This is a genomic window from Streptomyces sp. NPDC002838, from assembly GCF_040295365.1.
GTDB lineage: Bacteria > Actinomycetota > Actinomycetes > Streptomycetales > Streptomycetaceae > Streptomyces.
In genome coordinates this window covers 111,961-169,631 of sequence record NZ_JBEOVF010000002.1, presented here as the reverse complement: position 1 = coordinate 169,631, position 57,671 = coordinate 111,961, and the positions used below count along the sequence as shown (strand labels likewise).

The 57,671-nt window shown below is 70.3% G+C and carries 46 protein-coding genes and 1 pseudogene; 29 read left to right on the top strand and 18 right to left on the bottom strand.

Annotated elements, in window-relative coordinates:
* Positions 1–273: 273 nt before the first annotated feature.
* On the top strand, positions 274–1,608 hold the full coding sequence (locus ABT063_RS03410; RefSeq protein ID WP_351055391.1) for a glycoside hydrolase family 10 protein: 1,335 nt from the start codon (positions 274–276) through the stop codon (positions 1,606–1,608).
* A 281-nt stretch (positions 1,609–1,889) separates the two neighbouring features.
* Here ABT063_RS03410 and ABT063_RS03405 read toward each other — a convergent pair whose 3' ends face one another.
* Both ABT063_RS03405 and ABT063_RS03400 read right to left on the bottom strand, forming a co-directional pair.
* Complete coding sequence (locus ABT063_RS03405; protein ID WP_351055390.1) at positions 1,890–2,603, bottom strand: class F sortase; 714 nt, start codon at positions 2,601–2,603, stop codon at positions 1,890–1,892.
* A gap of 115 nt (positions 2,604–2,718) precedes the next feature.
* On the bottom strand, positions 2,719–3,282 hold the full coding sequence (locus ABT063_RS03400; RefSeq protein ID WP_351055389.1) for a hypothetical protein: 564 nt from the start codon (positions 3,280–3,282) through the stop codon (positions 2,719–2,721).
* A gap of 228 nt (positions 3,283–3,510) precedes the next feature.
* Here ABT063_RS03400 and ABT063_RS03395 point away from each other — a divergent pair, with 228 nt between their 5' ends.
* Positions 3,511–5,004 carry an MFS transporter gene (locus ABT063_RS03395; RefSeq protein ID WP_351055388.1) on the top strand — a complete coding sequence of 498 codons (1,494 nt, stop codon included), beginning with the start codon at positions 3,511–3,513 and terminating at the stop codon, positions 5,002–5,004.
* Between the two features lie 4 nt (positions 5,005–5,008).
* Here ABT063_RS03395 and ABT063_RS03390 read toward each other — a convergent pair whose 3' ends face one another.
* Positions 5,009–5,935, bottom strand: a complete 927-nt coding sequence (locus tag ABT063_RS03390; protein WP_351055387.1) for a GNAT family N-acetyltransferase — start codon at positions 5,933–5,935, stop codon at positions 5,009–5,011.
* Between the two features lie 196 nt (positions 5,936–6,131).
* Between ABT063_RS03390 and ABT063_RS03385 the strand changes: the two are divergent.
* A pseudogene (locus ABT063_RS03385) lies at positions 6,132–6,667 on the top strand (MarR family winged helix-turn-helix transcriptional regulator).
* Between the two features lie 8 nt (positions 6,668–6,675).
* On the opposite strand, the gene ABT063_RS03380 reads toward ABT063_RS03385, so the two are convergent.
* Complete coding sequence (locus ABT063_RS03380) at positions 6,676–7,422, bottom strand: DUF4142 domain-containing protein (protein WP_351055386.1); 747 nt, start codon at positions 7,420–7,422, stop codon at positions 6,676–6,678.
* 138 nt (positions 7,423–7,560) lie between these two features.
* Here ABT063_RS03380 and ABT063_RS03375 point away from each other — a divergent pair, with 138 nt between their 5' ends.
* Positions 7,561–7,935: a hypothetical protein gene (locus ABT063_RS03375; protein ID WP_351055385.1), complete on the top strand. Its 375-nt coding sequence runs from the start codon at positions 7,561–7,563 to the stop codon at positions 7,933–7,935.
* Positions 7,932–8,402, top strand: a complete 471-nt coding sequence (locus ABT063_RS03370) for a pyridoxamine 5'-phosphate oxidase family protein (RefSeq protein WP_351055384.1) — start codon at positions 7,932–7,934, stop codon at positions 8,400–8,402. The genes ABT063_RS03375 and ABT063_RS03370 overlap by 4 nt, the downstream gene beginning before the upstream one ends.
* A gap of 42 nt (positions 8,403–8,444) precedes the next feature.
* Here the strand turns inward: ABT063_RS03370 and ABT063_RS03365 are convergent, their stop codons facing one another.
* Positions 8,445–9,473 carry a LacI family DNA-binding transcriptional regulator gene (locus ABT063_RS03365; protein ID WP_351055383.1) on the bottom strand — a complete coding sequence of 343 codons (1,029 nt, stop codon included), beginning with the start codon at positions 9,471–9,473 and terminating at the stop codon, positions 8,445–8,447.
* Between the two features lie 296 nt (positions 9,474–9,769).
* Between ABT063_RS03365 and ABT063_RS03360 the strand changes: the two genes are divergently transcribed.
* From ABT063_RS03360 to ABT063_RS03325, 8 genes are all read left to right on the top strand, one after another.
* The gene (locus ABT063_RS03360; protein ID WP_351055382.1) at positions 9,770–11,086 is read left to right on the top strand and encodes an ABC transporter substrate-binding protein; all 1,317 of its coding nucleotides are present in this window, start codon (positions 9,770–9,772) and stop codon (positions 11,084–11,086) included.
* Positions 11,087–11,144: 58 nt separating this feature from the next.
* Positions 11,145–12,107, top strand: a complete 963-nt coding sequence (locus ABT063_RS03355) for a carbohydrate ABC transporter permease (RefSeq protein WP_351055380.1) — start codon at positions 11,145–11,147, stop codon at positions 12,105–12,107.
* 28 nt (positions 12,108–12,135) lie between these two features.
* Positions 12,136–12,957, top strand: a complete 822-nt coding sequence (locus ABT063_RS03350; protein ID WP_351055703.1) for a carbohydrate ABC transporter permease — start codon at positions 12,136–12,138, stop codon at positions 12,955–12,957.
* A gap of 51 nt (positions 12,958–13,008) precedes the next feature.
* Positions 13,009–14,991, top strand: coding sequence for a glycoside hydrolase family 127 protein (locus ABT063_RS03345; protein ID WP_351055379.1), 1,983 nt, complete (start codon positions 13,009–13,011; stop codon positions 14,989–14,991).
* A 2-nt stretch (positions 14,992–14,993) separates the two neighbouring features.
* Positions 14,994–19,142, top strand: a complete 4,149-nt coding sequence (locus ABT063_RS03340) for an Ig-like domain-containing protein (RefSeq protein WP_351055378.1) — start codon at positions 14,994–14,996, stop codon at positions 19,140–19,142.
* A 56-nt stretch (positions 19,143–19,198) separates the two neighbouring features.
* The gene (locus ABT063_RS03335; RefSeq protein WP_351055377.1) at positions 19,199–21,367 is read left to right on the top strand and encodes a glycoside hydrolase family 127 protein; all 2,169 of its coding nucleotides are present in this window, start codon (positions 19,199–19,201) and stop codon (positions 21,365–21,367) included.
* A gap of 227 nt (positions 21,368–21,594) precedes the next feature.
* The gene (locus ABT063_RS03330; RefSeq protein ID WP_351055376.1) at positions 21,595–23,208 is read left to right on the top strand and encodes a cellulase family glycosylhydrolase; all 1,614 of its coding nucleotides are present in this window, start codon (positions 21,595–21,597) and stop codon (positions 23,206–23,208) included.
* A 123-nt stretch (positions 23,209–23,331) separates the two neighbouring features.
* On the top strand, positions 23,332–24,786 hold the full coding sequence (locus ABT063_RS03325) for a glyceraldehyde-3-phosphate dehydrogenase (RefSeq protein WP_351055375.1): 1,455 nt from the start codon (positions 23,332–23,334) through the stop codon (positions 24,784–24,786).
* Between the two features lie 75 nt (positions 24,787–24,861).
* On the opposite strand, the gene ABT063_RS03320 is transcribed toward ABT063_RS03325, so the two are convergent.
* Positions 24,862–25,626 carry a carbonic anhydrase gene (locus ABT063_RS03320; protein ID WP_351055373.1) on the bottom strand — a complete coding sequence of 255 codons (765 nt, stop codon included), beginning with the start codon at positions 25,624–25,626 and terminating at the stop codon, positions 24,862–24,864.
* 316 nt (positions 25,627–25,942) lie between these two features.
* Between ABT063_RS03320 and ABT063_RS03315 the strand changes: the two genes are divergently transcribed.
* Positions 25,943–26,602 carry a YceI family protein gene (locus tag ABT063_RS03315; RefSeq protein ID WP_351055372.1) on the top strand — a complete coding sequence of 220 codons (660 nt, stop codon included), beginning with the start codon at positions 25,943–25,945 and terminating at the stop codon, positions 26,600–26,602.
* 9 nt (positions 26,603–26,611) lie between these two features.
* Here the strand turns inward: ABT063_RS03315 and ABT063_RS03310 are convergent, their stop codons facing one another.
* A complete protein-coding gene (locus ABT063_RS03310; protein WP_351055371.1) occupies positions 26,612–26,953 on the bottom strand; it encodes a VOC family protein in 342 nt (113 codons plus the stop codon).
* Between the two features lie 171 nt (positions 26,954–27,124).
* Here ABT063_RS03310 and ABT063_RS03305 point away from each other — a divergent pair, with 171 nt between their 5' ends.
* The 4 genes from ABT063_RS03305 (at position 27,125) to ABT063_RS03290 (ending at position 31,052) form a co-directional block, all read left to right on the top strand.
* A complete protein-coding gene (locus ABT063_RS03305; RefSeq protein ID WP_351055370.1) occupies positions 27,125–27,955 on the top strand; it encodes a chitosanase in 831 nt (276 codons plus the stop codon).
* Between the two features lie 166 nt (positions 27,956–28,121).
* Positions 28,122–29,105: a right-handed parallel beta-helix repeat-containing protein gene (locus ABT063_RS03300; RefSeq protein ID WP_351055369.1), complete on the top strand. Its 984-nt coding sequence runs from the start codon at positions 28,122–28,124 to the stop codon at positions 29,103–29,105.
* A 53-nt stretch (positions 29,106–29,158) separates the two neighbouring features.
* Complete coding sequence (locus ABT063_RS03295) at positions 29,159–29,989, top strand: PP2C family protein-serine/threonine phosphatase (RefSeq protein ID WP_351055368.1); 831 nt, start codon at positions 29,159–29,161, stop codon at positions 29,987–29,989.
* 58 nt (positions 29,990–30,047) lie between these two features.
* Positions 30,048–31,052: an MASE1 domain-containing protein gene (locus tag ABT063_RS03290; RefSeq protein WP_351055367.1), complete on the top strand. Its 1,005-nt coding sequence runs from the start codon at positions 30,048–30,050 to the stop codon at positions 31,050–31,052.
* 92 nt (positions 31,053–31,144) lie between these two features.
* On the opposite strand, the gene ABT063_RS03285 is transcribed toward ABT063_RS03290, so the two are convergent.
* From ABT063_RS03285 to ABT063_RS03270, 4 genes are all read right to left on the bottom strand, one after another.
* Positions 31,145–32,506 (bottom strand): extracellular solute-binding protein, encoded by a 1,362-nt coding sequence (locus ABT063_RS03285; RefSeq protein ID WP_351055366.1) that lies wholly within the window; start codon positions 32,504–32,506, stop codon positions 31,145–31,147.
* Entirely contained in the window at positions 32,506–35,211 is a 2,706-nt protein-coding gene (locus ABT063_RS03280) for a vWA domain-containing protein (RefSeq protein WP_351055365.1), read from the bottom strand. The genes ABT063_RS03285 and ABT063_RS03280 overlap by 1 nt, the downstream gene beginning before the upstream one ends.
* Positions 35,212–35,215: 4 nt before the next feature.
* Complete coding sequence (locus ABT063_RS03275) at positions 35,216–35,578, bottom strand: hypothetical protein (RefSeq protein ID WP_351055364.1); 363 nt, start codon at positions 35,576–35,578, stop codon at positions 35,216–35,218.
* Positions 35,579–35,678: 100 nt separating this feature from the next.
* Positions 35,679–37,070, bottom strand: coding sequence for a Tat pathway signal sequence domain protein (locus ABT063_RS03270; RefSeq protein WP_351055363.1), 1,392 nt, complete (start codon positions 37,068–37,070; stop codon positions 35,679–35,681).
* A gap of 373 nt (positions 37,071–37,443) precedes the next feature.
* Between ABT063_RS03270 and ABT063_RS03265 the strand changes: the two genes are divergently transcribed.
* Complete coding sequence (locus ABT063_RS03265) at positions 37,444–38,892, top strand: tetratricopeptide repeat protein (RefSeq protein ID WP_351055362.1); 1,449 nt, start codon at positions 37,444–37,446, stop codon at positions 38,890–38,892.
* A 27-nt stretch (positions 38,893–38,919) separates the two neighbouring features.
* A complete protein-coding gene (locus ABT063_RS03260) occupies positions 38,920–39,264 on the top strand; it encodes an STAS domain-containing protein (protein WP_351055361.1) in 345 nt (114 codons plus the stop codon).
* 731 nt (positions 39,265–39,995) lie between these two features.
* On the opposite strand, the gene ABT063_RS03255 is transcribed toward ABT063_RS03260, so the two are convergent.
* Positions 39,996–40,517 carry a hypothetical protein gene (locus ABT063_RS03255; RefSeq protein WP_351055360.1) on the bottom strand — a complete coding sequence of 174 codons (522 nt, stop codon included), beginning with the start codon at positions 40,515–40,517 and terminating at the stop codon, positions 39,996–39,998.
* Between the two features lie 164 nt (positions 40,518–40,681).
* Between ABT063_RS03255 and ABT063_RS03250 the strand changes: the two genes are divergently transcribed.
* Positions 40,682–41,470, top strand: a complete 789-nt coding sequence (locus ABT063_RS03250; RefSeq protein WP_351055359.1) for an FHA domain-containing protein — start codon at positions 40,682–40,684, stop codon at positions 41,468–41,470.
* A 219-nt stretch (positions 41,471–41,689) separates the two neighbouring features.
* On the opposite strand, the gene ABT063_RS03245 is transcribed toward ABT063_RS03250, so the two are convergent.
* Entirely contained in the window at positions 41,690–43,609 is a 1,920-nt protein-coding gene (locus ABT063_RS03245; RefSeq protein WP_351055358.1) for a serine/threonine-protein kinase, read from the bottom strand.
* A gap of 349 nt (positions 43,610–43,958) precedes the next feature.
* Here ABT063_RS03245 and ABT063_RS03240 point away from each other — a divergent pair, with 349 nt between their 5' ends.
* From ABT063_RS03240 to ABT063_RS03225, 4 genes are all read left to right on the top strand, one after another.
* On the top strand, positions 43,959–44,336 hold the full coding sequence (locus ABT063_RS03240) for a sortase-dependent protein (protein ID WP_351055357.1): 378 nt from the start codon (positions 43,959–43,961) through the stop codon (positions 44,334–44,336).
* Positions 44,333–44,974 (top strand): class F sortase, encoded by a 642-nt coding sequence (locus tag ABT063_RS03235; RefSeq protein ID WP_351055356.1) that lies wholly within the window; start codon positions 44,333–44,335, stop codon positions 44,972–44,974. Before ABT063_RS03240 ends, ABT063_RS03235 begins: the two co-directional genes overlap by 4 nt.
* A 94-nt stretch (positions 44,975–45,068) precedes the next feature.
* Positions 45,069–45,569, top strand: a complete 501-nt coding sequence (locus ABT063_RS03230) for an RNA polymerase sigma factor (protein WP_351055355.1) — start codon at positions 45,069–45,071, stop codon at positions 45,567–45,569.
* Positions 45,553–46,023 carry a hypothetical protein gene (locus ABT063_RS03225; RefSeq protein ID WP_351055354.1) on the top strand — a complete coding sequence of 157 codons (471 nt, stop codon included), beginning with the start codon at positions 45,553–45,555 and terminating at the stop codon, positions 46,021–46,023. Before ABT063_RS03230 ends, ABT063_RS03225 begins: the two co-directional genes overlap by 17 nt.
* A 71-nt stretch (positions 46,024–46,094) precedes the next feature.
* On the opposite strand, the gene ABT063_RS03220 is transcribed toward ABT063_RS03225, so the two are convergent.
* Entirely contained in the window at positions 46,095–47,210 is a 1,116-nt protein-coding gene (locus ABT063_RS03220; RefSeq protein ID WP_351055353.1) for an SGNH/GDSL hydrolase family protein, read from the bottom strand.
* A 650-nt stretch (positions 47,211–47,860) separates the two neighbouring features.
* On the opposite strand from ABT063_RS03220, the gene ABT063_RS03215 reads away from it, so the two are divergent.
* The 4 genes from ABT063_RS03215 to ABT063_RS03200 all read left to right on the top strand — a co-directional run bounded on the left by ABT063_RS03215 (position 47,861) and on the right by ABT063_RS03200 (position 53,851).
* Positions 47,861–48,715, top strand: coding sequence for a choice-of-anchor P family protein (locus tag ABT063_RS03215; RefSeq protein WP_351055352.1), 855 nt, complete (start codon positions 47,861–47,863; stop codon positions 48,713–48,715).
* A complete protein-coding gene (locus tag ABT063_RS03210; protein ID WP_351055351.1) occupies positions 48,708–49,046 on the top strand; it encodes a hypothetical protein in 339 nt (112 codons plus the stop codon). Before ABT063_RS03215 ends, ABT063_RS03210 begins: the two co-directional genes overlap by 8 nt.
* A gap of 1,588 nt (positions 49,047–50,634) precedes the next feature.
* Complete coding sequence (locus tag ABT063_RS03205) at positions 50,635–52,299, top strand: alkaline phosphatase D family protein (protein WP_351055350.1); 1,665 nt, start codon at positions 50,635–50,637, stop codon at positions 52,297–52,299.
* A gap of 175 nt (positions 52,300–52,474) precedes the next feature.
* On the top strand, positions 52,475–53,851 hold the full coding sequence (locus tag ABT063_RS03200) for an alpha-lytic protease prodomain-containing protein (protein WP_351055349.1): 1,377 nt from the start codon (positions 52,475–52,477) through the stop codon (positions 53,849–53,851).
* Positions 53,852–53,923: 72 nt separating this feature from the next.
* On the opposite strand, the gene ABT063_RS03195 is transcribed toward ABT063_RS03200, so the two are convergent.
* From ABT063_RS03195 to ABT063_RS03180, 4 genes are read right to left on the bottom strand one after another with little or no spacing between them, the layout of a single operon-like run.
* A complete protein-coding gene (locus ABT063_RS03195; RefSeq protein WP_351055348.1) occupies positions 53,924–55,054 on the bottom strand; it encodes a serine hydrolase domain-containing protein in 1,131 nt (376 codons plus the stop codon).
* Positions 55,051–55,971, bottom strand: coding sequence for a DUF6895 family protein (locus tag ABT063_RS03190; protein ID WP_351055346.1), 921 nt, complete (start codon positions 55,969–55,971; stop codon positions 55,051–55,053). Before ABT063_RS03190 ends, ABT063_RS03195 begins: the two co-directional genes overlap by 4 nt.
* On the bottom strand, positions 55,968–56,960 hold the full coding sequence (locus ABT063_RS03185) for a DUF6895 family protein (protein WP_351055345.1): 993 nt from the start codon (positions 56,958–56,960) through the stop codon (positions 55,968–55,970). Before ABT063_RS03185 ends, ABT063_RS03190 begins: the two co-directional genes overlap by 4 nt.
* Positions 56,957–57,667, bottom strand: coding sequence for a hypothetical protein (locus ABT063_RS03180; protein ID WP_351055344.1), 711 nt, complete (start codon positions 57,665–57,667; stop codon positions 56,957–56,959). Before ABT063_RS03180 ends, ABT063_RS03185 begins: the two co-directional genes overlap by 4 nt.
* Between the last annotated feature and the right edge of the window lie 4 nt (positions 57,668–57,671).

The window sequence follows — 57,671 nt, the reverse complement described above, 5'->3', positions numbered from 1 at the left end:
GAGGGGGCCGGGTGGATCGGTGTGGCGTTTGCCTGAGGTGAGTGCCGCGGGACGACGGTTAGTCCAAGTGTGACAAGCGGCAGGTTCGTCGAAAGTTTCGAGATCAAGAGCGAATGTCGTCGCCGGATGCCTTTGCTCGAGGCGACTCCGAGCGACCCGTGCGCTGAGCGTTGACGGTGTGAAAGGCCGGTCGTAACGTCTTCCGCACTCTCCGAGGAGAGTTCGAAAGTTTCGAAGTGTCATGACCCCAACAATTGGAAGAAAGGGGACGACATGGTCACCCGCACGTCCATCGGCGCCCTCGGCATGGCCGGGTTACTCGCCGCATCCGGTGTCATCGCCCTGTCGGGAACGGCCGACGCCGCGAGCACCCTGGGATCCGCCGCGGCCGGCAAGGGCCGCTACTTCGGCGCCGCCGTGGCCGCGAACCACCTGGGCGAGGCCCCGTACGTCTCCACGCTCTACACCGAGTTCAACTCGGCGACGCCCGAGAACGAGATGAAGTGGGACGCAGTGGAGCGCACCCGCAACTCCTTCACCTTCGGCGCCGCCGACCAGATCGTCAGCCATGCGCAGAGCAAGGGCATGAAGGTGCGCGGCCACACCCTGGTCTGGCACTCCCAGCTGCCCAGCTGGGTCGGCACGCTGGGCACCGCCGACCTCAGAACGGCGATGAACAACCACATCACCAAGGTCATGCAGCACTACAAGGGGAAGATCCACTCCTGGGACGTCGTCAACGAGGCCTTCCAGGACGGCAACAGCGGCGCCCGGCGCAGCTCCCCGTTCCAGGACAAGCTCGGCAACGGATTCATCGAGGAGGCGTTCCGCACCGCACGCGCCGCCGACCCGGCCGCCAAGCTCTGCTACAACGACTACAACACCGACGGCGTCAACGCGAAGAGCAATGCCGTCTACAACATGGTCAGGGACTTCAAGGCACGCGGCGTACCGATCGACTGCGTCGGCTTCCAGTCCCACTTCAACAGCGCCTCCCCGGTGCCCGGCGACTACCAGGCCAACCTTCAGCGCTTCGCCAACCTCGGCGTCGACGTCCAGATCACCGAGCTGGACATCGAGGGCTCCGGCACGGCCCAGGCCACCAGTTACGGCAACGTCGTGAAGGCCTGCCTGGCCGTCTCGCGCTGCACCGGCATCACCGTCTGGGGTGTCACCGACAAGTACTCCTGGCGCGCCAGCGGAACACCGCTGCTGTTCGACGGCAACTACAACAAGAAGCCCGCCTACACGGCCGTACTCTCAGCGCTCGGCGGCACCGGCTCCGGCGGTGGCGGCGGTACGGCGGCCTGCACCGTCTCCTACAGCAAGCAGGAGGAGTGGAGCGACCGCTTCAACGGCAAGGTGACCGTCACCGCGGGCGGCTCGGCGATCGGCAACTGGACCACGACGGTCACGGTGACGTCCCCGCAGAAGATCTCCGCCACCTGGAACGGCACGCCCACCTGGGACAGCAGCGGCAACGTCATGACGATGAAGCCGAACGGCAACGGCAGCCTGGCGGCCGGGGCGTCGACGAGCTTCGGCTTCACGGTCATGAAGAACGGCAACAACGCGGCCCCGGTGCTCGGTTCCTGCACGGCGTCCTGACCGCCTCCGCTCCCTACGGCCTGGCGGGGCAGCCGCCTCGCCAGGCCAGTTGGGTCGGCGGCGGCGCCCCCCGCGGCCAGCAACGCTGTCAGCGATCGGCGGCTCACGGGCTCTCTTTCCCATGTCGGTGATGCGGTGATGCGGTGATGCGGTGATCGGGCGACGGCGGCCGGCTGCACCGGCCACTGCCCGCATCGCGACGCCAGGAGACCTGGCCGCCGATCGGTGCCTGACAAAGGTCAGGGTGAGCTCCTCTCCAGGACACCGCGCATCGCCGCCGTTCAGACCAGGTGGGCGAAGACGACCAGGTTCTCCGTGTAGTCCTTGGCCGAGCGGTCGTAGTCACCGGCACAGGTGATGAGCCGGACCTGGGCCTGCGGGGTGTCGGCGTAGACGCGCCGGTCGGGAAAGTGCTTCTTGTCGAACGTCTCCACGCTGTCGACCACGAATCTCGCCGTGCGCCGGTCGGCCCTCGTGACGCGGAAGGTGTCCCCCTCCTTCAGCTCACCGAGCTCGGCGAAGACGGCCGGGGACGTCGCCGTGTCGACGTGCCCGGCGATGATCGCAGTGCCCCTCTCACCGGGGGAGGCGCCCTCGGCGTGCCAGCCGACGAGGTTGACGTCGTCGGCCGGCGGGGCTTCGAGCTGCCCCGTCCGGCCGATGGCGAGGGGCGTGAAGGGTGCGCTGACCGAGATTTTCGGAATGATCAGGCGAACGGGCTTCGCTCGCGGCAGATGCTTTCCCGCGGGGCGCCCGGCAGAGGAGGCCGACGGGCCGGCCTGTGTCGTACGCGGCGGACGGGAGGTGTCGGAAGGCGCGGCGGAGGACGCGGCGGAGAGTGCGCCGGACGGCGTGTCGGAGGACGGGTCACGCTCGCCGAACAGGTTCACGGCCAGGACCAGGGCGGCCACGGCGCACAGCACCGTCACACCCGTACGGGATCCACGGCCGGCGGGCGCCGGGTCGTCGGTGGGAGAGGAAGGGCCAGCTGCCATCGGACACCACCTCACTCGGTCACGGCAGCACAGGGGACGGGGCACGCGGAAGGCCGGCCGGGCCGCCACACGGGGCAGGAGTGGCGGCCGCGGCCCCTATCGCGTCCGGCACGGCTCAGGCCGCGTTTCCGACGGACTTGTTGCGGCGCACCGCGTACAGACCGGTGCCGGCGACTGCCAGCACCGCCAGCCCGCCCGCGGTCACGGTCGGCGTGTCGAGCGCGCCGCCACCGGTGTGCATCCCGCCGCGGGGCTTGTCGTGGTCGCCGCCGTAGGAGTTCTCGTGCGCGTCCTCCTTGGAGTCCTTGAAGCGGTGGGAGCCGTCCTCGGAGTCCTTGTAACCGTCCGAGCCGTACTCGTGGCCCTTGGAGCGGTCGGAGCCGTCCTCGGAGTCCTTGTAGCCGTCCGAGTCGTTCCGGCCGTCCTGGTAGGTGTCCGAGTCGTGTTTGGGGTCCTTCGAGCTGCCCCACTCCTCGTCGTTGTTCACTGCGGTCAGTGCGCCGCCACCGGTGTGCATGCCGCCACGTGGCGCGTCGTGCCTGCTGTCCTTGTCGTGCTCTTTGCTGTAAGAAGAGTTCTCGTGGTCCCACTCACCGGCGACGGCATATGCGCCGGGTGTGGTGATCGCGAGGACGGCGGAAGCCGCCCCTGCGGCCAGGAGCATGCGAGTAGGGCGCATGTGACATTCCTTCCGCCTCGGCCGGGCAGCTGGTGCTTCGTCAGCTGAGGTGACCCGACCTCGACGTGATCCACCGTCAACCAGCCGTGGTGATCTCACCACTCAAGGCGCTCACTCGGGGGACCCGCCGCCTCCCGCCGCCCTGCCAGAATCCGAACATCCGCTCGCTACGGTCGGAAGCGGAGCGCGTCCTGTGTGGGGCGCGCGAACTCGGGCAGCCGCTCCAGGATGAACGCTCCGAAATCCGTCGCAAACATGCCACAACAGGTCCGTGAGGAACTGACCCGGAGGCTGCGCAAGAACAAGCGCGCCTTCCGAAAGGAAGACGTCCAGGTCGTCGAGCCGCCGCTGCTCAAGCGCGCGGTGGGTGCCTCCGCGCTCGGCAACTGCATGGAATGGTTCGACTTCGGCGTCTACAGCTATCTCGCCGCCACCATCGGGAAGGTCTTCTTCCCCGGCGCCTCACCGGCCGCCCAGGTCATCTCCTCCTTCGCGACCTTCGCCGCGGCCTTCGTCGTCCGCCCGCTCGGCGGCATGGTCTTCGGACACCTCGGGGACCGCCTCGGCAGGCAGAAGGTCCTGGCCACCACCATGATCATGATGGCGATCGGCACCTTCGCCATCGGACTGATCCCCGGCTACGGCACTCTCGGCGTCGCCGCCCCGATCCTGCTGCTGGTGGCACGCCTGGTCCAGGGCTTCTCCACCGGCGGCGAGTACGGCGGCGCCACGACCTTCGTCGCCGAGTACTCCCCGGACCGCCGCCGGGGCTACCTCTCCAGCTGGCTCGACTTCGGCACCTTCACCGGCTACGCCCTCGGCTCCGCCCTGGTCACCCTCCTGAACCTGATGCTCACCGACGCCGAAATGCTCTCGTGGGGCTGGCGCGTCCCGTTCCTGATCGCCGGCCCGCTCGGCGTCATCGGCCTGTACATGCGGCTCAAGCTGGAGGAGTCTCCCGCCTTCCAGCAGCAGCTGGACGAGCACGAGAAGAGCCTCGCCCAGGAGTCGGCGGGCCGCGAGTTCAGCACCATCATCAAGGACCACTGGCAGCCGCTGCTCATCTGCATGGGCCTGGTGCTGCTGTACAACGTCACCAACTACATGGTCACCGGCTTCCTGCCGACGTACCAGACGGAGACGCTGAACCGCTCCAGCAGCTCCGCCGACGTGCTGGTGCTGATCGGCATGGTGTGGATCGTGCTGCTGATCACCTTCATCGGGCGGCTCAGCGACCGGGTCGGCCGGCGACCGGTGTACGGCGTCGCGGCCGCCGCGATGATCGTCCTCGCCGTTCCGTCCTTCCAATTGATCAAGATGGACGGAACCTGGGCACCGATCGCCGGGGTGCTGATCCTGTCCACCCTGCTGGCCTGCTTCGCCGCCCCGAGCGCCGCCACCCTGCCCGCCCTGTTCCCGACCGCCGTCCGCTACGCGGCCATGGGCATCGGCTTCAACTTCGCCGTCGCCGCGTTCGGCGGCACCACGCCGCTGGTCACCGAGGCACTGGTGCACGTCACCGGCAACGACATGATGCCCGCCTTCTACTTGATGGCGGCCGGTGCCATCGGCCTGGTGACGGTGAAGTTCCTGCCGGAGAGCGCGCAGGTACCGCTCAACGGCTCGCAGCCGATGGTCGGCTCGGAGCAGGAACAGCGGGAGTTGATCACCACGTCCACGGACCTGTACCGCGTCGCGCGGCAGCACTCCGGCGTCCGTTGACCGCTCACGCCAGGACCACTTCCCAGGTGTCCACGGCGTAGTGGACGCTCATCCCGCCCCGCGCGTACAGCTCGGGAGCCCCGGTGGCGTTGGAGGTGTCCACGCCGAGCCCCACGGTGTCCCGCCCCCGGGCGGCGAAGGCCGCGAAGGCGTGCCGCAGCAGGAACCCGCCGAGCCCTCGGCCACGGGCCTCGCGCAGTACGCCTATGCTCCGGATCCATCCCATGGCCTCGCGGTCGTCGCGGGAGAGCAGGAAGCCGACCTCCCCGAGGTCGTCGGTGCTGACGATCCACACCAGGGACCAGTCGAGCCCGTCCGCGTCGATGTCGTGCAGCCACTGGTGGTAGTCGCGCGGCTGGAAGTCGAAGTGCTCGGCGAAGCCGGCCTGGTACAACGCGTGGACACGCCTCCGGTCCGCCTCGCCGGTGCACGACCGCACCCGCACCCCGGCCGGCGCCTCGGGCGGCAGGTCCTCCGCGGTCCGAAGGGCCCGCCGCAGCACGTGATAGCGCCGTACGACGGACCAGCCCCGGGCGCGGATCAGCTCGGTGTCGAGCGTGGGCACCACGTTGAGGTGCAGATGCACCACGGCCCTCCCGGCGCCGTTCTCCCGCGCCTTCTCAAGCGCCCTGGCCTCCATCGCCTCCAGCAGGTTCTCCCCGGCCGCCTGGTGGGCGGGCAGCACATAGTGGTCGACGTCGATGCGTTCACCTTGCGACTCGTCCCACAGGAGCCCGTAGGCCACCAGCAGCTCCCCCTCGAAGGCCAGCCAGGAGTCGCGTTCGAGATCGACGTCGGGACGCTTCAGATCGGCCTCGATGGTGTGCAGGTCGGTCTCGGCCCGGCCGATCTCGATCCGGTCGACCTCGTTGAGCAGGTCGGTGACGGCGGGCGCGTCGGCGAGCACGGCAGGGCGCAGAAGACAGGGCATGGGCGCCAGGATCGGAGGGAAGGCCGGTCACCGCAATGAGTTTTCGTACGGCCGCGCTGAGCGTGGTGGCATCAACAGGAGCCACCGCGCATGCGCGGGCGACATCGCGATGGGCGTCGTCGCCATGGTCATGGTGAAGGAACATCTGCCCTCACCGGCTGAGGGAGCGGCGGCTCCGGCACGGTAGAAAGGACCCATGCCGCAGCGCGAGATCCCCGCGGGGGCCATGGACGACGTCGATGCGGTCACCCGCGCGGTCCTGACGGCCTCGCGGCTGCTGGTGGCCGTATCCGCGCGGTCGCCGGCCGAGGTGGAGGAACGGGTGACGCTGCCGCGGTTCCGGATGCTGGTGGTGCTGTCCACCCGGGGAGCCACCAAGCTGGTCGCCCTCGCCGATCTGCTCCAGGTGGCGCCGTCCACGGCGATGCGCAAGGTCGACCGGCTGATCGTGGCCGGACTCGCCGACCGGCACACCAACCCCGACAACCGCCGGGAGACGCTCCTGCAGCTCACCGATGAGGGCGGCGCGCCGTCGAGAACGTCACCGCCCGGCGGCGTGCCGAACCCGCCGCGAGCGTCGAGCGCCTCGCACCGGGGCAGCGGGCCGTGCTCATCGAGGCGCTCACCGCATTCAACGAAGCCGGGGGAGAGCCCCTCGCCCCGGCGCTGGACGACTCCGAAGCACACTCCCTGGGCTGGACGGTGGGCGCCGCGGTGGCACGCGACGCCTGACCGACGGATCAGCCGGCCGACGGTGCGGGCGTCGGTGACGGGGCGGCTGTGTTGATGTTCAGGTCGGGGCGCGGCTTGAGGACGAGCATCGGCGCTCCCGCCGGCGGCGGAGGCGGTGTGAGCTCCTCCTGGGGCATCTTCGGCGGGCTGGTCTGCTGCAGGTTGACGTTCTCGTGATTGACCAGGCCGGTCTTCTCCAGCACGGTGATGTGGTCCAGCACCGTGTCGTTGGCCAGATCGGCCAGCTGACGGACCATGCTGTTCCTGGTGTTGGCGCGGACCTTGGCGATCGTCGGGAAGATCTGACCGTGGGTCACCCGCATGATGGTGACCGCGGTGGAGTCGAACTCCTTGCCGCTGCTGCCGTCTACGGTCGCCACGAACTGCTGCTGCTGCGGGCTCGCCTGATTGGGAATCGTGACACCGAGCTCGGTCGAGAGCTTGCGGCACATCTCGTCGAGCCCGGCGTGCCCGACGATCAGGTGCTTGCCCGCCTCCTTCATGGCCGCGGTGGTACCCCGCTCCATCACCATCTCCCCCAGTGGGTACTCCCACAGCCCGGCCGCACGCACCTTCACGATGAAGTCACGGTCCGCCTCGGTGAGCGGCCCGTAATTGGTGTTGGCGATGATGCGATCCTGGTTGTTGGCCGTGTTCTCCACCCCGAGCATGGCGGGGTAGGCGAGGGCTGTGAGGGTCAAACCCAGCGCACCGAACACGAAGACGCTCCCCAGCTTGTTGCGGGAGATGGGCATCGGACCTCCTGACATGAGCGGTTCTTACGGCAGGAAGTACGGATGGAACAGCCCGATCCATCATTGCGCTGGGTAAATTTTGCACGCTGCTCTGTGTTGTGCGTCACATGAAGTCAGTGGTGCGGGCCTGGGCAAGGGTTGACCATCGACGAGGACGAGGTGTTCGAGTGGACCCTCGACCGACGATTCCTGGTCCAGCGGACCGAGATCCCGATTCCCGGGGCCCCGGACAGCATGGTCGTCGTCGCGGTCGACCCGGAGACGGGCGCGTACACGCAGCACTACTTCGACTCGCGGGGCGTCGTACGGGTGTACGCGATGAGTTTCGCCGACGGGGTGTGGCGGCTGCTGCGCGAGGCGCCGGACTTTTCACCGCTGGCGTTCCGGCAGCGGTTCACCGGGCATGTCGGTGACGACGGCAACACCATCCGTGGCACCTGGGAGAAGTCGATGGCCGGCTCGACCACGTGGGAGCACGTTCACGCTCACCTACCGCAGGAGCTGTTGAGATGACCTTCAGTGGCTCACCGGTCCGGATCGCACGCGACATCATCGACGCGAACAAGTACATGGTGCTCGCCACCGCCGACCGCGAGGGAGTGCCGTGGAGTTCGCCGGTGTACTTCGCTCACCGGGACTGCCGCGAGTTCTTCTGGGTTTCCTCGCCGCGGGCCACGCATTCCCGCAACCTCGCGGTGCGACCTCAGGTGGGCCTCGTGGTCTTCGACTCGTCGGTACCGATCAGCACCGGACAAGGCGTGTACATGTCCGCCATTGCCGCGGCAGTGGACAGCGCGGACACGCAGACCGCGATCGAAGTCTTCTCCCGCCGCTCGCTCGCCCACGGCGGCAGGGTGTGGACGGCCCACGACGTACAAGGAGCCTCCGGTGTGCGGTTGTACCGTGCGGTGGCTGAAGACCACTCGATCCTCGCCAAGGACGGCCGACCGGATCACCGCGTCCCCGTCGATCTCACCTGACGTCCTCACCGACTCGGCAAGCCCGGCCGCCGGGCACGGCGCTCAGGACAGCGGTGCTGTCGAGCCCCTGATCACCACCCGGCAGGGCAGGGTCTCGACCCCCGGGCGTCGCGCGCCGGAGATCGCGGTGAACAGGGCGTGCGCGGCCGCGCGTCCGACCTGTTCGAGGTTCATGTCGACACTGGTCAGCGGGGGCCGGGAGGCGGAGGTCAGGACCTGCCAGTTGTCGAAGCCCATGACCGCGACGTCCTCCGGCACCCGGTGCCCGCGCTCGCGCAGTACCTCCATGACACCGCGGGCGATCTGATCGCTGCCGCACAGGACGGCGTCCACGTCCGGATGCCGGTCCAGCAGCATCGCCGTCGCCGCCCGCCCCCAGCCCTCCGACCACACCCCGAACCGCGGTTCACCGACCAGAGCGAGGCCGGCGTCGGCGAGTGCGGCCCGGGCACCCTCCGCCCGCTCCCGCGCCGCGGCGTACCCGGGGTCGCCGGTGATGTGCGCGATCCGGGTACGGCCACAGGCGAGCAGATGGTCCACCGCGATCCGGCCCGCGCCGACGCTGTCGGGAACGATGGACAGATCCTCCGGATCCTCCGACGGCGCGTACGCGTAGACGACGGGCACCGGCAGCTCGCGGCCCAGGGACGGACGAGGATCGGTCCGGCTGCCCACCACGATGAGACCGTCTACCCGGCGGCCGAGCAGCGCGCGGACATGATGCTGCTCGCGGATCGCGTCGCCGCGGGCGTCGCAGAGGAACACCGCGACCTCGCCCGCTCCGAAGGCGTCCTCCGCGCCCATGAGGATCGGAATACTGAACCGGCCCTCCAGGTCGCTGGTGAGCAGACCGACGGTGCCCGTCCGCCCGGCCAGCAGACCGCGGGCCACCTGGTTGGGCCGGAACGACAGCCGCTCGGCCGCCTCGATCACCCGCTGCCTGGTCTCCGCACGGACCTGACTGCGTCCGTTGAGAGCCTTGGACGCCGTGGCGATCGACACGCCCGCCAGCCGCGCCACATCGCCGAGCGTGGCGGGCTGCGAACGAGAGGGGCCGGTGGCCTGTGCCATGCGCGTTCTCCTGTCTCGCGTCGCGTGCCGACGCCGTCGAGGGTGGCACGCCGCGCGTAAAACAGTACGTGAAAGGTTTCGGTCAGGTAGCTGCAACGAGTTTCGCCGATTCCCCGACAGCCGGTCCGTGCAAGGGGATTGACGGGTATTGAGCCGGGTTCTAGCGTCTCAGAAAACCTTTTCGGCTCTTTTCCGCCGCTCAGTTCAGTTCAGCGCAACTCAGCTCAGTGCCACCACATCCATCGTCCCGACCGGCAGGCCCGCGCACGGCCGCCGCGACACAAGGGGGATCGAACATGGGGAGCACGGTCGGACCGCGTGGACGCATACACCGCCTCGTCACCGGCGCCATGGCACTGCTCGCCGCCGCGAGCCTGGTCACGGCATGCGGATCGGGGGAGGACGGCTCGGGCGGCGGGGGAGGAGGCGGGGCGGCGGACGCCAAGGGCGTCGACGACGGCACCACGCTGACGATGTGGACGCGTGCGGCGACCCGGCCGCAGAGCGAGGCCCTGGTCAAGGCGTACAACGCCAACCACAAGAACAAGATCGAGCTGACCGTCATCCCCACCGACGACTACCAGGCCAAGGTCGGCGCGGCCGCCGGCTCCCGCGACCTGCCCGACCTGTTCGCCTCCGACGTCGTCTTCGTGCCGAACTACACCTCCAGCGGCCTTTTCGCCGACCTCACCGAACGCGTCGACGCCCTGCCCTTCGCCGACCAGCTGGCCCAGTCGCACATCAAGGCCGGTACGTACGAGGACAAGAAATACGTCGTCCCGCACACCCTCGACCTGTCGGTGCTCTTCTACAACAAGGAGCTCTACCGACAGGCGAAGCTCGACCCGGAGAAGCCGCCCACCACCCTGCGCGAGTGGGACCGGCAGGCGCGGGCCGTGGACAAGCTGGGATCGGGCGTCGACGGCACCTTCTTCGGCGGCAACTGCGGCGGCTGCGGCGTCTTCACCTGGTGGCCGTCCATCTGGGCCGCGGGCGAGGAGGTTCTGAACGAGGAGGGAACCGAGGCGTCCCTGTCCTCCGACACCGCCCAACAGGTCTACGACACCTACCGCGGCTGGGTGAAGGACGAGATCGTGGCCCCCGGCGCCCGCGACGAGACCGGCACGACCTGGACCGGCGTCTTCCCGAAGGGCAAGGTCGGCGTGATGCCCATGCCGTCGACCACCCTGGGTCTGATGCCCAAGGACCTCGACCTCGGCGTCGCGCCCATCCCCGGACCCGACGGCGGCAAGTCGACCTTCGTCGGCGGTGACGCCATCGGCATCTCCACCACCAGCAAGGCGGCCGACCAGGCCTGGAACTTCCTCGCCTGGTCCCTCGGCGACGAGGCCCAGGTCGACGTGGTCGCCGCGCACAAGGACGTGGTGGCCCGCACCGACCTCGCCTCCAACAAGCACTCCAAGGCGGACCCGCGGCTCGTGACCATCAACGAACTCGTGGCGCACGGCCGTACCCCGTACGCGATGAAGTTCGGCCAGACGTTCAACGACCCCAACGGCCCCTGGCTGACCCTCATGCGCAACGCCGTCTTCGGCGACGGCACGTCCGTCGAGAAGGACAACGAGGCCGTCACCGCGTCACTGGCCGACTGAGCGCCCCGGCCACCCGTCCCCGGCACGCCCCTCCCACGTCACCCGGCAGAGGAGAGCCATGCAGGTGAAGGCGCCCGACCGAGCGGCGGCCGAACCCCCGACCCGGCCGGAACACCGGGCCCGCCCGCCCCGTACCTCCGCGCCCCGCTGGCGGTCCCGCAAGGCCAAGGGCCTGGCCTACGCGGCCCCGACGGCCGTGTTCGTAGCCGTCTTCTTCCTCCTGCCCCTGCTGCTCGTCGGGCAGATGTCGCTCAGTGACTGGCCCCTGCTCGCGGGAGACCGCGGCGTCAACGCCCCCGAGAACTACACCGACATCACCGACAGCCCCCTGTTCTGGCCCGCCGTCCGCTTCACCCTCCTCTACACCGTGATCGTCACGGTCGTGCTTCTCGGGCTCGCGCTCCTCCTCGCCCTGCTGGTGCAGGAGTCCCGCCCCGGCGCCGGCTTCTTCCGCACGGTGTACTTCCTGCCCGGCGCCCTGGGACTGGCCTCCGCCTCCCTGCTGTTCTGGGGCCTGTACAGCCCCACCACAGGCCCGCTCAGCCGCATCCTCGGAAAACTCGGCCTCGTCGACGACCCGGTGTCCTTCCTCGGCACGCCGACCTCCGCCCTGCTGTCGACGGTGTTCCTCATCGTCTGGAAGTTCGCCGGCTTCTACATGCTGATCCTGCTCGTGGGCCTCCAGCGCATCCCCCACGAGGTGTACGAGGCGGCCCGGATGGACGGCGCGAGCCGCGGACAGATCTTCCGCTCGATCACGCTGCCGCTGCTGCGGCCGTCCCTCGCCCTGTGCCTGCTGCTGTGTGTGACCGGATCCCTGCTCGCCTTCGACCAGTTCTTCATCCTCACCAAGGGCGGACCGGACAACAGCACCGTCACCGTCGTCCAGTTGATCTACCGCGAGGCCTTCCAGCGGCTGAACCTCGGCACGGCGGCCGCGCTCTCGATCATCGTGCTGGCCGTGCTGCTCCTGCTCAACGTCCTGCAGTTCCGCGGTCTGCGCCGCGCCGACGAGTCATGAGCCGCACCTCATGAGAAGGGACACCACGGTGCTCACCCGAGCCCTCGGCCGGACGCCCCACTACGTCCTCGCCTCAGGACTGGCCGTCATCTTCCTCTTCCCGCTGCTGTGGAACGCCTGGGCATCCGTCAGCGGACAGCCCGGCACCGCACAGGAATCCGGCTACGGCCTCGGCAACTACCGGACGCTGCTCGACTACGACGCCGGCCTGTGGCGCTACCTCCTCAACAGCACCGTCGTCTCGGCGCTGACCGTCGCCCTGACCCTCGGAGTGTCACTCCTGGGCGGCTACGCCTTCGCCCGCTTCGACTTCCCCGGCAAGAACCTGCTGTTCCTGCTGACCCTGGCCATCCTCATGGTTCCGTACGCCACGCTCCTCATCCCGCTCTACGTCCTGCTCGGCAGGCTCCACCTGCAGAACTCGCTGATCGGACTGAGCCTGGTGCTGGCGATGTTCCAACTGCCGTTCGCCACCTTCATGATGCGGATCTCCTTCGAGGCCGTACCGCGCGAACTGGAGGAGTCGGCGCTCGTCGACGGCTGCGGCACCGCGGGCGCGCTGCGCCGCGTCCTCCTCCCGGCCGTGCGACCGGGGCTGATCACCGTGGGCCTCTTCGCCTTCCTCGCGGCCTGGAACGACTTCATCGCACCCCTGATCCTCATCTCCGACAGCGAGAAGGCCCCGCTGCCCCTGGCCATCGCGAACCTGCGGCAGCAGAGCATGGGCGCCGTCGACTACGGCGCCACCGAGGCGGGCGTGGTGGTCCTCGCCGTGCCCTGCCTCCTGCTGTTCCTCCTGCTGCAACGGCACTACATACGGGGCTTCATGTCCGGCGCGCTCAAGGGCTGAAGCGCACGCGAACAGACCACGACCGAAGGGACGAACCGAAGGCATGAACTGGTGAGGGAGAACACGGCACGGTCATCCGTCCTGCCGGTGGCGCCCACCCGGGGCCGGCTGCGGCCGCTCGGCCTCGACGAGGTCAGGATCACCGGGGGCTTCTGGTCCCGGCGCCGCCACATCAACGCGACCGTCACACTCGGCCACTGCCGCGACTGGATGGAACGCGTCGGCTGGACCGGCAACTTCCGCGCCGCCGCAGAGGGCCGCATCCACCGGGACCGACGCGGGCGGGAGTTCGCCGACTCCGAGCACTACAAGCTCCTCGAAGCCATGGCCTGGGAGGCCGCCAACGGCGACAGCCCCCTGTTCGACGCGGAGATCGCCGCCCTCACCGACGTCATCGCACCCGCCCAGGAACCGGACGGCTACCTCAACACCGCCTTCGGCCGCCCCGGTCAGCAGCCCCGGTACAGCGACCTCGAATGGGGCCACGAGCTCTACTGCCTCGGGTTCCTCATCCAGGCGGGCGTGGCCCAGACCCGGGCCCGCGGCGAGGGCGAACTGGCGAAGATCGCCCGGCGGGCCGCCGACCACGTCTGCGCCACCTTCGGCCCGGGCGGCATCGAAGGCGTCTGCGGCCACCCGGAGATCGAGACGGCCCTGGTGGAACTCGCCAGGCTGACGGGGGAGCAGCGCTACCTCGACCAGGCCGCGCTCTTCGTCGACCGACGCGGACACGGCACGCTCGCGGACATCGAGTTCGGCCGCGCCTACTACCAGGACGACCTGCCCGTCCGGCAGGCCGCGGCGCTGCGCGGACACGCTGTACGCGCCCTCTACCTGGCGGCCGGCGCCGTCGACGTGGCGGTGGAGACCGGGGACGACGACCTGCTCGCCGCGGTCGTACGGCAGTGGGAGACCGCGGTCGCCCGGCGGACCTATCTGACCGGCGGCATGGGCTCGCACCACCGGGACGAGTCCTTCGGCGACGACTTCGTCCTGCCACCGGACCGCGCCTACTCGGAGACCTGCGCCGGCGTCGCCTCCGTGATGCTCAGCTGGCGGCTGCTGCTCGCCACCGGCGAGCCGCGCTTCGCCGACCTGGCCGAGCGGACCCTGTTCAACGTGGTCGCGGCCTCTCCGTCCGAGGACGGCCGGTCCTTCTTCTACGCCAACACCCTGCACCGCCGCAGCCGGGGCACCGTACCCCCTGCCGACACCGACAGCCCGCGCGCCGAATCGGGCCTGCGCGCCCCCTGGTTCGCGGTGTCCTGCTGCCCGACCAATGTGGCGCGCACCCTGGCCCTGCTGCCCGCGTACCTGGCGACAGCGGACGACCACGGCGTGCAACTGCACCAGTACGCCGACGCGGAGATCGCCACGTCCCTCGCGGGCGGCCACGGAGTCGCGCTGCGCGTCCGTACCGACTATCCGTACGGCGGGAAGGTGGCCGTACGGATCGGACGGGCCCCGGACCGCCCCTGGACCCTGTCCCTACGCGTCCCCGAGTGGACGGCGGGGGCCACCGCGTGGCTGGTCGACCCGGACGGGGTACGCCGTCCCGTCGCCCCGGGCGCGGCCGAGGTCACCCGTGTCTTCCGGCCCGGCGACGAGGTGTGGCTCGAGCTGCCCGTGGCACCGCGCTGGATCGGGGCGGACCCCCGCGTCGACGCGGTACGCGGCACGCTGGCCGTCCAGCGTGGACCGCTGGTGTACTGCGCCGAGTCGGTGGACCTGCCGGGCGGACATGAGGTCGACGCCCTTCGGGTGGACGCGTCCGTCGAGCCGGAGGACGGCGTCGGCGGCACCGTCGTGGTCGCCGGAGAACTCACCACGCACGAAGAACGGAGCGGCGGGGCATGGCCGTACGAGCCGCTCGGTCGGCAGGCCACGACGGCGGTCGAACGCGCGGGGATCACCCTGGTGCCCTACCACTCCTGGGCGAACCGAGGCCCCTCGACGATGCGGGTCTGGCTGCCCGTCGCGGAACCGGACCAGCCCGCAGAACCGGACAACACCCCTACCCCCACAGGGAGATAGTCGTGCACGGACCGCGAAGACGGCACCACCGCGGAACCCTGGCCGGCGCGCTGGCCCTCGGACTGCTGGCCTCGCTCGCCTCCACCGCACCGGCGGCGGCGGACAACTCGGCCATCGGCTACCCGGTCTACTCCGGATCCGTCGACCCCGTACCGGAGTTACCGGCGGGCTTCACCACCCACCGCACCCTGCGCGCCCAGTACGAGGCCGACCAGGAGGCCGGGAACGGAACCGACTTCTGGATGGACCGCATGCTGGCCCGCAAGGGCGAGGACCCGGCCGGCGACTGGCTCTTCACACGGGGCCGGGCGGTGTTCATGAAGGAACACGACCCCGCCCGGCTCGGCTTCGGCGGCAAGGTCGCCTACTGGGAGAGCATCGACAACCGGTCCGCGTACACCATCACCCTGTCGGTGGCCGGCGAGAACCTCACCCTGCGGGAGAACACCCAGGCCAGGACGCAGACGCCCAGCTACTGGCGCGCCGAGTTCACGCACGCGGCCACCGGTCTGAAGGTGATCCAGACCAAGTTCATCACCGACGCCAACGTGGCCGTGACGAACCTGGCCGTCACCAACACCGGTTCCGCTCCGCGCGAGGTCACGCTGCGCGCCGCGTCCCCGTACACCACGACCGCCGAAGGCCGTGAACTCACGGGCGCGGTGGCCGCGAAGAACAACCTCACCACCGTCTTCCCCCGATTGAGCGGCGACGGAATGGCCCCCGCGCCCGACGGCGAGGCCCTGACGCGCTCCCTCGCACTGCCTGCGGGCGGCACCGCCACCACCAAGGTGCAACTCGGCTTCGTCACCGAGGAGTTGGTCCGCTCCCGGCCGGAGTACGACTCGGTGCGCACCGCGACCCCGGCCGCCGCCTTCCGCGACCACGTGCAGACCTACAACCGCTGGTGGGCCGAGAACCTGCCGTACATGGACATCCCCGACGACAACATCGAGAAGACGCTCTACTACCGCTGGTGGCTGCTGCGTTACAACTACCTCGACGCCGACATCCCCGGCAACGACTACCAGTTCCCCACCTCCATGGAGGGCGTGCTCGGCTACAACAACGCCATCGCCCTGACCGTCGGCATGTTCGTCGACGACCTCAAATACCTGCGTGACCCGAGCTACTCCTACGGCCCCTGGGTCTCGGCCGGCGAGGTCTCGAAGAACAACAAGTACACCGACAACCCGGGCGACCCGGAGAACTGGTCCAACAGCTACACCCAGTACATCTCCGAGGCGGCCTGGCGGTCCTACCAGGTGCACGGCGGACCGGACGGCGTCGTGCGCAACCTCGCGCGGTACGCGGAGAAGGACGTCCAGGGCCAGCTGGCGAACTACGACCACGACGGCAACGGCCTCATCGAGTACGACTGGGGCGCCATGACCGGCAACGACGCCGACGCGGTGTCCTTCGACTGGCGGCCCGGCAACCTCGACCGCGCCGAATCGGCGTACGTCCACAGCAACGCCACGGCCGCGGCCCGCGCGTACGAACTGCTGGGCGAGACCGGCAAGGCCGGGGAGATGCGCGGCATCGCCAAGAAGGTGCAGGACGCGGTCCTCGAACACCTCTGGGACCCGAAGGACAAACTGCTCAAGCACCGGCACGTGGCCACCGACGCCCTGGTGCCCTGGAAGGAGATCAACAACTACTACCCGTACAGCGTGGGCCTGATGCCCACGCCGGAGGAGGACCCGCAGTACCTCGAAGCCCTGCGCCTGTGGGCGGACGCCAAGCAGTACCCCGTCTTCCCGTTCTTCACCGCCAACCAGGCCGACAAGGCGGAGGCGGCGGAGCAGGGGCACCCGGGGAGCAACAACTTCTCCGTCATCAACTCCACCGTCACCTTCCGCTTCCTCTCCTCGGTGCTGCGGAAGTACCCGAACAAGTACATCGACAGCACCTGGTACAAGAAGCTGCTGTCCTGGAACGCCTGGGCCCACTACGTCGACGGCGACAACCGGTGGCCCGACCAGAACGAGTTCTGGGCCGACGGCAGCGCCGACCCGCAGAAGATCGGCTACCGGTCCTGGATCCACCACACCATCCTCGGCACCACCAACTGGACCGTGATCGAGGACGCGATGGGCTTCAGGCCGCGCGACGACCGGAAGATCGAGCTGTGGCCGATCGACGTCGACTGGCCGCACTTCGCCGTCACGGACATCAACTACCGCGGCACCGACGTGGCCGTGCTGTGGGACGAACCGGGCGACGGGAAACGGCCGTACGGCCGCCAGGTCCCCGAGGGCTACTCCGTCTACCTCGACGGCAAGCTGGCCTTCACCGCCGACTCCCTCACCCACCTCGTCTACGACCCCGCGACCCGCGAGGTGACGTTCCCCGACGGCGGAGGCGCCAAGGTACGTACGACCGGTCTGCGCGCCGGCGTACCGCAGCCGCAGGACGTCGCATACGGCCCGAACGACCGTGTCACCGACCTGTTCGCCAAGGCGGGCCGGGATCTGACCGGTGCGGCGAAGGAGAACCTCGCCGCCGGCGCCACGGCCCGCGCTTCCCACCAGGCCGAGGGGCGCGGCGTGGCCGGCGCCGTCGACGGGTTCACCATCAACGAGCCCTACTGGGGCGCCCGCGGCTCGGGCAACACCGAGGACTGGTACGAGATCGACTTCGGGCGGCAGCGCACGGTCGACGACGTCCGGCTCCACTTCTACAGCGACAAACGACCGGGGGGATACGCCGAACCCGCCCTCTACACCGTGCAGTACCAGGACGGCGCCGGGCAGTGGAAGGACGTGGCCCGTCCCGCCAAGTCACCGGTCTGCCCAAGAGCCAACCTCAACCAGGTGCGCTTCCAGAAGGTGACCACCGAGAAGCTGCGAGTTCTGATGCGGCACAGGGACGGCCACACCGGCGGCCTGAAGGAGATCCAGGCGTACGACACCGGCGCCCAACCCCCGGCAGCACGGAACCAGGCCCCGTACGTCGAAGCATGGCGGGACACCACGTACAGCCGCCCGGGACAGGTCAGGCTGGCGGGCATCGTCGAGGACGACGGGCTCCCGGAGCGGAAACTCTCCGCCACCTGGAAAGCGGCGGCCGGCCCGGACGGCGGGACCGTCATCTTCGACGACCCGCGCGCCTCGACGACCGTCGCCCGGTTCACCAAGGCAGGCACCTACACCCTCGAACTCACCGCCACCGACGGCGCGTTGCAGTCGTCGAAGAAGGTCGTGGTCAAGGCGGAGGGGCTCGGGAACGGGCAGGTGAACGTCGCGCCGTCCGCGACACCCACCGCCTCCTACACCTCGGGCTGGGAGTCGGTGGCCGCCATCAACGACGGCCGCGAACCGGCCTCGTCCTCCGACGCCCCGCGCTGGGGCAGCTGGCCCCAGAAGGGCACCCAGTGGGTCCAGTACACGTGGGACGACCCCGTCCGCGTGGACGGCTCCGACCTGTACTTCTTCCGCGACGCGCAGCCCGGCGCGGCCGACGGCGTCGGAGTCCCGGCGTCCTGGGTCATCGAGTACCGGGACGGCGACACCTGGCGCGAGGTCGCCTCGCCCAGCGGCTACGGCACCGCGGAGGACCGCTACAACCGGACCACCTTCACCCCCGTCACCACCACGGCCCTGCGGGCCCGGCTGACCGGGCACCCGAACCTCGCCCTGGGCGTGCAGGAGTGGAAGGTCTACGCCGAGACGCCGGAGTCCGTCCGCGAGGTCCATGTCCCCACCCCGCGCGGCAAGATCCCCGAACTGCCCGGACAGGTGACGCTGGTGTACGCCGACGGCTCCACGGCACGCTCGCCCGTGGCCTGGCCGGCCGTCACCGAGGAGCAGGTTGCCGAGGGCGGCACCAGCGTACGGATCACCGGGCTCGCCGAACGGACCGCGCAGCCCGTCACCGCGACCGTATGGGTGCGCCAGACCGACGCGGTCGAGATCACCAGCATCGCCGAGGAGCACGTCACCACCCGGGCCGGCCGCGCGCCCACGCTCCCGGCGACCGTCGTCGCCACCTACAACGACGGCTCCAAAGACAGCCGTATCCCCGTCACCTGGGACCCGGTGGTCCCGGACCAGTACGCCGGGCCTGGGACCTTCGAGGTGAAGGGAACGGTGGCCGGCACCACCTACCGCGCCACGGCCGCCGTCACCGTGACCGCGCCGTCCTCGTGACCGCTGTTCGTTCCCCCCGCCCATGCCCGCCGACGACCGACGATAGGAGCCCGAGCATGTCCCGACCCCCGACCCGCCGCCGTCTGCTGAGACTCGCGGCCGGGACGGCAGCCGCCGCCCCGCTCGCACACGCCGCCACGACGCCGGCGCATGCCGCCCCCACCGGTACGGCCCCGACTGCGGCGCCCGTCCAGGGTGCCGCGCCCTCGGCGCCCGCCCCGCCGACCTGGTCGGTACGTCCCTTCGCGCTGGACCAAGTCACCCTGGGCGAGGGCGAGTTCCGCCACAAGCGCGACCTGATGCTCGACTACGCCAGGACCTACCCGGCCGACCGCATCCTGGCCGTCTTCCGCGCCAACGCCGGTCTCGACACCCGAGGCGCCCGGCCGCCGGGCGGCTGGGAGACCTCCGACGGCAACCTGCGCGGCCACTACGGCGGCCACTTCCTCACCCTCATCGCCCAGGCGTACGCCGACACGCGGGAGGCCGCGCTCAGGACCAAGCTCGACCACCTGGTCGGCGCGCTCGGCGAGTGCCAGGCAGCCCTGGCCGAGCACGGCTCGCCGAAGCCGAGCCACCCCGGTTACCTGGCCGCGTACCCGGAGACCCAGTTCATCCTGCTGGAGAGCTACACGACGTACCCCACCATCTGGGCGCCGTACTACACCTGCCACAAGATCATGCGCGGCCTGCTCGACGCGCACACCCTGGCCGGGAACGCGCAGGCCCTGGAGATCGCCTCGAAGATGGGCGACTGGGTGCACAGCCGGCTCGGCCACCTGCCCAAGGCGCAACTGGAGCGCATGTGGTCGATCTACATAGCCGGTGAATACGGCGGGATGAACGAAGTGATGGCGGACCTGTACGCCCTCACCGGCCGGGAGGAACACCTCGCCGCCGCCCGCTGCTTCGACAACACCGCGCTGCTGAACGCCTGCGCCGAGGACCGCGACATCCTCAACGGCCGGCACGCCAACCAGCACATCCCGCAGTTCACCGGTTATCTGCGGCTGTTCGACCACACGGGGGAGCCCACCTACGCCGCCGCGGCCCGCAACTTCTGGGGCATGGTCGCGGGCCCCCGGATGTACAGCCTGGGCGGCACGGGCCAGGGGGAGATGTTCCGCGCCCGGGGGGCCATCGCGGCCACCCTGGACGACAAGAACGCCGAGACCTGCGCGACGTACAACATGCTCAAACTGAGCCGGCAGCTGTTCTTCCGCGAGCCGGACCCGGCCTACATGGACTACTACGAGCGGGGCCTGACCAACCACATCCTCGCCTCACGCCGGGACGCCCCCAGCACGAACAGCCCCGAGGTCACTTATTTCGTCGGCATGGGCCCGGGGGTCGTGCGCGAGTACGGCAACACCGGCACCTGCTGCGGTGGCACCGGCATGGAGAACCACACCAAGTACCAGGACTCGGTCTACTTCCGCTCCGCCGACGGCAGCGCGTTGTACGTCAACCTCTACCTGGCCTCGACCCTGCGGTGGCCGCAGCGGGGCTTCGTCATCGAGCAGGCGAGCGACTACCCGGCCGAGGGCGTCCGCACCCTGACCTTCCGTGAGGGCAGCGGCAGGCTCGACTTGAGACTCCGGGTCCCGTCCTGGGCCACGGGAGGCTTCACCGTCACGGTCAACGGGGTCCGCGAACGGGCCGAGGCCGAGCCCGGCAGCTACCTCACCCTGAGCAGAAGATGGCGGCGCGGCGACCGGGTCCGGATCTCCGCGCCCTACCGCCTGCGCATCGAAAGGGCCCTGGACGACCCCGCCGTCCAGTCGGTGTTCCACGGTCCGGTGCTGCTGGTCGCGCAGAGCCCGGAACAGGGATTCCGTACGTTCTCCTTCTACAAGGACTTCACGCTCCGGGGCGAACTCTCCGACGCGCTCAGGCCTGAGGGCCGACCCATGCACTTCACCACGCACGGCCTCACCCTCGCCCCGTTCTTCATCGGGAACGACACCCGCTACCACGCCTACTTCAGGCGGGCCGAGCCCGTCGTCGTGTTCGGCGCGGTCGACTCGGGCGTACCCAACCGCGCCCGCGGTGACGGGCTGACCTTCCTCGACGTGCTGTGGGAGCAGGCGCCTTTCCCGACTCCCGGCCGTTTCGTGCGGGCGGTGCGTGTCCTCGCCGACAGTTGGCTGGCCGAGGGGCTGTTCACGGGCGAGGAACGGGACAGGGTCGTCGCGGCGGCGGTCCGGGCGGACCTGAGGCACTGAAGGACGGACGGCACGGTCGCCCCACGGGTGCCGCCGAGGAGGCGGCCGTGTCGTCCGACGGGCGTGCGCGATGTCTTGACGTGTACTTGGCATGGTGGCTTTATGGGAGCGCTCCCACGCTTCACTTCTGATGCCTGAGTTTATTGGCGCTCACTCCTGGAGTCGCAGTGAGAAAAACAAGAGTCGCAGTGAGAACAACAAGAAGAAAGAGCCCCTTAGCCCACCTCATGGCCGGACTGGCGACCCTCCTGGGGCTCGCCGTCCTCGGTGTTCTCTCCCCGGCCATGGCCCACGCCCAGCCGGCCGGCGCCCTCGCCACCGGCCTCCACATCAACGACGGCCGCCTCGTCGAAGGCAACGGCAACGACTTCGTGATGCGCGGCGTCAACCATGCCCACACCTGGTACCCGGGCGAGACGCAGTCGCTGGCCGACATCAAGGCACTGGGCGCCAACACCGTCCGCGTGGTCCTCTCCAACGGCCACCGCTGGACCAAGAACAGTGCCGAGGACGTGGCGGCGGTCGTCGACGACTGCAAGGCCAACCGCCTCATCTGCGTACTGGAGGTGCACGACACCACCGGCTACGGCGAGGAGGCCGCGGCCGCCACGCTCGACCAGGCGGCCGACTACTGGATCGGCCTGAAGGACGTGCTCACCGGCGAAGAGAACTACGTCGTCATCAACATCGGCAACGAGCCCTGGGGCAACACCGACCCGGCCGGCTGGACCGATCCCACCGTCGCGGCCGTCAAAAAGCTGCGCAACGCCGGTTTCGAGCACACGATCATGGTGGACGCGCCCAACTGGGGTCAGGACTGGCAAGGTGTCATGCGCGCCAACGCCCGGTCCGTCTACGACGCCGACCCCACCGGCAACCTGATCTTCTCGATCCACATGTACAGCGTCTTCGACACCGCCCAGGAGATCACCGACTACCTGAAGGCCTTCGTCGACGCCGGACTGCCCCTCCTCATCGGCGAGTTCGGCGGTCCCCCCGACCAGTGGGGCGACCCGGACGAGGACACCATGATGGCCGCCGCCGAGCAGCTCAAGCTCGGCTACCTCGCCTGGTCCTGGAGCGGTAACACCGATCCGATCCTCGACCTGTCGATCGGCTTCGACCCCAACCAGCTCAGTGCTTGGGGCCAGCGCATCTTCAACGGCGCCGACGGCATCGCCCAGACCGCCAGGGAAGCCACCGTCTACGGCGGCGGCAACCCCGGTGACACCCAGGCCCCGACCGCCCCCGGCACTCCGACGGCTTCCGCGGTGACGGCCACGTCCGCCACCCTCGCCTGGACCGCCGCCACCGACAACGTCGGCGTCACCGGCTACGACGTCGTCCGCGTGAGCGGGGGCACCGAGACCAAGGTCGCGGCGTCCACCACCAACTCCGCCACCGTGACCGGCCTCACCGCCGACACGGCGTACACCTTCGCCGTCTACGCCCGCGACGCGGCCGGCAACCGCTCGCCCCGCTCGGCCACGGTGAACGTCACCACCGGCAGCGCCCCGAGCGGGACCTGCTCCGTCGGCTACCGCGCCACCAACGAGTGGTCGGGCGGCTTCCAGGGCGAGATCACTCTCCGCAACACCGGCACCGCCGCCATCAGCGGCTGGACGCTGTCCTTCACCTTCACCGACGGCCAGACCATCACGAACATGTGGGGAGGAGCCCCCACTCAGAACGCCGGCTCGGTGAACGTCACCCCCGCCTCCTATACCTCCACGATCCCCGCCGGCGGCTCGGTCACCGTCGGTTTCATCGCCGGCAAGGGCGCCACGAACACCGCCCCGACCACCTTCACCCTCAACGGCGCCGCCTGCGCCACCACTTGACCGGACCGGCCCTGTCCTCCAGGAGCGAGGGCGGGGCCTCGGCCCCCTCCCGGACACCTCCTGCATGATCAAAACAGCGAGGCATTAGCATATGAGCGCCACCTAGCTCGAAAGTGAAGAACTGTGACTGTCAACGAGGACTCGTTCACCAACTGGAAGAACCGCGAGGAGATCGCGGAGTCGATGATCCCGATCATCGGGAGGCTGCACCGGGAACGGGACGTCACCGTGCTGCTGCACAGCCGGTCCCTGGTGAACAAGTCGGTGGTGAGCATCCTCAAGACCCACCGGTTCGCCCGGCAGATCGCCGGAGAGGAACTCTCGGTCACCGAGACCCTGCCGTTCCTGCAGGCTCTCAGCGCGCTCGATCTCGGACCTTCGCAGATCGACATCGGCATGCTCGCCGCGACGTACCGCTCGGACGACCGGGGTCTGTCGGTGCGGGAGTTCACCGCCGAGGCCGTCGCCGGTGCCACGGGGGCGAACAAGATCGACCGCCGCGAGCCGCGTGACGTCGTCCTCTACGGCTTCGGCCGCATCGGCCGCCTCGTCGCCCGCCTGCTGATAGAGAAGGCCGGTTCCGGCAACGGCCTGCGGCTGCGTGCCATCGTGGTCCGTGGCGGCGGCGGCCGGGCCGCCGATGATCTCGTCAAGCGCGCTTCCCTGTTGCGGCGCGACTCCATCCACGGCCAGTTCCAGGGCACGATCACCGTCGACGAGGCGAACAGCAAGATCATCGCCAACGGCAACGAGATCAAGGTGATCTACGCCGACGACCCGACGTCGGTGGACTACACGGCGTACGGCATCAAGGACGCCATCCTCATCGACAACACCGGCAAGTGGCGCGACCGCGAGGGCCTGTCGACCCACCTGCGCCCGGGCATCGACAAGGTCGTCCTGACCGCGCCGGGCAAGGGCGACGTCCCCAACATCGTGCACGGCGTCAACCACGACACCATCAAGCCCGGCGAGCAGATCCTGTCCTGCGCGTCCTGCACCACCAACGCGATCGTCCCGCCGCTGAAGGCGATGGCGGACGAGTACGGCGTCCTGAGCGGCCACGTGGAGACCGTCCACTCGTTCACCAACGACCAGAACCTGCTGGACAACTACCACAAGGCCGACCGCCGGGGCCGCTCGGCGCCGCTCAACATGGTCATCACCGAGACCGGTGCCGCCTCCGCCGTCGCCAAGGCGCTGCCCGACCTCAAGGCGCCGATCAGCGGCAGCTCCATCCGCGTCCCGGTGCCGGACGTCTCGATCGCGATCCTCAACCTGCGGCTCGCCCGGGAGACCACCCGCGAGGAGGTCCTCGACCACCTCCGCGACGTGTCCCTGACCTCGCCGCTCAAGCGCCAGATCGACTTCACCACCGCCCCCGACGCGGTCTCGAGCGACTTCATCGGCTCACGCCACGCCTCGATCATCGACGCGGGCGCCACCAAGGTCGAGGGCGACAACGCGATCCTCTACCTCTGGTACGACAACGAGTTCGGCTACTCCTGCCAGGTCATCCGCGTCGTCCAGCACGTCTCAGGGGTGGAGTACCCGACGTATCCGGCGCCGGTGGTCTGATCGCGGGGAGTGCCTGATCAAGTGTGTTCACCGCTCGGTGTGCGGGCCCGACGGGCCCGCACACCGAGCACGCCGTCAGGCGATGCGGTGGACGAGCTGGCTGGTCAGCTCGTAGCGGGCCCCGACGACGGCCAGCCGGCCGGCGGCCACCTTGGCGGCCAGGTCGGGTTCCGCGGCGAGTCGTGAGCGGACCGCTCGTACGTTGGCGTCGATCGTCGCGTCGATGCGAGCGTCACCCTCCTTCGTGTGGTCGATGGCCGGGCCTATCTGGTCGGCCAGATACTGCATGTGGGCGGGCAGCCGCTCGCCGGAAATCTCCGCCTCGACGGCGGCGCGCACCGCACCGCACGACTGGTGCCCGAGCACCATGACCAGCGGGATGCCGAGTTCGAGCACGCCGTACGCGACGCTGCCGAGCACGGCCTCGTCCAGTACCTCGCCGGCGGTGCGCACGGTGAGGAGGTCACCGAGGCCCTGGTCGAAGACGAGCTCGGGCGGCACACGGGAGTCGACGCATCCAAGGACGACGGCGAAGGGATGCTGACCCGACGTCAGGCTCTCCCGAACCGTGGGTGACTCGTCCGGGTGCCTCTCACGGTAGGTGCGCCAGCGGAGGTTGCCGGCCGTCAGTTCCCGCAGGACTTCCGCGGGCGTGGTGGGCCGACTCCGGCCGGCGCGTGGGGGCGGCGTGCCGGGGGAGGCGGCGGCGGGCGTCGTACCGAGGGCGACCCCGGTACCCAGGGCCGCGGCCCCGGTCAGCCCGGCGCGCAGGAGTGCACGACGGGCGGGTGCGGTCGGCTCGAAACCGACGGCTCTATGAGGGGTTACTTCAGAGTTCACGGCGAGGAACGTACGCCTGAGTCCGTGTCCGGTCCCGCAGGTTACTGAATCATGGCCGGGCATGGACAATTCGTGAGCGAATACGGGGATGCCGTTGGCGTTCTCCGGTGCCTTCCTTGACCTTTCCCAAGGGGACGGACCTTCCCGACGGCCATGCCGTACCTGCGAATTGGCGGCTTCGAGGCGGAGGCGTGTGGATCTTGTGGAAATCACGTCCCGGGGCGGCGGCATATAGGGCATCGGGTGCGGGCCCGGAGGGGCGTCAGCCCACAATGGGGCTTGCAGTCATATCTGTCGCGCACCGATTAAGTGAACTATGAATCTATTCGGACGTAGTGCCTTCTCCCGCCACCAAGCACCGCCCGTGGCCCCGAAACCCACGCCCGGCCCGGCGGCTTCCGCCTCCGCCGTCCGGCCGGATCCGGCTCTGGAAGCACTGACCGGGGAATGGTTGATCGACCCCGCACACAGCCGGATCGGTTTCTCGGTCCGCCATGCCATGGTGACGACCGTGCGCGGTTCCTTCGCGGAATATGAAAGCCGCCTCTACTTCGACGGCCGTGACCCGGCCCGCTCACGGGCGGAGATCGTGCTGTCCACCGCCAGTGTCGACACCGGTGTGGAACAACGGGACGCCCACTTGGTCGGCCGCGACTTCCTGGACGCCGCGTCCTACCCGCGCATGCGGTTCGCCAGCACCGCCGTACACCTCGCGAGCCCAGACGTGTACCGCATGACCGGTGACCTCACCATCAAAGCCACCACACGTCCCGTCGTACTGGAGCTCACCTACATAGGCCACGTCACGGATCCGTTCGGCTATGAGCGGGTCGGCTTCGACGGCACCACCACCATCAACCGCACGGAATGGGGCCTGACGTACGACAGCAAGCTGGCCGAAGGCGGTGCGATGGTGAGTGAGAAGGTGCGCCTCCAACTCGACATCGCCGCCATCCGCGCCCTCCCTGCCGGCTGACCGCGAGCTTCAGAGCGGAGCGCCGCCGAACCCGATCTCGTTCCCCTCGGGATCGCGATAAATGGCTTTGCGTACGCCGTTGGCGTAGGTCTCCCGCTTCAACGGTTCGATCCCCCGTTCGGCGATCTGGGTGACGCGAGTGTCGAAGTCGTCGACGAAGACGGTGTGCATGGCGTGGCCGGCATGCTCGGGGCAATGTTCGACGAACAGTGAGCGATGTTCCGCGAGTTCCCACACGGCCTCCGTGTCGCTCGCGACGAACGACGGCGGGCAGCCGAGCAGCCGTTCGTACCAGGCCAGTGCCGCTGCGTAGTCGTTGACGGGGATTCCTGCGAACAGATCGACGGCCATCCGGTCATGCTAGCGGGAGGGTCGTCCCGGTGACGGGCCCGTCTTGGTCGATCCTACGAACATCCCCCTGACGGGGTTACAGCCTCGATGGCATCTGGTAGGAAACTTTCCTATCGATGTCAGGTACAGACCAACCTGACCCTCACCGCACTTGGAGTGCCCGTGATGCGCATGTCTGCACGAACGGCAGCTCTGACGCCCCCCTCTCGTCGCACCGTCCTCGCCCTGCTCGGTGCGTTGACCGCGGCCCCGCTGCTCACCTCTCCGCGGGCGACGGTCGCGCCCGCCGCCGCACTCGGCCTCGACGACCCGGCGAAGAAGGAGATCGCCATGAAGCTGGTCGCGAGCGCGGAGAATTCCTCCCTCGACTGGAAGGCCCAGTACAAGTACATCGAAGACATCGGGGACGGTCGCGGCTACACCGCCGGCATCATCGGCTTCTGCTCCGGCACCGGCGACATGCTCGACCTCGTCGAGCTCTACGCCCGCCGCAAGCCCGGCAACGTCATCTCGAAGTACTTGCCCGCTCTGCGCCGGGTCAATGGCACCGACTCGCACGACGGCCTCGACCCGACCTTCCCGGCGGACTGGCGCAGGGCCGCCCAGGACGCCGTCTTCCAGCAGGCCCAGAACGACGAACGCGACCGCGTCTACTTCGACCCGGCCGTCCGGCAGGGCAAGGCGGACGGGCTCGGCGTGCTCGGCCAGTTCACGTACTACGACGCCATCGTCATGCACGGGGACGGGAACGACCCGGCAAGCTTCCGCAACATCCGCAAGCGGGCCCTGCGCAAGGCCAAGCCGCCGGCGCAGGGCGGCGACGAGGTGACGTACCTGCACGCGTTCCTCGACGCACGGGTGTGGGCCATGAAGCAGGAGGAGGCCCACAGTGACACCAGCCGGGTCGACACCGCACAGCGGGTCTTCCTCCGCAACGGCAACCTGGGCCTGAACCCACCCTTGGACTGGAAGGTCTACGGCGACAGCTACCACATCGACTGACCCGGGCGAGCCCCGCGGCCTACGCGCGTGCCGGGTCCGTTGTGGAGCCCTCGAGGTGACTGCGGCCGGACAGGCCCGCGCGCACCTCGTCGGCCCGGCCCCGGCATGCGCACTCCTCGCACGACGTGCACGCCGGACGACCCATTCGGACCACAGGAGACCCCCCATGCGCACGCACAGCCGCACGCTGCTCTCCCACCTCCTCGCCATGACCACCGCCACCGGCGCCCTGGCTCTCATCTCGCCCCCGGCGTTCGCGTCGGCCCGCGCCTCGGTGCTCGAGGTCTCGACCGCCGCCCAGCTCAGGTCGGCTCTCGCCGCGGCCGCGCCCGGCGACACGATCCACCTCGCGGACGGCACGTACACCGGCAACTTCAGGACGACCAGGGCGGCCACCTCGAGCGCCCGAATCACGCTCACCGGTTCGTCGAAGGCCGTGCTCACCGCCGGCGGCGGCTATGGCCTGCACCTGAACGGGGCGTCGTACTGGACCGTCAACGGGGTGACCGTGACCGGCGGCCAGAAGGGAATCATGATCGACTCCGCGAAGGGGGTCGTGCTGGACGGCGTGACGGTTCACGGCCTCGACATGGAGGGCGTCCACTTCCGTAACTCCAGCACGGACGGCGTGATCAAGAACTCGCGCATCCACGACACCGGGAACGACGGCCGAGGCATGGGGGAGGGCGTGTACGTGGGGACGGCCAACACGCTCTCCGACAGGAGCGACAACATCCGGATCCTGAACAACACCATCGGGCCCGACGTCGGCGGGGAGAGCATCGACATCAAGGAGGGGACGACCGGTGCGCGGATCGTCGGCAACACCTTCGACGGCCGCGGTCTGACCGGTGCGCACCACGACGACTCCTGGGTCGACGTGAAGGGCAACGACGTCCTCGTGGAGAACAACACCGGCAAGAACACCACGAACGACGGCTACCAGGTCCACACCCAGCGGCCCGGCTGGGGCTGCGGCACGGTGTTCAAGGGGAACAGGTCGACCCTCACCGGCGCGAGCGGCTCGACCCGGCTGGCCGTCAACGTGACGAACCACAGCTCCGGCTGCCGGACCGCGGTCCACAGCAGCAACACGGTGACAGGTGGCAGGGGTCTGACGAACATCACGGTGACGCCGTCATCACCCTGAAGGATCAAATTGCTTCTTATACTCAAAGGGACGCAAATCTCCCGGAGTGGTCCATGTCCCGCAAGCGCCCCACAGACGACGGTGACGAACTGCTGGCCAGACTCGGGGCGCTGACCGCTCAGGCACGCGAGCGGGCGGAGCTGCAGCGCTCCCTGGTCGAGCTCGCCGTCGCCCTGCAGCGCGGCATGCTTCCCGGAGACATGCCGGTCGCCCCCGGGTTCCACTTGGCCGTCCAGTACGCACCCGCCTTTCAGGGACTCAACGTGGGGGGTGACTGGTACGACGCCTTCACGATGCCCGACGGCCGCATCGGGCTGTCCATCGGCGACGTTCAGGGCCACAACATCGAGGCCGCCGCCTTCATGGGGCAGGTCCGGGTCGGACTGCGCGCGCTCGCCTCCGTGACCAGCGAGCCGGGCGAGCTCCTCTCCCGAACGAACGACCTTCTCCTGTCCCTCGGCACCGACCTATTCGCGACCTGCACCTTCATGCGGCTCGACCCGTCCACCGGAGTGCTGGAAAGCGCGCGGGCCGGACACATCCCCGGCGTCTGGGCCACTGCGGACGGGAAGTCCGGCATCGCCGAGGACGAAGGGGGACCGCCGCTGGGTGTCGACGAGGGGCAGGATTACCCCGTGACCCGGTACCGGCTCGGCGCCGGGGGAGTGTTCGTCCTGGTGACGGACGGCGTGGTGGAGGGACCCTCACTGAGCGCCGACGAAGGGCTCGACGAGGTGGTGAGGCTCGCCGGGGTCGCCGCCATGGCGGGCATGGACGCGGACTCGCTCGCCGCCGCCGTGATCAAGGGCGCCGAGCGTGTGGGACACGAGGACGACGCGGCCGTTCTGGTCGTCGGCCACGAGGGACCCGGCGTACGGCGGTAGGGCGACACCCGCGCCTTTCGCCTCGCCGAGACGGCGGCGTCGGTATCTGATGGCTGCCGTGGTGGGTATCGAGGATCTGCGTCGACCGGCCGTCTACGCCCTTCAGACACTGGCGGTCGCCGCCTGCTATTTCGCGGTGGGGCGGCTGGGTCTCGTGCGGCAGCTCGTGGTCGAGGGCGCCGTGGTCACGCCCATTTGGCCGCCCACCGGTCTCGCGGTGGCCTGCCTGCTGATCTTCGGGATGCGTTGCCTGCCCGGTATCGCCCTCGGCGTCCTTCTGGTGGTCATGTCCATCACCTCTCTCCGGCCCGCTGTGATCGGCACGCTGGCGGGCAACACCGGGGCGCCGGTCTGCGCGTATCTCCTGCTGCGCAGGGTGGGTTTCCGTACGGACCTCAGCCGGCTGCGGGACGGGGTCGCACTGGTGTTCCTGGGGGCCCTGGCCAGCATGCTGATCAGCGCGACGGTCGGCGTCGGCCTCCTCGTCCTCACGGACAAGCTCGCCGGGCACGCCTTCTGGCCGGTCTGGCTGGCCTGGTGGGTGGGCGATGCGATGGGCGTCCTGCTCGTCACCCCGTTGCTCCTGTTGCTCCACGCGGCACGTTGGCCTCCGTCCCTGTCCCGATGGAAGGAAGCCTCAGGGCTGGCCCTCATCGCCTGCGGACTCGTTCCGCTGGCCACGTACAGCCGCGTCAGCCTGCTGTTCCTGATCTATCCGCTGCTGATCTGGGCCGCGCTGCGTTTCCAGCTGTGGGGCAGCATCCTGTGTGCCCTCCTCGCCTCCACGGCGGCCACGATCGCGGCGACGGACGAGGCCGGCCCCTTCGAACAGCTGACCCGTGTAGAAGTGATGATCGAGCTCCAGGCCTTCAACGGCTCCATGGCCCTGACCGCGCTGCTGCTGTCCGCCGTCATCACCGAGCAGCGCAACACCAGACGCTCGGTGGAACGGGCGTGCCAGGACCTGGTCGAGGTCCTGGCACATCTCACCGCCGGAGACACTCCCCACACCCGACCACCGAAGGACGCCGACGGCCCACGCCGAGAGCCGGAAGAGCAGTGAGCGGCTCCGAGTCCCGGCCGGGGACCGTACAGAGGGGGCTTTGGGTCCACCTCTGGAGGCAGTGGCCCGAACGGTGGCACTGCCCCGGGCGTTCAGTCCGGCAGCGCCTTCCTCAGCCCGGCGTCCAGGCTCTCGGCCAGCGCGGCATCGCTCGGCGGGTCCTCGCCGAACAGAGGCCCCAGCTGTGCGGTGAACGTCTGCGTGAAGGCGCCGTAGAGCGGGGTTCGGGGGCGGGAGACCGCTTGCTGGAGAGCTGGGAGCAGGATCCGGCGGGCGTACTCGGGGCGGCCCGCCCCGTCGCGCGGCATACGGTCGGCGCTCTCGCCGGCGGGGGAGGAGGAAGCGGGCGGGTCGGTCATCGTGCACCGCACGTCGTCGTCCACGTACGCCGACCTGCGCGTGGCCGCGAAGCCCGCGTCCAGCAGGCAGCGCTCGCTCTCCCGGCCGGTGAGGAAAGCGATCAGCTCGGCGGCCTTGTCCGCCCGCTGCGAAGCCCCGGTCACCGCGAGGTTCTGGCCGCCGAGCACGGCCCGGCCGGGCAGCGGGGCCACGCGGAGCTGCTCGTCGGTGAAGGACTGGTACAACGTGCGGTAGGCGTACGGCCAGTGCCGCAGGAACGTGGTGCGGCCGTCCGCGAAGTCGCCGAGGGAGGCGGCCTCGTCGGAGCCGTCGGCGTCCGGCAGGGTGTACGGCTCGTCGGTGCGGCGGCGAAGTTCGGCGATGCCTGCCGTCAAGTCCTCGACGGTGGCGTCGTAGTGGCCGTCCTCGTCGGTGAGGGAGAAGTTCTCCACCGCCGACGCGAACGCCTCGAAGGCGTTGACCGTGCGGCCCTCGTAGGCGTCGAGCTGGGTGGTCCAGCCTCTCTCGTAGCCCTTGGGCTTGTCGTCGTTGAGAATGTTGATCAGGTTCTCCAGCCGCCCCCACCCGATTCCGCCGCTCAGGTCGGTCTGCTGGACGCTCGCCCGACGCAGGTGGTCGGTCCGGTAGTAGAGCAGCCCGACGTCGCCGTTGAACGGCACCGCGTACACCTTGTCGTCCCACCGCGCCGTGCCGGCCACGGATTCGATGACATCACCGTCGATCATCGTCTCGGGCAGCGGCCGGATCAGGTGGGCGGCGGCGAACTCCGGTACCCAGGTCACGTCGAGGTTGACCACGTCGTAGTCGGCGCTGCCGGACTGCAGCGCGCCGAGCAGCTGGCTGCGCTGTTCGTCGGCGCTGCCGGGCAGTTCGACCAGGCGGGCGTGGTAGCCGCTGTCGTCCTTCTCCTGGCGTGCGTTCCAGGCGTCGATGAGCTGTTGCCGGACGCCGTTCTTGCCGGTCACGTCCCGGCCGCTGGCGATCACGATGGTGCCGGGCTCGTCGGCGGAGGGCGCCGGTGCCGCGCCGTTTCCGCCGCCACCGCAGGCGGCCACCAGGAGCAGGGTCAGCAGCGTCGCGAACCGTCGGGCCATCAGTCCTCCCCCGTGCCGGTGCGCGCGACCTCGTCGTGCAGAGCGGCGCCGAGGTCCTCGTCGGCGTCCACGCAGCGGCCGCCGCTCGCCGCGGAGATGGCGGTGTCCGGCTTGTCCTCGTCGCAGCCGTCGCCCGCCAGCGACACCATCGTCACCGGCACCTGGGCCGAACGGGCCTGTGCCAGCACGGAGTTCAGGTCGCCGCCGGTCAGCCGGCCCGCGTCCTCGTCGTCGGTGATGTACACGATCAGCTGAGGACGCTCGTCGCCGGCCCCGCGCCCTTCCATGTCCTCGAGCGCGGCGAGCAGGGCCGCGCGGGGGTCGGCCTCGGCGTTGCGCACCCGGGCGTTCCGGTCGATGACCTGCTCGGCGTCCCTGCGGGCGTGGTGACCGAAGGGCAGCAGGGTGGCGTACGGCGGTCGGTCGCCCGTGCCGGACACGGTCCACACGGCGTACTCGTCCCCGTCGCCGAGTCCGCCCAGGGATTGTTTGAGCAGACCGGGGCCGCCGCTGGGACCCTCCCACAGACGGGCCATCGAACCCGAGTTGTCGAGCAGGAAGAGGACCCGGCCGGGCCCGTGGGCGCCGCGGTACTTCGCCAGTGCCCCCTCCATCGCGTCCCGGCCGGCGGGCTCGACGAGCCCGTCGGGCGCGGGCAGCACCCCGGGGGCGATCTCGCTCGTGTCCAGCAGCGACCGGCTGCCGCTGCCGCTGGTCTCGCGGAAGCCGGCCCGGGCGAACACCTCCCGCCCTCGCTCACCGGCCAGCCAGGTGCGGAAGCCGTCGGCCGCACGGTCGCGCGCGGAAGCGTCGCGCTCGGCGCCCTGCCAACGCACCCGGACGAAGACGGGCTCCAGGCCGGGCACGTTGCCCGGGTACTGGGCGATCCGCGGTTCGCGCCGTGTGCTGTCGCAGCCGACGCCGCTCTTCATCAGGAACTCGGGGACGAGGGCGGCGGCGCGCCGGTCCACGGCGTCGTCGTCGGGCAGCGTGCACAGCAGCTCGGTCGCGGTGGGGGAGGGCGGCCCCGGTGCGATCCGGTGTTCCGCGCGGCCGGGCACGAGGGCGCCGGTGCCGTACAGGCCGATCGTGGCGAGCAGCCCGGTGTCCGTGAACTCCGGGTCGGGGCGGTGCACTTCGGCGCTCTCGTGCCGCTCGCGCAAGCTGTCGATCATCCGGATCAGCGGAGGGCCGACACGCTCGCTCCGGGACTCGACGGCGAGGTCCTCGGGCACGGCGAGCACGATGGGGGAGTAGGCGAGGGGCGCGTCCTCCGGGTGCAGGGTGGCGACGGCGTCCGTGTCCTGCTCGTCGGTGACCCGGGGGACGTCCGCGCGGGAGGCGGGAATCCACACGTCCGGTTGCGGGCCGACGTCGCGCTGCGGGTTGGTGCGCTCGTCGGGCGGCTCCTGCCAGGAGGCGGACCGCTTGCGCAGCGCGGTGACCGCGTCGGCGGCGCCCGCGCTGTAGACGGTCAGGCCGCTGCGGCGGCAGCCCTCGCCGGTGGTGTTCTCGTCCGACGTCAGATACGCGCCGGCGGCGGCACGGACGGTCGGCTCCAGGTCGGGGTCGGTCAGGACACGTAACTCCAGGGGAGGCGCGCAGGAGGAGTCGTCGCCGACGAGGACGACAACGCCGTACGAGCCGAGACCCAGGGTGGCGAGGACGAGCAGGACGGCGGGGGCCGTGGCCCGGCGGCGGGGGCGCTGAGCCGGGCGGACGAGGCCGGGCCGCCGGGTGCGCCGAAGCCGTGCGCCGGCGGCTTTGGCGCAGGTGTGGAGGAGCGCGAGCGGGGCCGCCCGGCCGCGGGGCGGCGGAGCCGGACGTGTTGCCCGCTTCCGCAGCCCGTCTCCGGCCGGTTTCCTCGGGGCGCGCCCTGTCGGTGTGCCCGGCTGCTCCCCGCCGTCCGATGACACCGGCACCGGCGGTCCTGCCGTGTCCTTCGGTCCGCCGGTCGCCGGCCGGGTCGCACGCGCCGACAGCAGTACGTCCTCCGTCGGCTCCGTCCGGCTCTGCGGTTCCCAGGGTTCGCCGCGCACGGTCCGGTGACGGGCCGCCGCCATCCGTTCCCGCTGTCGGTCCGCGAGGTCCTGGAACCACGCCTCCTCGTCGGTGTCGAGGAGGCGCAGGAGCTCCTCGGTGAACGGAGTCGGCGTCCGCGGATCGCCCGCGTCGGTACGGTGGTTGGCCTGCACGCTCATCAGCAGCAGCACGCGCCGCTTGTCGCGGAAGGTCTCCCACAGCCAGGCGGCGTTGCCCGCGAAGCAGCAGTCGAGGATCACCACGATGCGCCGGGCGGGACTGGTGGCGAGCACCGTCAGCACGGTGGTGAACATCTCCGCGCCGGGGAAGACCGCGTGCCCGCCCGCGACGACACTCGCGTTGCGCATCTGCAGGAACAACTCGTCGCCCGCGCTGGGGATCGCGCCGTGCCCGGCGAAGTACAACAGCAGCAGCCCCTCGGCCTCGCCGACGGCGGTGCGCAGGGCGCGGCTGAAGTCGTCCAGGGACGGCGACCGGGAGACGGTGATCTCGTGCTCCCCGAACACGCGCCCACGCTGCAGCACGTCGCGGAGCCGGTTCACGTTGTGCTTGACGGCGGGCAGGTCGCCGGGCGCACCGTGCGGCGGCTCCGTGAGGTCGTACTCGGACACCCCGACCAGCAGCGCCCGGTTCACCAGCCCACGCGGGTCGAAACCGGTCACCGGGCTACCTGTCGTCGGGGTCCACAGTGTCGACGCGAGCCTCGGGAGGCTCGCCGTCCTCCACCTCGCTGCGATTGGCCCGCCAGGCCTCCACGGCCCGCTTGACCTGGTCCAGCAGCTCCATGAAGACGACGGACGCGGCGCCCCCGGTCAGCGCCACGACGATCTCCATGGCGGCACCCATCGGGGCCCCGGTCTCGTCCCCCCGGCTCCGTTCGTGAATCTGCAGCCGGCCCGCGCGGACCTGTTCGTCGAGTGGTTTCTCCCGCTCCAGCCATTTGCGCAGGGCGCCGACGTCGCTCTCGGTGGCGTCCCCCTCCAACCGCACCCGGATGCCACGGCCCGTCACTTCGTCCCCCTCAGCCATAACTCACCATCATGGCACCGAGGTTGCGAACAGGGGAGGGTCTGGAAGCCGCCCTCGGCGCACTCTTACGGCCGCGCGCGGGCGCCCGCGCCGGTTGTCCTCAGACCCGCAGGGGGTTGGCGCGTGCCGCCGCCAGCAGATACCAGGCGGTGGCCCCCGCGTGCCGGTAGGGGTAGTAGCCGAACCCGAAACCGGTGTCGAGCGGGCTGCTCGCCGAGACGACCCCGGATTTCTCGGCCACCGCGCCGCCCCCGATGCTCTGGCCGACGCCGAGCAGATCCTGGGCCCGCTCGATGGAGGCGATCAGCCGCCGGGCGCGTGCCTCGTCACCGCGGGCGTGCCGGTCCCGCAGGGCGAGCGCGAGGTGCGCCGTTCCCTCGAACCACACGCCGTTGCGGTTGGGCTTGGGCTGGAACTCGGCGATCGGGGCTTCCTCGTTCGCCAGGAGACCGGCGGAACTGAAGGTGACCCCTTCGTACGACTGGCCCGCAGGCACGGTGCTGTTGCGTCGGTCGGCCGTGTCCAGGACGGCCAGTTCGGTCGCGGCCCAGTCCAGCGACCGGGAATGGGCGGGGGAGGCGAGGGCGAGGTGGGTCCAGGTCTGGGTGTCCTCGGGGATCGGCGACTTGTTGACCGTCACGCCGTCGTTGGTACCGGTGTAGAAGAAGCCCCCGTCCGGCTCCCACATGTTCTTGACGAAGGCCTCTGCACGCGCGCGCCGCTCCCGCCACACCCGGTCCCCGGTGAGCCGGGCGAGCCGTCCGAAGAGGCAGACCAAGTCGGTGTTGTGCTCGGTGGAGGTGAACGGCAGTTTCTCGTTGGCGCCGTTGACCCCGAACTTGTAGCCGCCGAGGGGTTCTTCGGTACGGCCGACGCGCTCGATCCACTCGCCGATCCGTACGGCGCCGGTGAGGAAGCGGCGCTCCCCGGTCCGGCGGGCGAGTGCGCTCAGCGCGATGCCGGCCCAGGCCATGTCACCCACGGCGGTGCCGGTGAAGCCGAACTGAGCGCCGACGTTGGCCGTGCCGTCCGCTCGCACGAAGCCGTCCGGCTGCGGCGAACCGTCGAAGAAGGTGTACGGCCCGACGTTGTAGGCCTGACGCAGCCTGCCGTCGTCGTACACCGGGTCATGGGCCTGGGCGTAGAGCAGCGCGTCACCGAGCGCCATGCCCCGGGACCGGCCGTCCTCGGTGCGGGACGCGAGACAGGCCAGGATCACGAGGGCGTTGTCGTAGGTGAACGCCGTGCTGAACAGGCCGGCCTGGTCGGTGTAGCTCTGGGCCAGCCGGACAGTGCCGTGATCCGGATAGGCGTCCATCGCCGAGGCGAGGAAGGCATACGCCCGGCGCTGGGCAGAGGCGGTGCCGGCGGACGGGCGTTGCACCGCCTGCGCCACGCCGGAGCCGGCCGCGGCAAGGGCCGCTGCGCCGACACCGAGTCCGGTCCCGATGAGCGCACGGCGGCTGAACACCGGGCCTTGGCTGCCGGTCATGGGTCTCCTTGGAAGTCGCGGGCCGCGGGTCACGGGTGCGGGAGGTGGAAGCATGGCGAGTGTGAGAGCGCTCTCATGTATGCGCGCTCATTGTGCTGTGGGGTGGGGTCCGGGTCAACGTCCGGAACGTGAGCGGCACTTGGGGAGGAAGGGGGAGAGGGGAAGGGACCGGGGGCCCGGGACACGCAGACATCTTCGCGGGACTGAGACTCGTAGCCACCGACACGGACTGGTCGGCCGGTGAGTCGCAGGGCGGTGACCGGAGTCTGCCGTCGGCCCACGGCGGATGCCTTCGCAGGACTCGGGAGGGGTCCCGCAGGCGCGGCCGAACAATGCGGGCACCACACCCGTTCCGCGCCCGGGGGAGATCAGGATGAGTGACTCCACGCCCGCTGTGCCCGCCGTACCCGCCATGCCGGAGTTCCCGCCTCCCCAGGCCAGGGCGCACGACCCGCTGGCCGTCGCCCTCGGCAACGCCTCCCTGCTCGGCGTCGGTTACCTGATGCTGCGGCGGCGCAGGCTCGCCGTCGCGGCTGTTGCCGTCACCGTCGTACTCGTCTCGAGGCTCGTCTCGACCGCCTCGTCGTCGTACGAGGTAGCCGTGCTCGTGTGGTGGGCGGCCGTCGTCGCCCACGGCTGGTTCCTGGCGCGCAGAGGCGCCGTCCGGGTTGCCGTGCGCAGTCAGCGCCTGGTCGCGCTCGGCATCACGTTGGTGGTGCTGCTGACTGTGGGGCTCCTGCGATTCGACGCCTCCAGGATCCAGCGGAGCGTCACCGAGGCCCGCGAAAGCGGCGATTGCGCGCAGGTGGTGAGCGCCCAGGACAGGGTGTGGTTCGGGCACCGCATCGCCGACGCCCCGCTGACCGCCCGCGGCGACGAGACCGTACAGGCGTGCGATCGGCTGCAGACGGCCCGCATCGAGCTGGCCACCGCGCTGAGCGGGGACACCGATGCCCTGGAGGCGGGCTTCGGCACACTCGCCTCGGTCCTCGCGGAACCCGGCAACGAGAAGACGGTCCAGGCGACCTTGAACGGATTCCTCGGCACCCTGCCCGCCGAGGACCCCTGCGACACGGTCACCGTCACCGACTGGCTCCGCGACCGGAAGCGGAGCCACGACGTACTCGACCGGTCCGCCGACACGATCAGGCGGACCGAGCCGGCCGCGCTCGTCGGATGCGGTGACGACCTCATGGCGGACAGCAGCTGGCAGGAGGCCCGGACGCACTACGAGCGGCTGCTCGACCAGTACCCCGGCGGCGACCTCGCGGACCAGGCCCGGAAGGGAGCCAGGAAAGCCGCGCTGAACATCGAGCTGGCCAACGTCCGTCACCTGCTCGCGGGAGGGACCGACACCCAGCCCGAGTACTGCTCCAAGCCGGCGAAGTACAGCGGCGCCAAGCCCATGGGCAAGGGCACCAACCGCGCGCTGTTCTACGGCGACAACGACACGTACGGCGACGACTACACCGGCAAGCTCCCCGGCTCCTGGAAGGCCAACGACCCCGCCAACGCAGTCCTGGTGGTCTGCATGGGGGAGGAGGACTTCGGAACCTCCGTCGAGACGTGCCCGTACCGGGACAGGGACTCCGGTGCCCTCACCTACGTGAGCTTCCACAAGATCGCGATCCCGGTGAAGGTCTACGAGCTGCGCACCGGCAAGCTCGTCACCAACCGCAAGATCCAGATCAGCGGCTCGAGTTGCCCCGCGGTCATTTCGTACTTCTCCTACGGCGACTCCGACACCCCGCCGTCGAACAGGTATGTCACGGAGTCCAAGTCAAACGTGCGGGATGCGTTCCGGTCACTGGTCGTCCGGTGAGCGGCGACGTGGACGGGTGAACCGGGATTGCCTCCCCCGACTGTGATCATCAGGGTCCGTGACCTGGCGCAGACTCCGTCCCATGCGTGGCTCGCCGTCAGCGGCACGCTCGGCGCCGACACGGGCCGACGCCTGCGTCACGAGCTCGGCGCCCGCATCGACCGCGGGCACCATGAGCTCTACCTCGACCTGCGCGAACTGAGCTGCGCCGACGGCATGACCGTCGAGGCGGTACGAGAGGCGTTCGCCCTCGGTGCCACGGGGCGGCTCCACCTCATCGGCGCACCGGAGCGGATCCGCGCAGCACTCGACCAGGACCCGCGCATCACCTGGCACGCCGAAGTGGCAGCCGCGTGGGCGGAGTGGGCGTGACGCCCGGTCCCGCACAGGGCGGGCAGCGGCTCCCACGCCACCTTCACCGGCGCGGCGTGTCATCGGCCCGCCCGGCCGTCTCGCCCCCGGAACAGCCGTGCGGCGGTCCCGCCGTGCCGGGCGGGTGTGCGGGCTCGACGACCTGCTGACCAGGCTCCTGACGGCCTCGCCGAGCGGTGGATCGGGAACATCCCGTGAAGGCGCCGTACGAGGTTCCGCTCGGCCAGTAGGTTCGGCCGAGGTGATCCGGAGCAACGGCTGAGGGGAAACGGGTGCGCCAGGGCACGACGGTCGGTGAACGCCACCGGCTGACGCAAGGCCCCTTCACGGGGGGAACGGGCGAGGTGTGGCTCGCCCGTGACCTGCTGCTTCCGCGAGACGTGGTCCTCAAACGGCTGCACACCACCGACGCCCGCCCCGGCGGTTACGACCGGCTGAGTGCCGAGGGCCGTGCCCCCCACCTCAGCCACACCCATGTGGTCACCCTGCACGATGTACTCACCCTGCCCGACGACGGACAGGAACCGGTTGACGAGGAGCAGGAACCGGCTCATGACGCGCAGGCCCCGCTCGACGGCGCTCCGGCCGGCCGGCCGCGGCGGATGATGTCCTGGCTGGTCATGGAGTACGTCACGGCGGCCTCGCCGGGGCCCGGGCCGAGTAGACACCGGAGCGACGGAGGAAGGCCTGTGCCACTCGTACACCTGCCCGAGGATGCCCTTCCCGGCGAGTCAGGCCTTGGGGAAGAACTCCAGCACCGCCGTACCACCGTTCAGGGACTTCACGCGGAAGCCGAGAGCGTTCAGGCCGCCGGTGCCGCCTTCGCCGACCGAGGCGCTCAGGAAGGTGCCGGGGCCCGAGGACTGGAGCACCACGGAATCGTCAGTGATCTTCGTGATCCGGAGTTCGCCGACGCCGAACCGGCTGTCGACCTTGAGGGTCATGGGCTTCGACACGGCGACGTCGCAGCGTCCGTCGAAGCAGGCGCCGACATCGGTGCCGTCGGCCGCGGTCGCTCCACTCGTGGCCGGGGACGAGGGCGAGGACGGCTGCTCGGTCTTCGCCGGCGTGCCCGCGCCGCTCGCCCTCGACGGCGTACTCGTGGACGACGGCCCCGCCCCCTCCTCGGGGCCGTCGTCCTGGCCGCCGCTCCCTCCGCAGCCGGTGAGAACCACCATCAGGCCGCAGACGGTGAGAACCACCATCAGCGCCGGCACCACCGTGACGCCGCCCCGGCCCCTGTCCCCGCTCATACGTCAACCCCTCAACTCGTACGCCTGCTGGCGCCGTTGACCCACGGCGACGGGGCATGCCCTTTTATACGGACTCGTTTTGGGGAGGGGTCCCGGAGCGAACGCGGACCCTGGGGAGTGCGCCGTACGCGCCCCGAGAATGCCACGAACCGAGGAGACCAGCGATGCCCCTCTCCGCCAGCCTCGCGCGCGGTGTCGCGCCCACCACGCCCGGCACCCTGCACGCCCGCACCGTCACGGGCGACCTCAGCGCCCCGCCCCGGCAGGGCCTGACGATCTGCTTCGGCCGCGGCGAGAAGCCGGAGGTGGACCTGGGCGTCGGCGTGGACGACCTGCGGGTGAGCCGACGCCACGGGGAGCTGACGTACCGCCAGGGGCATTGGTGGCTGCGCAACACAGGGCAGCAGCTCGTACGGCTGCCGCGCGGCCGGATGATGCACATGACCACCGAGCCGATCCCGCTCGCCACCGGCTACACCCCGCTGTTCGTGAAGGGCTCGGGCTACCGGGAACACCTCGTCGAGCTGTACGTGACGGGCCACGACGACCAGGGCCCGGTGTCGCGCCGGCGCGCCGAGACCGTACGGCCGGAGATCTGGGCGCTCGATGACGACGAGCGGCTGCTGCTGGTCGTGCTCGGTCAGCGGTACCTGCTGTACGAGGAGGACCCGCGACCCCTGACGTACGCCATGGCCGCCAAGCAGCTCGCGTACCTCCGCCCGGACGACAACTGGAACGAGCGCAAGGTCGAGTACCGGATCGAGGCCGTACGCCGCCGCCTGGACCGCACCGGCTTCCGATACCAACTGATGCACGACAAGTCGCAGGGCCGCCCCGCCGACAACGGCCTGTTGCACAACCTGCTCAAGGGGTTGGTGGAGTCCACGACGCTCGTACCACCGGACCTGGACCTGATGGAGGACGACACCGCCTGGCCGGACCCCGGCCCCTGAGGCGTCCGCCGCACGCCGGCGCCACTGCGACGCCCTGTTCCACGGCCTGGGAGGATGGCCGTGTGCGTCGTATGGGCGGCGCGGGGCGGCTCTCGCCGGGCGCGCGCGGTCTCCGCTGCCATCCTGATGGCGGGCGAGCTGGTGCGAAGCGCCGGGCGTACGGGCCGGAGCTCGGGTTCGGCTTCGGGTTCGGACGACTAGGACCCGTCCGGACTGGGCTCAGCCTCCTCCGGTGCGTGATTGTGCGCGTAGTTCCGCGGCGGCCGGGCCAGCGAGGTCCCTGGCCATGTCACAGAGCTCCTCGACGGGCCGCTGCCCGCCGACGTGCAGGCGCAGCATCTCGGCGGCCGTCTCGGCGTTCTGGCCGCTGTACTGGCGGTATTCGACGAAGACCGTGCAGGTGTCGTCGCCGTTGCCCTCCGGTACGACGAAGGCGTCGTATCCGCTGAGCCTGATGAGGTCGCCATCGTCCGTGGACTTGGGCTGGTCGCGGAAGAAGCCCACCTCCGTCTCCAGGTCGTCCACGTCACTCGACCACTCGCAGCTCCAGTTCGCGACGCCGACGTCCGGCTCCGCCTTGAGGCCGGGAACGACCTGCAGCGCCTTGGCGTCGAGCAACTCGCAGGCGTTCGCCCAGGCCAGCGAGGCGTCCGGGTAGGGCGGGGAACGCCGGGGGAGCGGGCCCTGGTTCAGAACGTCGGCCGCGCTCTGGGCGGCGGCGTCGGCGACCGTGCACAGCGTCGCGCTGCCGCCGAGCACAGTGCCGTCACCCACGTTGACGCGGACCTCGACGACGGTGCCGTCGGGCGACGTCAGCAGCAGCCCGCACTCGTCGCTCTCCGGCGGCTCCTCGATGACGCCGATCTTCCCGATGGTTCTGGAGGGCTGCGACGACTCGGGTGGTGAGCCCGGGCGGAGTTGGATCGACACGTCGATCCGGCTCTTGTCGTCGGGGTGGACGAGTGTGTCGCAGCGGTCGAAGTTCCCGTAGTCCAGGTCCACTTGGGCCTTGCCGAACCGGCCGAGAGCGTCGGGGTCGGACAGGGCGCACAGGTCGGCGGTGTGCGGATCGCCGATCAGGGCCGACTGTTCGGCGTCCGAGGGGCCTTCCGTGATCCGGCTCCGGCCGGACTCCTGGGTGGCTCTCTCGTTGTCGCCGTCGCCGTCGCCGGGGATGAGGACGAGGACCAGGGCCAGTAGGACACCTGCGCCGAGCGCCGCGGCGAGCAGCGGCCGACGCCACCGGGAACGCCCGGCGGACTTGCCCTCCGAGGCATCCGACTCGGGCCCGGCGACGGCTTCCAGGAGCCGCCTGACCTCGGTGGCGTCGGGGCGCCGGCGCGGATCGCGTTGCAGCATGGCGGTGAGCACGGGGACCAGGGGGCCTACTGCGGCGGCGTCGATCTCGACGACGCCCTGCTCGGCCTTCCAGTACCTGAGGCGCTCGGTGTCCTCCGTGTCCCCTTCCCGGTGGTCACCGTCCTTCTCGGTCTCGCCGCCGCGCGGTGGTGAGCCGGTGACCAGGGCGTGGAGGGTGGTGGCGAGGCAGAACACGTCCGAGGCCGGGCGGGGGACGTTGCCCCGGGCCAGCTCGGGGGCGGCGTAGTCCGGGGTGAAGCTGAACGGGCCGTTGGCCGTGATGGTCTCGGTGCCGCCGACCCGGTAGGCGGCGCCGAAGTCCAGCAGCTTCGCGGTACCGTGCCGGGACAGGCCGATGTTGGCGGGCTTGACGTCGCAGTGGACGATGCCGGCTTCGTGCAAGGCGGCGAGGGCATCGGCGAGTTGGGCACCGAGGCGGGCCGCCCGGAGGGGAGACATCGGCGGCTGCCGGTCCAGGCCGCCGCCGGGCACGTACTCCGTGATGAACCAGTACGTCTCCGTCCCGTCCCCGTCCTGTGGCACGGTCACGACGTCGTACAGGGTTACGACATGGGGATGGTCGCGGAACTTGGCCATGGCCCGCGGCTCGCCCAGCAGTCGCCGTACCGCGGTCTGGCGGTCGCCCTCGATCCGCTCCGGTTTCAGCGCGACGTCCTGCCCCACCACGGTGTCGTGGGCCAGCCACACGCTGCCGCTTCGCCCAGTGCCGATGATCTCCTTGAGGACATAGCGGCCGGCGAGTTCCTCTCCGGAACGCACAGTTTCCCCCTCACCCGGGTCCCGAACACGCACGGCAACGTGCCCGCGCGCGTGGAACGAACCTACTGCGTGTGGCGATCAATACGCAGCGTCTCCCCTGAGCCTGCATCAGACGTCCTCATGCGTAGAGGTTGTGGGGTGGGTGAGACACCTTCGCGTCGCCCGTGCGACAGCACACGATGCGAACAGCACCTCGGCCACTGCCTCCCGCCCCCCGGGCATGGCGGCGGCTCCCGACGACTTTGCCGTCTCTTTACAACCGGTCCTGCTGCTGCCTCGTCTCTCCGCTCGATCTGTGACGCAGCCCGCCGCCTCACCGGGCGGGCGGACCGACGAGAGAGAGCGTTTCATGCGCCGAACTGTCCTCAGTGCCACGGCACTCGCGTGCACCGCCGTGTTGGCGAGCACGGTGCCCGCGTTCGCCGACGGGCCGAGTCCGGTACCAGCCTCCACGGCACCGACTCCGGCCCCGGCCACCACGGACCCGAGTGAGGCCCCCGCCGGCGCGGCCCCGACCCCGGTTCCGAGCGACGCCCCGACCGGGGCGCCGACCCCGGGCCAGGTCTCCGTCGTACCCAGTGGCGCGCCGGACACCGGTGTGGCGCCGGTGTCGGCGAACTCCGGAGGGAACGAGGCCGGGGTGATCGCCGGAAGTGCCGCCGCGGTGCTGCTCGGAGGCGGCGCGGCGGTCCATCTCGTACGACGCCGGCGGGCGACCGGCGCATGACGCTGCTCTCCAGGCGCGCCTTCGCCACCGCGGCGGCGGCTTCTCTGCTCCTGAGCTGCGGTGGCCACCGGACCGGCGACGACCGGGAGACGACCGCACACCCGGAGAGCACGCCACCGCCACCCACCGCGGGCACCTCTCCGTCTTCGCGTTCCTCCGCGAACTCGGCGCGCACCCTTGGTCGTTCTGTCCCGGTCCGGTTGCAGGTTCCCGCCATCGGGGTCGACACCCCGGTCATGCGGCTGGGGTTGGCCGCGGACGGCAGCGTGCAGGTGCCGCCGATCACGGCGCACGACCGCGCGGGCTGGTACCAGCACTCGCCGACACCGGGTCAGACCGGCCCGTCGGTGATCCTCGGCCATGTCACGGTCGGCGCCTACGGGGACGGGGTCTTCCGCCACCTGGCGCGGTTGGGACGGGGTGAGCGGATCGTGGCGCGCCTGGAGAACGGTACGACGGCGACGTTCGCCGTGGACGCCGTACGGACGGTCGCCAAGGACGACTTCCCGGCGGACGCGGTCTACGGGGACGTGGACCGCCCCGAGCTGCGGCTGATCACATGTGGCGGCCCCCGCACCGGTGAGGACTACCGCGACAACGTGATCGTCTTCGCCACGCTGAACTCGGCGAGCCCCTGACCCGCCGCCCGGATCCCGGGCCGATGGAACGCCCTGCGACGGCCCGGGCTCCTTCCCCTACGAGTCCCCCACGACGTCACGACCATGGAGAGCGTTGAAACGGTCCCGAGAGAAGGCAGCGTCCGAACTGTTCGCCGCCCTCTACCCGCGCCTCGCCGGCTGGTGCCGACGGCTGGTCGACGACGACGAGACCGCCCACGAGATCGCCTCGGAGGCGTTCACCCGGCTCTGGGCCCGCTGGACATCCGTCGCGGAGCCCCAGGGCTTCCTCTACGTCACCGCGGCCAACCTCGTCCGGGACCACTGGCGCAAGCTCGAGCGCGAGCGAAGAGCCGTCCACCGGGCCACCGTCGAAGCCGCCGTACGCCCGCGGACCGATCAGGCGGAACAGGCCGACCCCTCGGTCCGCCTGCTCGTGCAGTCGCTGCCGGAACGGCTGCGCGTCCCGATCCTGCTGCACTACTACGCTGACATGCCGATCCGGGAGGTGTCCGTGCTGACCGGGCGCAAGGAAGGAACCATCAAGGCCGACCTCCACGCGGCCCGCGAACTGCTCCGCGCCCATCTGAGGAGAAGCCTTGATCACACACTCTGACGAGGGCCCGGACTTCGAGCCCGACGACCCTCTCGCCGTCATCCTGCGACCCCCCTCCGACCACCTCGGCCCGCCCCCCGGCCGCTACACGGCGATCCGCCGCGCCGCGACACGCCGCCGACTCATCCGTACGGCGGCCGGAGTCGGCGCGTCCTGCGCCGTGGCCGCTCTCATCGTGCTGCCCCTGCGCCTGGCGACACACGAGGCACCCGCGTCCCCGACGGTCCCACTCGCCCCACCCCCCGTGAGCAGCCCGTCGGCCGCCCCCACCCCGTCGGTCCCACCCGAGGCCGTCACCCCTCGCCCCGCCGAGACAGGGACCGACAACCCCAGCACCGCGCCCAGCCCTGCCGCTCCCACCCGCGTGCCCTCGGTGACACCGACACCGTCCGTCGAGCCGTCGGCGGTAGGGAACACGGTCGACGCCACACCCGAGAGCGGCAACCGGCCGTAGACCACGCCCGCTCTCAGGCGCCAGGATGCCGTCAACTCTCAGGGAGGAAGGGGTGGCGAGCCTCCGACCGCCTACCAGCGCAGCGGAAGGGCGGCGAGGTAGTTGTTGAGGAGGCCGGAGATGATCCGGTGGTCCTTGACCGAGGGGTGCCAGTCGCAGCCGAGTCGATCCAGGTCGGGATCGTCGTAGTACCAGTAGCGGACCCGGTTGTCGCCCCGCCGGTTGCGTTCCTGAACGATCCGTTGCGTGGCCTGGGCGAACGCGGTGGTGTGGGAGACGTAAGTGGCGCTGACCACGATGAACGTCTTGGGTCCGTACCGGGCGCGCAGCTTGGCGAGGAAGCTCTGGTAGGCGGTCTCGTAGGCGGCGACCAGGGCCTCCTCAGTCGTCCAACGCTCGCCCTGGTTCAGCGGGGTCGAGAAGTCGTTGATGCCCAGGCCGACCACGACGACCTGCGGTCGCCAGGTGTGCGGTGTCCGCCAGACGTCGCCCTCGACGTTCAGTAAGGCCCGGTCGTAGTAAGTGCGGAAGTCGGCATCGGGGCTGCTGCCGTTGTAGTTGCGGACCATGCCGAGGCCGGAGTAGGCGTTGATCTGGTAGTCGGCGCCCAGGCTCCGGGCGGTGAGGGCGCCGAAGGCGAGGTCGGCGTCGCTGTTCCGGTTGACTCCTCCGTTGCCCGAACAGTCACGTGTTCCGGAGACATTGCCGTAGCCGGCGGTGAAGGAGTCACCGATGAACTCGATCTGCCTGCTCCGCGGCCGGGGTCTGGCCAGGATCGCACCTCCGGGGGCGGCGACGAACCCGCCGAACCGGCCCGCGGCCCACGGGCTTTCCGTGCGCTTGACGAGCCGCACGGCGTGCTCGGTGTCGGGGAGGTCGTCGATCCAGGAGGTGTTCCGGCCCGGGGTCACCAGTGTCGCGAGGGTTGTTCCGTCGATCTGCACGTCGTAGTCGTTGTCGGAGTCGTCGAGGACGATGCCGACACCGGTACCGCGGAAGCGCCCCTCGAAGTAGATGCCGGGCCAGGTGTACTGCACAGCGCCATGGACGGTCTTCTTGATCCGGCCCGCCGTGTGGAACCGGGCCCGCGCGCCGGATGCCTGCGAGGGGGAGGCGACTGCGGCGACGAGGCCCGCAGTGGCGGCCGTGACCAAAGTCCTTCGGGACAAATGACGAGGCGTCTGCATGGGGCCATCCTTTGGTGGTGGTGGACGGTCGAGCAGGAAGCGGAAGCGAGTCCGGCGAGCCAGTGGGAGCGCTCCCATGTCGGCTCTGTCGAAGGTGACCGCCACACTGGCCGTCGTCAACCCCGCGGGAAAGCATTTTCTCCGCTGCGTAAGGGGCAGAGCGACTACAAGGGTGACCCTCCGGTGGACGGCTTCGGCAGGCGTCACATCCAGGAACATGGCGTCGTACCAGTCTCGTCGTGGTGTACGCCACCCACACCGATCCGCGCTCGGGTGACGGCAGGCCGTTCGGGATCATCACCGCCTACTACTTCCTGCCCTGCTTCCAGGCCGCCGACTGCCCCGGTCCCGAGCAGCCCCACAAGGTGGACACCGCGCTCACCTACACCGGTGCCGGCACCGCGGTGAACGGATCCCCGGCCCGCCTCTCGGCGTCAACGGCCGTTCCGTACGGTTCGCCCTGGGAACGGGAGCCACCCAGCAGACATGCGCCGGCACCACCACGGCATCGGGCACGGCGACCTGCACCGTCGACTCGGTCGACCAGCCGCAGGGAGCGTCGAACGCGGTTCCCCTGGCCGTCACCTTCGCCGGCGACGACGACTACAACCCGTCCGGTACCTCCGCCGAACTGGTGCCTGACTTCACCGATGAAGCTCGACTACACCGGCGTACGGAATCTCGCCAACGGAACTCCGGCCCAACTGGCGGCCAAGCTCACCGATTTCGACGGTGATGCCGTTGCGGGGCGCAGCGTGCGTTTCACCCTCGGCACGGGAGCAACCCAGCAGACGTGCACCGGGACCACGAGCGACACGGGGGCCGCGGCCTGCACCGTCGCCTCGGTCGACCAGCCGCTCAACGACTCCGCCCCCGTCCCGCTGCGCGCGTCCTTCGCCGGTGACGCCGGATACCTGGCCTCCGACACCTCCGCGCGGCTGAGGCTCCAGTACGCGACAGGCCGTGCCTACGGCGTCTCGGCGCACGTCGACCTCCTCGGTCTACCGCTCCTGGACGTCGAGCCACAGCCCGACACCGGAACCATCCGCACGGCCGGCACGACCACGACCGACACCCCGTGCTCGGCCGATCACGGGTCACCCCTGCTGTCGGTGCAGAAGCTCTGCCCCAAGGTCACCACGACACTCGCCCCCGGCAAGGTCACGGCATCATCGACCGTGGGGCAGGCACGCATCGGGCTGACCGGTGTGCCGCTCATCGAGGTGTCCGGACTCAGCGCCACCTCCACCAGTGAGTGCGGCAAGACCACAGGCAGCACCACGCTCACCCTGAAGATCGCGGGAGTTCCGGTTACCGTGTCGGGCGATCCGCATACGGAGATCCCACTCGTCGGAGGTGGCCGGCTCATCGTGAACGAACAACTGCCTTCGACTGGCACCGATGCCGGTCTCAGGGTCAACGGAGTCCACCTCGTCCTTCCCGCCGACGGCGGCGAGGTCGTCCTGGCCTCGACGGACGCAGCCATGCACAACTGCGGTGACTGACGACCACGCCACCTGGGGCGGACCGCGGGAATACACGGATGCGTTCCTGCGGTCCGCTCTCCCGGCTGTCCAGGATCTGTGCGAACGTCGGGGCGGCGAGCTCGAGTCGCTCACGAGCGAAGCCGTGCCCGACGCCACGGGCGAAGTGGTCGTCGCCGCCACGGCGGTGGTGCTTTTCCGCGGCCACCGCTGCGTTTTCCGGCGCGGGATCTGGCCCCCGAGCCATCCCGCCGCCACCCGCGCCGCCATCTTCGCAACCGTCCTGGAGGAACGGCTGCTGACGCGAGTACATCCCTCGCGCGGCGACGAAACGACACCGGTCGACCTCTGAAGGTGGTTTGCCTGGCTTGGCGACGTCTTCGAATCGCGGGGGAGGCGGACGTGGAGGTGATGTCGCCGCAACAGTTGGCCTTGACGCGGGGTCAACCTCTCAGCATGGGAGGGCATGACTACGAGAACCGTGCGGGAGCTGGTGGCCGACGGGGTCCGGCTGGTCGCCGAGGGGCGGGCACCGCGGCCGAGCTGGCGCGCCTGTTGACGGGGCCCGGGTTCTCCCGTTTCCGGTTGAGGTGGCGATACGCGAGGGTGGAGGGGGCACACTCGGTGGTGGCCGCGGAGCAGATCCGCGGGGCGAGGTCACACGATCGGGTGGAGTTGTCTGCCCGAGGGACTGTCAGCCTTCCTCGTGGGCGTTTCTCCGCTCAGGGTGTGATCATGAAAACTCCGCGATTGCACTGTGTGCACCGATCCCTCGCGCACTCGGCTGCTGCAGCTGTCATCAGCCTCGCAGTAGCCCTGATCTCCGCCTCACCCGTCGCGGCCCAAGCCGCTCCAACGCCTGACTCCGGCGGAACCGATTCCACTTGCGAAGTGACTCGCGAGCAGAAGCAGGGCCTCGAACCCATCCTTTGGGCTGTTGTGTTCGGGCCCCAAGAATCAGTGCAGGAGCAACACTGCAAATCTCACGCTGAAGGCAAAACTCAGCACGAAGGTCAAGCTCAGCACGAGGGCCAAGCTCAGCACGAGGGCCAAGCTCAGCACGAGGGCCAGGCTCAGCACGACGGCCAAGGCCAGCCGGAGGGCGAGGCCTGACGGTCGCATACGGGGCGGCGATGCCGGTGATCGAGTTGCTGATCCGACTCAGCTCGGCGCTGACCTCTTCCCCAGAGGTCCAAGATCATCGGCAGAAGCCCGTATCCGGTTTCGCCGACGTTTGGCGAGATCCACCATCCCGAAACAGCAGGTCAAGGGCCGCTGTTGGTCGGCCATGAACTGGAGCGCCTCCGCCATCGGCACCGCACCGCCGAGACGCCGAGGAGGCCCTCTCCGGCATCACGCGGCCCAGGTTGCGGCAGCGTAGGCGACGGCCGTAGCCGCTAGGGGCGTTCCCGCCCCAAGAAGCGTGAACCAGCTGGAGTTGGCACGGACACGCGCACGCCGACAAGGAGCACGGCCTGACGAGCGAGCGCGTCCCCATGCGGAACATCGCCCAACTGGTCGTCCACCGATCCTTCCGCGTCGATCAGCCGCCGATGCGTGAACGCGTGGCGACCGGCGCGTCCGTGGGAGCCGCCCGCTGAGCACCGTCTCCGCTGCTGGCCCCACCCCTCACCCGCCGCCGACGTCTCCGGTGTCTGGCTCCGACGTCGAAGCGGCGGTCCATTCGTGCGGACAGTCGCTCCCGTACCGCCTCTTGTGTGAACACCCCGCAAGGCGTACCGGTTTTATGCATTTTGTCTGCTTAGCATGCAGGCTCCGCGCCCCGGGGAACGGTGTCGCCACACAACCGCCCAGGGGCGCGGACCGCGCTTGTCTGCCAGGGCTCGTTGTCGGCATGCGCGGGGGCGACTGCCCGGGGGCGACTCGCTCGTGGCGCGGCTCGTCCATCGATCCGCCCACCCTGTACGAGAGGACACCAGATGGCGCTGACGTGCCGTCACAGACCACCGTCCGAGCACGCCTTCTCCCCGCACGACGCCGTGTTGCGCATCGCCGCCCCGCACATCGCCCGCCGCCGCTTCCTGACCGTCACCGCGGCGGCGGCCGCCCTCGCGTTCACCACGAACCTGCCGGCCCGTGGCGCGGTCGCCGCACCGGTGCGCGGCGCGGCGCGGATCCCCACCGACCCGTTCACCCTCGGTGTCGCCTCCGGGGACCCGCTGCCGGACTCGGTGGTGCTGTGGACCCGGCTCGCTCCGGAGCCGTTCGAGACGGACGGCGGCCTGGGCGAGCAGCGTGTTCTCGTCCAGTGGGAGGTGGCCATGGACGAGTTGTTCGCCATCGTGGTGCAGCGGGGCACCGCCCTGGCCTATCCCGAGTACGGCCACAGTGTGCACGTCGACGTCAAGGGCCTCGACCCGGGCAGCTCGTACTACTACCGGTTCCGAACCGGCCCCTGGATCAGTCCGACGGGACGCACCCGCACCGCACCTGCCAAGGGCGCCGGCACCACGCGCCTGAAGCTCGCCGCCGTCGCCTGCCAGGCCTACCAGGACGGCTACTACACCGTGCACCGGCACCTCGCGCGGGAGGACATCGATGTGGTGTTCCACCTCGGCGACTACCTCTACGAGTACGCCGTGGACTCCGCGGGTGGAGCCCGCCAGTACGCCGCCGGCACTCTGCCCGACGTGTTCAACCGCGAGACGATGACCCTGGCGGACTACCGGATGCGCTACGCGCTCTACAAGAGCGACCCGGATCTGCGCGCCGTCCATGCCGCCCACCCGTTCGTCGTCGCCTGGGACGACCACGAGACCGAGAACAACTACGCGGACGACACCAGCGAGAACGCCGAACCGCCCGAGCAGTTCCTGCTGCGGCGCGCCGCCGCCTACCGCGCGTACTGGGAGAACCAGCCGCTGCGCGCCGCGCAGCGGCCCCAGGGCCCCGACGCGCGGCTGTACCGCCGGCTCCAGTGGGGCACGCTCGCTCAGTTCGACATCCTCGACACCCGCCAGTACCGCTCCGACCAGGCTTACGGCGACAGGCCGCACGTCCCGGGGCCGGAGTCCGACGATCCGGCGCGCACCATGACCGGGGCCGCGCAGGAACGCTGGCTGATCGACGGATGGAAAGCATCCACCGCGGTGTGGAACGTGATGCCCCAGCAGGTGTGCTTCTCCCAGCGGAAGTTCGACCTGAACGCGCAGGCGAAGGTCTCCATGGACGCCTGGGACGGCTACCGCGCCTCCCGCAACCGGATCGTCGCGGGAGCGAAGGCGGCCGGCGTCGACAACTGGATGGTCCTCACCGGTGACGTCCACGTCGGGTACGCCTTCGACATCAAGGACGACTTCGACGACCCGCAGTCCAGGACCCTGGGCACGGAGTTGACCTGCACCTCCGTGGCCAGCGGCAGGGACGGCGTCGAGAAGCCCGCCAACTGGGACATCTACATGCAGGCCAACCCCCACCTGAAGTTCTACAACGGCCAACGCGGCTACGTCCGAGTCGAACTCGGACGGCAGACGGCCCGCGCCGACTTCAGGACCGTCTCCGCCGTCACCTCGCCCGGTGCGCCCATCACCACCGCCGCATCCTTCGTCACCGAGGCGGGCTCCCCGGGTCTGAAATCCGCCTGAGAAGCCCCGGAGCGGCTCACCGGTCGGAGGTGCCCTTCGCCGTACTGCACATGGCACCCCCGGAGTCCCCCAAAGCGCGAAAGACCTTCGCCCCAGACATCGTTCCGGGCCGTTACGGCAAGGCCGCCTATGGCTTCGCCACAGTCTCACCCGTACTAAGAAAGAGGTACACCGCATGGTCGGCAGACATGCCACGGGCAGGCGCCGCGCCGCCCTGACCGCGCTCGGCACCCTCGTCCTCACCGGGATCCCCGCGACCGCGGCGGCCGAGCCGCCACCGGCGCCAGGGCCCCCGCCCTCCGCCGCCCAGACACTCGGCGCCGACAAACCGTCGGCTCAGGTGCTGCGGGCGATGGAACGCGACCTGAGGCTGACGCCGTCGCAGGCGGTCACCCGATTGGTCAACGAGGCCGAGGCGAGCACCCGCGCGGGCCGCCTCCGCAACGCGCTGGGCGGGCACTTCGCCGGAGCCTGGGTGCGCGGGGCGACCTCCGCGGAGCTCACTGTCGCAACCACCGACGCGGCGGACGTGCCCACCATCCGGGCCCAGGGTGCGAAGGCCGCGGTGGTCAAGACGTCATTGAGCACCCTGCGGGCCGTCAAGAAGAAGCTGGACGCGGCCGCCGTCCGCGTCAGGACCCACGACACGCCGGTCTGGTACGTCGACGTGCCGACGAACCGGGTCGTCGTCGAGGCGACGAAGCGGTCGGCCGCCACCGCCTTCATCAAGGCCGCCGGCGTCAACGGCCGGGGCGTGGCTGTCCGGGTCTCGGCGAACCGGCCACGGTTGCTGGAGGACATCGTCGGCGGTGACCCCTACTACATCAACGGCTCCGCCCGCTGCTCCGTCGGCTTCTCCGTCACCAAGGACCAGCAGCAGGGCTTCGCCACCGCGGGCCACTGCGGCAGGGCCGGTGCCAGGACCACGGGCTTCAACATGGCCGACCAGGGCACATTCCAGGCGTCCACGTTCCCCGGCAAGGACATGGCCTGGGTGGGCGTCAACAGCAACTGGACCGCCACGGCCGACGTCAAGGGGGAGGGCGGCCGCAGGACACAGGTCGCCGGCTCGGCGCAGGCGCTCGTCGGGGCGTCGGTCTGCCGCTCCGGGTCCACCACCGGGTGGCGCTGCGGCACCATCGAACAGCACGAGACGAGTGTCAGCTACAGCCAGGGCACCGTCGACGGCCTGACCCAGACCACGGTGTGCGCCGAACCGGGCGACTCCGGTGGCCCGTTCGTCGCGGGCGCCCAGGCTCAGGGCGTCACCTCCGGCGGCTCGGGTGACTGCACCCTCGGCGGGACCACGTACTACCAGCCGGTCAACCCGATTCTCAGCGACTTCGGCCTCATCCTGAGGACCGCGTCCGCCCAGACCGACACACCCGCTCCGCAGGACAACGGGGCGGCGAACGCGTGGGCCGCCGGCCGGGTCTACGAGGTCGGGGCGACGGTGACCCACGCGGGTGTGCGCTACCAGTGCCTGCAGACCCACCAGGCGCAGGGCGCGTGGTCTCCGAACGGCACTCCGGCCCTGTGGCAGCGGATGTAGCAGTCCGTACGGCTCTTCCGGTGCGGGGGCGCCGCTCCCGCACCGTCCGCTGCCGTTCACCCGCTCCTCCTGCTACTCCTTCGCGAGGAACGCGTACGCGGTGGACACGAACGGGTCGCCGGCGCGGAAGCGGCGGGTGCACAGCGCTGCCAGGGCCGTGCCGGTGTCGGGCCGGAAGCCCAGGAACGCCTGCTGGCCGAGGGTGGCCCCGCCGTGGAAGTACATCGGCCCGGCGTCGGTGGGGTGCCGGAACCACGCCACGGTGTGCACGTGCCGGTGCCCCAGACCGCGTCGGAGCACCGGCGTGCGCACCGACCACAGCGCACCCGCCAAGGGTGAACCGGACGGGTCGAGGTGGGCTTCGAGGAAGGTGAGCAGGTCGTGCGGGGTGGCCCGGACGGCACCGGCCGCCTGGAAGCCGCCGGCGTCGAAGGCGGGGACGGGCGTGCGTCCGTCCTTGCCGTGCCCTGCGGCGTCGGTGTCGGGGCCGCGGGCCCGCAGGGCTGTGTCGCTCAGGGCGAGCGGACGCAGGACGTGCTCGGTGAGCAGGTCCTCCCACGCCCTGCCGGTCGCCGCCGCGACGGCATGACCGAGCACGGCGACCCCGAAGTTGGAGTACCGCCACCGGGTGCCGGGCCGGTGCCTCGGGCGGTGCCGCAGGAAGGCGTCGATCACTCGCGCGGCCGGGTAGCGGGCGTAGGGGTTGGTGCGCCAGGCGGGCAGACCGCGGGCGAAGAAGCCGGCCGGCAGAGTGGGCAGCCCGGACGTGTGGGTGAGGAGGTGGGCGAGCGTCACCGGCGCCGCGTCGGTCCGCCGCGCCGGGTCCAGGCAGGCGGTGGCCGGCTCGCCCCCGGACAGCAGGCCGCGCCGGATCAGCTGGGCCAGCAGCAGTCCGGTGAACGTCTTCGAGGCCGACCCGAGTTCGTAGCGCAGGTCCTGACGAGGGGTCGGCGGGGGCGGGGCGGTGCCGCCGCAGTGGATCGTGCGGCGGCCGTACCGGGAGACGGCGAACACGACGTCGGGTGCGTCGGCTGCGTCGACGGCCGACTCCAGTCGCTGGTGCAGTTCGTCGCCGTCCGTGCCGGTGCCGGCCGAGGGGCCGCCGGGCGTACGGGCTTCGTCGGTGTCGAGGCAGTCGTCGTCCGCCCGGGAGTCCTCCCCGGCGTGCGGGTCGCCCGGCCAGGGCGTGGTGCGGCCGGTCATGAGGAGGCGTGCGCCAGCTCGGTGAGGGAGCGGGAGGTGGCCAGTACGGAGGCGAAGGCGGCGACCAGCGTCGGGTGGTAGACGATGTCGAACACCTCCTCGGGATCGCCCTCGGGCATGGTCCGCACGGCGGGCATGGCACCGTCGGGCTGCTGCGCGGCGGCGAAGTCCTCCCAGGCCCGCTCGTCGAGGGCGGGGCGGGGCAGGCAGGCGTCGACGACGAGGAGTTCGCCGAGCAGGTCCCAGCGCTTCAGGTCCTGCCAGTCGTCGATCCAGACCGGCAGCCACGTCGAGAGGTAGTCGGCGATGTCCGGCGGCAGGCCGTCCGGGCGCTCTCCCCAGTCGGTGAGGTGGAACACCGTGTGGGTGATGTCGTAGGCGATATGCCCGGAGACCGTCCAGGGCTCGGGCGTGTGGGCCAGCCAGGTCGCGCCGACGAGGTCCGCCTCCCGTGTGCGGGGCGTGAGGCCGAAGCGGCGCTGGAACGCGGACAGCCCGAGGCGTCGGGTCGGGTCCAGTTCGAGGGACGCCCAGCTGTTCAGCCGGTGGTAGAGGACGGTGGCACGCTCCACCTCGGGCTCGCTGTACCCCAGTTCCTTGTAGGGGAGGTACACCTCGAACGGGATGGGCGAGAGCGGCTCGATGCGCTGGCCGCGTGCCAGCATGCGCCCGCCGTCCAGCGTGTGCCGCCACGTGTGGTCCAGCAGCCGCCGCGCCAGTTCGGCCTGTCGCGATCCGGCCACTCCCTCGCGGAACAGGACCCGGCAGATCAGGGCCAGTTCGCCGACCGGCTTGAAACGCTCCAGGAAGCCCACGTCCGGATCGACGTCGGGCTCCAGGCGGAATCCGTCGCGATGGGCCCACAGCCACTCCAGGGCGCGGACGCCGACGGTGTGCATCAGACGGGTGTCGGTCATCCGGGCACTCCCTGTTCCCCGTACCGGTTCTGCATGGCCCCTGTGTGCGGCCCACGGCCGTCGCGGGCGTTCCCGTCGACGTCGCCGGTGAGGCGCTCGACGGTCAGCGCCGCCGCGAAGGCGGCCATCAGGGTGGAGTGATAACAGTGGCGGAAGTCCGGTTCGGGGGCCGCTCCCACGTCCTCCTCGGGGAGCGCGCCCGAGTCGTACTGCGCCCGCGCGATCCGGACCCAGGCGTCCTGAAGCATCACGGAGTCGGGCAGGCCCGGGAGGCTCCCGGCCACGACCAGCAGTTCGCAGCCGAGGTCCCACATCCCGGCGTCCAGGCAGGTGTCGAGCCACGGCGGCAGCCAGTCGGCCAGATAGGCGGCCAGGTCGGCGGGGACGCCCTCGGTGGTGCGGCCCCAGTCGGTGAGGTGGAAGACGACGTGGGTGAGCGCATACCCGCAGGAGCGCTCGAACGTCCATGGTTCCGGCCGGCCGCCCAGCCAGGTGCGTCGCAGCGCCTGCGCGGACTTCTCCGGCCGGTATATGCCGCTGCGCCGCTCGGCTCGCAGAACGCCGAGTCGGCGGGTCGGTTCCTGCTCGGTGAGCCGCCAGCCGCGAGCGCGGGCTACCGTGGCGGCGGCGGCCTCGTATCCGGCGTGCCGCAGCCCGGCAGCGGCGAAGACGGAGTACACCTCCAGCGGGTACGTCGCGAAGGGCTCCAGCCTCTGCAGGCGCAGAAACAGCTCGCCCCGGCCGGTCTGCTGCCAGGCGAACTCCAACAGGTCGGACACGCACGCGTGCAGCGGGTCCGACGGCTCGGTGTGCAGACGTATGCTCGCGCATGTCTGGGCCAGTTCCCCGAGCGGTTTCCAGGTGAGGTCGACCTGGCCGTCGGCGGTGAGAGCCTCGTCCCCCAGGGCGAAGTCGCCGCGGTGCGCGGACAGCCAGGTGAGCGCGGCGGTCTCCACCTCCCGGATCTTCCGGACGTCCACCGCGGTCATACGACCGCTCCGGCCCACCGCATCGCCCGTGCCGCCTCCACCTGGAGGGCGACGCGCGGGTCGCTGCCGCCCATCAGCTCCACGAAGTCCAGCCCGGTCTCCAGGCCCAGTTCGTCAGGCACTCCGTCCAGCAGGGTCAGCCAGCGTCCGGCCCCGGCGGCCTGCTGCCAGTCCCTGCGACGCACCGCCCGTACGAAGCCCCGGGCGAGATCGACCGGGCGCCGCCGGGCCGCGCGGGCCACCGCGCAGTCCTCGCCGGGCACCGCGAGAGGAGCCAGGACGGCGAGCTGGTGCGTCAGGAACTGCCAGGTCGCCCCGTCGAGCCAGTCGGCGTCGGGTTCCGCGTCCTCGTCATCCGCGGGTGAGCCGGTCAGGGGCGCTTCGAGCCGCCGTAGCGTGCGACGCATGGCCCAGTGGCTCCACGCGACGGTGGGGGCCGCGTCGGCACGGGGCGGGAATGCCGCCACGGTCTGCCGGAACACAGTGAGTGCCTCCGGGGCGGGCGGGGTGTGGGAGAGGACGTGCGGCAGCAGCAGGTCTGCTCCCATCACGCGTACGGCCGCGGCGCCGAGGTTTCCCTCGAGGCCGTCCACCGCGGCGGTGCCGGACACCGGGACGTGGTCTCCGCCGCGGAGGGCGGAGACCACGTCGGACGCCAGGTCCTGCACCGCGCCCTGCAAGAGGGCCGAAGTGCCTGACTGCTCCATTCAG

Excerpts from the sequence above, each read along its gene's own strand:
- ABT063_RS03295 (WP_351055368.1), top strand. The coding sequence starts at position 29,159 with ATGTCCCGCAAGCGCCCCACAGACGACGGTGACGAACTGCTGGCCAGA.
- ABT063_RS03235 (WP_351055356.1), top strand. The coding sequence starts at position 44,333 with ATGACGCTGCTCTCCAGGCGCGCCTTCGCCACCGCGGCGGCGGCTTCT.
- ABT063_RS03360 (WP_351055382.1), top strand. The coding sequence starts at position 9,770 with ATGGGGAGCACGGTCGGACCGCGTGGACGCATACACCGCCTCGTCACC.
- ABT063_RS03400 (WP_351055389.1), bottom strand. The coding sequence starts at position 3,282 with ATGCGCCCTACTCGCATGCTCCTGGCCGCAGGGGCGGCTTCCGCCGTC.
- ABT063_RS03200 (WP_351055349.1), top strand. The coding sequence starts at position 52,475 with ATGGTCGGCAGACATGCCACGGGCAGGCGCCGCGCCGCCCTGACCGCG.
- ABT063_RS03285 (WP_351055366.1), bottom strand. The coding sequence starts at position 32,506 with ATGGCCCGACGGTTCGCGACGCTGCTGACCCTGCTCCTGGTGGCCGCC.
- ABT063_RS03300 (WP_351055369.1), top strand. The coding sequence starts at position 28,122 with ATGCGCACGCACAGCCGCACGCTGCTCTCCCACCTCCTCGCCATGACC.
- ABT063_RS03405 (WP_351055390.1), bottom strand. The coding sequence starts at position 2,603 with ATGGCAGCTGGCCCTTCCTCTCCCACCGACGACCCGGCGCCCGCCGGC.
- ABT063_RS03380 (WP_351055386.1), bottom strand. The coding sequence starts at position 7,422 with ATGCCCATCTCCCGCAACAAGCTGGGGAGCGTCTTCGTGTTCGGTGCG.
- ABT063_RS03395 (WP_351055388.1), top strand. The coding sequence starts at position 3,511 with ATGAACGCTCCGAAATCCGTCGCAAACATGCCACAACAGGTCCGTGAG.
- ABT063_RS03180 (WP_351055344.1), bottom strand. The coding sequence starts at position 57,667 with ATGGAGCAGTCAGGCACTTCGGCCCTCTTGCAGGGCGCGGTGCAGGAC.
- ABT063_RS03275 (WP_351055364.1), bottom strand. The coding sequence starts at position 35,578 with ATGGCTGAGGGGGACGAAGTGACGGGCCGTGGCATCCGGGTGCGGTTG.
- ABT063_RS03190 (WP_351055346.1), bottom strand. The coding sequence starts at position 55,971 with ATGACCGACACCCGTCTGATGCACACCGTCGGCGTCCGCGCCCTGGAG.
- ABT063_RS03315 (WP_351055372.1), top strand. The coding sequence starts at position 25,943 with ATGAATCTATTCGGACGTAGTGCCTTCTCCCGCCACCAAGCACCGCCC.
- ABT063_RS03355 (WP_351055380.1), top strand. The coding sequence starts at position 11,145 with ATGCAGGTGAAGGCGCCCGACCGAGCGGCGGCCGAACCCCCGACCCGG.
- ABT063_RS03265 (WP_351055362.1), top strand. The coding sequence starts at position 37,444 with ATGAGTGACTCCACGCCCGCTGTGCCCGCCGTACCCGCCATGCCGGAG.
- ABT063_RS03370 (WP_351055384.1), top strand. The coding sequence starts at position 7,932 with ATGACCTTCAGTGGCTCACCGGTCCGGATCGCACGCGACATCATCGAC.
- ABT063_RS03390 (WP_351055387.1), bottom strand. The coding sequence starts at position 5,935 with ATGCCCTGTCTTCTGCGCCCTGCCGTGCTCGCCGACGCGCCCGCCGTC.
- ABT063_RS03335 (WP_351055377.1), top strand. The coding sequence starts at position 19,199 with ATGTCCCGACCCCCGACCCGCCGCCGTCTGCTGAGACTCGCGGCCGGG.
- ABT063_RS03195 (WP_351055348.1), bottom strand. The coding sequence starts at position 55,054 with ATGACCGGCCGCACCACGCCCTGGCCGGGCGACCCGCACGCCGGGGAG.
- ABT063_RS03215 (WP_351055352.1), top strand. The coding sequence starts at position 47,861 with ATGAAGCTCGACTACACCGGCGTACGGAATCTCGCCAACGGAACTCCG.
- ABT063_RS03310 (WP_351055371.1), bottom strand. The coding sequence starts at position 26,953 with ATGGCCGTCGATCTGTTCGCAGGAATCCCCGTCAACGACTACGCAGCG.
- ABT063_RS03270 (WP_351055363.1), bottom strand. The coding sequence starts at position 37,070 with ATGACCGGCAGCCAAGGCCCGGTGTTCAGCCGCCGTGCGCTCATCGGG.
- ABT063_RS03220 (WP_351055353.1), bottom strand. The coding sequence starts at position 47,210 with ATGCAGACGCCTCGTCATTTGTCCCGAAGGACTTTGGTCACGGCCGCC.
- ABT063_RS03250 (WP_351055359.1), top strand. The coding sequence starts at position 40,682 with ATGCCCCTCTCCGCCAGCCTCGCGCGCGGTGTCGCGCCCACCACGCCC.
- ABT063_RS03185 (WP_351055345.1), bottom strand. The coding sequence starts at position 56,960 with ATGACCGCGGTGGACGTCCGGAAGATCCGGGAGGTGGAGACCGCCGCG.
- ABT063_RS03330 (WP_351055376.1), top strand. The coding sequence starts at position 21,595 with ATGGCCGGACTGGCGACCCTCCTGGGGCTCGCCGTCCTCGGTGTTCTC.
- ABT063_RS03305 (WP_351055370.1), top strand. The coding sequence starts at position 27,125 with ATGTCTGCACGAACGGCAGCTCTGACGCCCCCCTCTCGTCGCACCGTC.
- ABT063_RS03205 (WP_351055350.1), top strand. The coding sequence starts at position 50,635 with ATGGCGCTGACGTGCCGTCACAGACCACCGTCCGAGCACGCCTTCTCC.
- ABT063_RS03240 (WP_351055357.1), top strand. The coding sequence starts at position 43,959 with ATGCGCCGAACTGTCCTCAGTGCCACGGCACTCGCGTGCACCGCCGTG.
- ABT063_RS03365 (WP_351055383.1), bottom strand. The coding sequence starts at position 9,473 with ATGGCACAGGCCACCGGCCCCTCTCGTTCGCAGCCCGCCACGCTCGGC.
- ABT063_RS03255 (WP_351055360.1), bottom strand. The coding sequence starts at position 40,517 with ATGAGCGGGGACAGGGGCCGGGGCGGCGTCACGGTGGTGCCGGCGCTG.
- ABT063_RS03410 (WP_351055391.1), top strand. The coding sequence starts at position 274 with ATGGTCACCCGCACGTCCATCGGCGCCCTCGGCATGGCCGGGTTACTC.